The organism is Allosphingosinicella sp., from assembly GCF_036403745.1.
In the GTDB taxonomy this organism is placed as follows: Bacteria; Pseudomonadota; Alphaproteobacteria; order Sphingomonadales; family Sphingomonadaceae; genus Allosphingosinicella.
Genome location: NZ_DASWQI010000074.1, coordinates 1 through 42,431 on the forward strand (window position 1 = coordinate 1; position 42,431 = coordinate 42,431).

General features: G+C 68.3%; 46 protein-coding genes. 19 read left to right on the top strand and 27 right to left on the bottom strand.

From position 1 onward, the window contains the following. The coding region (locus VGC56_RS14240; RefSeq protein WP_464125925.1) for a hypothetical protein at positions 1–218 on the top strand (218 nt) is incomplete at its 5' end. A gap of 38 nt (positions 219–256) precedes the next feature. Here the strand turns inward: VGC56_RS14240 and VGC56_RS14245 are convergent. The 7 genes from VGC56_RS14245 to VGC56_RS14275 form a co-directional block, all read right to left on the bottom strand. Further along, positions 257–1,798 carry a CpaF family protein gene (locus VGC56_RS14245; RefSeq protein ID WP_464125927.1) on the bottom strand — a complete coding sequence of 514 codons (1,542 nt, stop codon included), beginning with the start codon at positions 1,796–1,798 and terminating at the stop codon, positions 257–259. 91 nt (positions 1,799–1,889) lie between these two features. After that, on the bottom strand, positions 1,890–2,429 hold the full coding sequence (locus tag VGC56_RS14250) for a hypothetical protein (RefSeq protein ID WP_464125929.1): 540 nt from the start codon (positions 2,427–2,429) through the stop codon (positions 1,890–1,892). A gap of 2 nt (positions 2,430–2,431) precedes the next feature. Continuing rightward, the gene (locus VGC56_RS14255; RefSeq protein ID WP_464125930.1) at positions 2,432–2,701 is read right to left on the bottom strand and encodes an ATP synthase F1 subunit epsilon; all 270 of its coding nucleotides are present in this window, start codon (positions 2,699–2,701) and stop codon (positions 2,432–2,434) included. 123 nt (positions 2,702–2,824) lie between these two features. Continuing rightward, on the bottom strand, positions 2,825–4,294 hold the full coding sequence (atpD, locus tag VGC56_RS14260; protein WP_464125932.1) for a F0F1 ATP synthase subunit beta: 1,470 nt from the start codon (positions 4,292–4,294) through the stop codon (positions 2,825–2,827). 30 nt (positions 4,295–4,324) lie between these two features. Beyond that, positions 4,325–5,212, bottom strand: a complete 888-nt coding sequence (locus VGC56_RS14265; protein ID WP_464125933.1) for a F0F1 ATP synthase subunit gamma — start codon at positions 5,210–5,212, stop codon at positions 4,325–4,327. Positions 5,213–5,347: 135 nt separating this feature from the next. Continuing rightward, on the bottom strand, positions 5,348–6,892 hold the full coding sequence (gene atpA, locus VGC56_RS14270; RefSeq protein WP_464125935.1) for a F0F1 ATP synthase subunit alpha: 1,545 nt from the start codon (positions 6,890–6,892) through the stop codon (positions 5,348–5,350). Between the two features lie 33 nt (positions 6,893–6,925). Then, positions 6,926–7,480, bottom strand: coding sequence for a F0F1 ATP synthase subunit delta (locus VGC56_RS14275; RefSeq protein ID WP_464125936.1), 555 nt, complete (start codon positions 7,478–7,480; stop codon positions 6,926–6,928). Positions 7,481–7,638: 158 nt separating this feature from the next. Between VGC56_RS14275 and VGC56_RS14280 the strand changes: the two genes are divergently transcribed. Together VGC56_RS14280 and ada are read left to right on the top strand one after the other, a co-directional pair. Continuing rightward, entirely contained in the window at positions 7,639–8,298 is a 660-nt protein-coding gene (locus tag VGC56_RS14280) for a hypothetical protein (protein WP_464125938.1), read from the top strand. A 64-nt stretch (positions 8,299–8,362) separates the two neighbouring features. Beyond that, complete coding sequence (gene ada, locus VGC56_RS14285) at positions 8,363–9,418, top strand: bifunctional DNA-binding transcriptional regulator/O6-methylguanine-DNA methyltransferase Ada (RefSeq protein ID WP_464125940.1); 1,056 nt, start codon at positions 8,363–8,365, stop codon at positions 9,416–9,418. Positions 9,419–9,439: 21 nt separating this feature from the next. Here ada and VGC56_RS14290 read toward each other — a convergent pair whose 3' ends face one another. The 3 genes from VGC56_RS14290 to VGC56_RS14300 all read right to left on the bottom strand — a co-directional run bounded on the left by VGC56_RS14290 (position 9,440) and on the right by VGC56_RS14300 (position 14,822). Then, positions 9,440–10,960 (bottom strand): hypothetical protein, encoded by a 1,521-nt coding sequence (locus VGC56_RS14290; protein ID WP_464125941.1) that lies wholly within the window; start codon positions 10,958–10,960, stop codon positions 9,440–9,442. 68 nt (positions 10,961–11,028) lie between these two features. Continuing rightward, the gene (locus VGC56_RS14295; RefSeq protein WP_464125943.1) at positions 11,029–13,194 is read right to left on the bottom strand and encodes a primosomal protein N'; all 2,166 of its coding nucleotides are present in this window, start codon (positions 13,192–13,194) and stop codon (positions 11,029–11,031) included. A 95-nt stretch (positions 13,195–13,289) separates the two neighbouring features. Then, a complete protein-coding gene (locus tag VGC56_RS14300; protein ID WP_464125945.1) occupies positions 13,290–14,822 on the bottom strand; it encodes a jacalin family lectin in 1,533 nt (510 codons plus the stop codon). A 106-nt stretch (positions 14,823–14,928) separates the two neighbouring features. On the opposite strand from VGC56_RS14300, the gene VGC56_RS14305 reads away from it, so the two are divergent. From VGC56_RS14305 to VGC56_RS14320, 4 genes are all read left to right on the top strand, one after another. After that, entirely contained in the window at positions 14,929–15,378 is a 450-nt protein-coding gene (locus VGC56_RS14305; protein WP_464125946.1) for a hypothetical protein, read from the top strand. 66 nt (positions 15,379–15,444) lie between these two features. Beyond that, positions 15,445–16,098, top strand: coding sequence for a fructose-6-phosphate aldolase (fsa, locus tag VGC56_RS14310; RefSeq protein WP_464125948.1), 654 nt, complete (start codon positions 15,445–15,447; stop codon positions 16,096–16,098). A 39-nt stretch (positions 16,099–16,137) separates the two neighbouring features. Next, a complete protein-coding gene (locus VGC56_RS14315) occupies positions 16,138–16,698 on the top strand; it encodes a DUF484 family protein (RefSeq protein WP_464125949.1) in 561 nt (186 codons plus the stop codon). Then, positions 16,683–17,603 carry a tyrosine recombinase XerC gene (locus VGC56_RS14320; protein WP_464125950.1) on the top strand — a complete coding sequence of 307 codons (921 nt, stop codon included), beginning with the start codon at positions 16,683–16,685 and terminating at the stop codon, positions 17,601–17,603. Before VGC56_RS14315 ends, VGC56_RS14320 begins: the two co-directional genes overlap by 16 nt. On the opposite strand, the gene VGC56_RS14325 is transcribed toward VGC56_RS14320, so the two are convergent. Genes VGC56_RS14325 through rsmI form a run of 5 tightly spaced genes read right to left on the bottom strand, consistent with a single transcriptional unit; the run spans position 17,600 to position 20,800 of the window. Further along, positions 17,600–18,214, bottom strand: coding sequence for a DedA family protein (locus VGC56_RS14325; RefSeq protein ID WP_464125952.1), 615 nt, complete (start codon positions 18,212–18,214; stop codon positions 17,600–17,602). The two genes, VGC56_RS14320 and VGC56_RS14325, sit on opposite strands and share 4 nt — an antisense overlap. Beyond that, the gene (gene gshB, locus VGC56_RS14330) at positions 18,211–19,161 is read right to left on the bottom strand and encodes a glutathione synthase (protein WP_464125954.1); all 951 of its coding nucleotides are present in this window, start codon (positions 19,159–19,161) and stop codon (positions 18,211–18,213) included. Before gshB ends, VGC56_RS14325 begins: the two co-directional genes overlap by 4 nt. A gap of 57 nt (positions 19,162–19,218) precedes the next feature. After that, the gene (locus VGC56_RS14335) at positions 19,219–19,620 is read right to left on the bottom strand and encodes a hypothetical protein (protein WP_464125955.1); all 402 of its coding nucleotides are present in this window, start codon (positions 19,618–19,620) and stop codon (positions 19,219–19,221) included. Positions 19,621–19,622: 2 nt separating this feature from the next. Beyond that, positions 19,623–19,973 carry a YraN family protein gene (locus VGC56_RS14340; RefSeq protein ID WP_464125957.1) on the bottom strand — a complete coding sequence of 117 codons (351 nt, stop codon included), beginning with the start codon at positions 19,971–19,973 and terminating at the stop codon, positions 19,623–19,625. Beyond that, positions 19,970–20,800, bottom strand: a complete 831-nt coding sequence (gene rsmI / locus VGC56_RS14345) for a 16S rRNA (cytidine(1402)-2'-O)-methyltransferase (protein ID WP_464125959.1) — start codon at positions 20,798–20,800, stop codon at positions 19,970–19,972. Before rsmI ends, VGC56_RS14340 begins: the two co-directional genes overlap by 4 nt. Before the next feature lie 67 nt (positions 20,801–20,867). Between rsmI and VGC56_RS14350 the strand changes: the two genes are divergently transcribed. Then, entirely contained in the window at positions 20,868–22,043 is a 1,176-nt protein-coding gene (locus VGC56_RS14350; RefSeq protein ID WP_464125961.1) for a penicillin-binding protein activator, read from the top strand. Here the strand turns inward: VGC56_RS14350 and hemW are convergent. The 3 genes from hemW to rph all read right to left on the bottom strand — a co-directional run bounded on the left by hemW (position 22,040) and on the right by rph (position 24,575). After that, a complete protein-coding gene (hemW, locus tag VGC56_RS14355; protein ID WP_464125963.1) occupies positions 22,040–23,137 on the bottom strand; it encodes a radical SAM family heme chaperone HemW in 1,098 nt (365 codons plus the stop codon). The two genes, VGC56_RS14350 and hemW, sit on opposite strands and share 4 nt — an antisense overlap. A gap of 104 nt (positions 23,138–23,241) precedes the next feature. Beyond that, positions 23,242–23,850, bottom strand: coding sequence for an RdgB/HAM1 family non-canonical purine NTP pyrophosphatase (gene rdgB / locus VGC56_RS14360; RefSeq protein WP_464125965.1), 609 nt, complete (start codon positions 23,848–23,850; stop codon positions 23,242–23,244). Beyond that, positions 23,847–24,575, bottom strand: coding sequence for a ribonuclease PH (gene rph / locus VGC56_RS14365; RefSeq protein WP_464125966.1), 729 nt, complete (start codon positions 24,573–24,575; stop codon positions 23,847–23,849). Before rph ends, rdgB begins: the two co-directional genes overlap by 4 nt. Before the next feature lie 88 nt (positions 24,576–24,663). Between rph and VGC56_RS14370 the strand changes: the two genes are divergently transcribed. From VGC56_RS14370 to grpE, 3 genes are read left to right on the top strand one after another with little or no spacing between them, the layout of a single operon-like run. Next, positions 24,664–24,861 (top strand): hypothetical protein, encoded by a 198-nt coding sequence (locus tag VGC56_RS14370; protein WP_464125968.1) that lies wholly within the window; start codon positions 24,664–24,666, stop codon positions 24,859–24,861. A 31-nt stretch (positions 24,862–24,892) separates the two neighbouring features. After that, positions 24,893–25,936 (top strand): heat-inducible transcriptional repressor HrcA, encoded by a 1,044-nt coding sequence (gene hrcA / locus VGC56_RS14375; protein ID WP_464125969.1) that lies wholly within the window; start codon positions 24,893–24,895, stop codon positions 25,934–25,936. After that, entirely contained in the window at positions 25,933–26,472 is a 540-nt protein-coding gene (grpE, locus tag VGC56_RS14380) for a nucleotide exchange factor GrpE (RefSeq protein ID WP_464125971.1), read from the top strand. The genes hrcA and grpE overlap by 4 nt, the downstream gene beginning before the upstream one ends. A 135-nt stretch (positions 26,473–26,607) precedes the next feature. Here grpE and VGC56_RS14385 read toward each other — a convergent pair whose 3' ends face one another. After that, entirely contained in the window at positions 26,608–27,081 is a 474-nt protein-coding gene (locus VGC56_RS14385) for a hypothetical protein (protein WP_464125972.1), read from the bottom strand. Between the two features lie 151 nt (positions 27,082–27,232). Here VGC56_RS14385 and VGC56_RS14390 point away from each other — a divergent pair, with 151 nt between their 5' ends. Together VGC56_RS14390 and VGC56_RS14395 are read left to right on the top strand one after the other, a co-directional pair. Further along, positions 27,233–27,790, top strand: a complete 558-nt coding sequence (locus VGC56_RS14390; protein WP_464125973.1) for a hypothetical protein — start codon at positions 27,233–27,235, stop codon at positions 27,788–27,790. 4 nt (positions 27,791–27,794) lie between these two features. Then, a complete protein-coding gene (locus tag VGC56_RS14395; RefSeq protein ID WP_464125975.1) occupies positions 27,795–28,091 on the top strand; it encodes a transcriptional regulator in 297 nt (98 codons plus the stop codon). Positions 28,092–28,097: 6 nt separating this feature from the next. Here the strand turns inward: VGC56_RS14395 and VGC56_RS14400 are convergent, their stop codons facing one another. The 3 genes from VGC56_RS14400 to VGC56_RS14410 form a co-directional block, all read right to left on the bottom strand. Next, on the bottom strand, positions 28,098–28,541 hold the full coding sequence (locus VGC56_RS14400) for a PH domain-containing protein (protein ID WP_464125976.1): 444 nt from the start codon (positions 28,539–28,541) through the stop codon (positions 28,098–28,100). A gap of 32 nt (positions 28,542–28,573) precedes the next feature. Continuing rightward, positions 28,574–31,435 carry a M16 family metallopeptidase gene (locus VGC56_RS14405; RefSeq protein WP_464125977.1) on the bottom strand — a complete coding sequence of 954 codons (2,862 nt, stop codon included), beginning with the start codon at positions 31,433–31,435 and terminating at the stop codon, positions 28,574–28,576. A 91-nt stretch (positions 31,436–31,526) separates the two neighbouring features. After that, entirely contained in the window at positions 31,527–32,366 is an 840-nt protein-coding gene (locus tag VGC56_RS14410) for a hypothetical protein (protein WP_464125978.1), read from the bottom strand. Positions 32,367–32,395: 29 nt separating this feature from the next. Between VGC56_RS14410 and VGC56_RS14415 the strand changes: the two genes are divergently transcribed. Continuing rightward, positions 32,396–32,983, top strand: coding sequence for a hypothetical protein (locus VGC56_RS14415; RefSeq protein ID WP_464125980.1), 588 nt, complete (start codon positions 32,396–32,398; stop codon positions 32,981–32,983). A 12-nt stretch (positions 32,984–32,995) separates the two neighbouring features. Here the strand turns inward: VGC56_RS14415 and VGC56_RS14420 are convergent, their stop codons facing one another. Next, positions 32,996–33,469, bottom strand: coding sequence for a vgr related protein (locus tag VGC56_RS14420; RefSeq protein ID WP_464125981.1), 474 nt, complete (start codon positions 33,467–33,469; stop codon positions 32,996–32,998). Further along, positions 33,456–33,935, bottom strand: a complete 480-nt coding sequence (locus VGC56_RS14425) for a copper chaperone PCu(A)C (RefSeq protein ID WP_464125982.1) — start codon at positions 33,933–33,935, stop codon at positions 33,456–33,458. The genes VGC56_RS14420 and VGC56_RS14425 overlap by 14 nt, the downstream gene beginning before the upstream one ends. Before the next feature lie 138 nt (positions 33,936–34,073). On the opposite strand from VGC56_RS14425, the gene dnaK reads away from it, so the two are divergent. Together dnaK and dnaJ are read left to right on the top strand one after the other, a co-directional pair. Further along, positions 34,074–35,999, top strand: coding sequence for a molecular chaperone DnaK (gene dnaK / locus VGC56_RS14430; protein WP_464125984.1), 1,926 nt, complete (start codon positions 34,074–34,076; stop codon positions 35,997–35,999). Positions 36,000–36,117: 118 nt separating this feature from the next. After that, complete coding sequence (dnaJ, locus tag VGC56_RS14435; RefSeq protein ID WP_464125986.1) at positions 36,118–37,257, top strand: molecular chaperone DnaJ; 1,140 nt, start codon at positions 36,118–36,120, stop codon at positions 37,255–37,257. A 27-nt stretch (positions 37,258–37,284) separates the two neighbouring features. Here dnaJ and VGC56_RS14440 read toward each other — a convergent pair whose 3' ends face one another. The 3 genes from VGC56_RS14440 to VGC56_RS14450 all read right to left on the bottom strand — a co-directional run bounded on the left by VGC56_RS14440 (position 37,285) and on the right by VGC56_RS14450 (position 40,498). Continuing rightward, on the bottom strand, positions 37,285–37,692 hold the full coding sequence (locus VGC56_RS14440; protein WP_464125987.1) for a YsnF/AvaK domain-containing protein: 408 nt from the start codon (positions 37,690–37,692) through the stop codon (positions 37,285–37,287). Between the two features lie 83 nt (positions 37,693–37,775). Continuing rightward, positions 37,776–39,728 carry an alpha/beta hydrolase family protein gene (locus VGC56_RS14445; RefSeq protein ID WP_464125989.1) on the bottom strand — a complete coding sequence of 651 codons (1,953 nt, stop codon included), beginning with the start codon at positions 39,726–39,728 and terminating at the stop codon, positions 37,776–37,778. Positions 39,729–39,790: 62 nt separating this feature from the next. After that, the gene (locus tag VGC56_RS14450) at positions 39,791–40,498 is read right to left on the bottom strand and encodes a glutathione S-transferase N-terminal domain-containing protein (RefSeq protein ID WP_464125991.1); all 708 of its coding nucleotides are present in this window, start codon (positions 40,496–40,498) and stop codon (positions 39,791–39,793) included. 184 nt (positions 40,499–40,682) lie between these two features. Between VGC56_RS14450 and VGC56_RS14455 the strand changes: the two genes are divergently transcribed. The 3 genes from VGC56_RS14455 to VGC56_RS14465 all read left to right on the top strand — a co-directional run. Continuing rightward, the gene (locus VGC56_RS14455) at positions 40,683–40,994 is read left to right on the top strand and encodes a hypothetical protein (protein ID WP_464125992.1); all 312 of its coding nucleotides are present in this window, start codon (positions 40,683–40,685) and stop codon (positions 40,992–40,994) included. Further along, positions 40,984–41,757: a hypothetical protein gene (locus tag VGC56_RS14460; RefSeq protein ID WP_464125994.1), complete on the top strand. Its 774-nt coding sequence runs from the start codon at positions 40,984–40,986 to the stop codon at positions 41,755–41,757. The genes VGC56_RS14455 and VGC56_RS14460 overlap by 11 nt, the downstream gene beginning before the upstream one ends. Positions 41,758–42,042: 285 nt before the next feature. Further along, positions 42,043–42,431 (top strand): ClpX C4-type zinc finger protein (locus VGC56_RS14465; protein ID WP_464125996.1); only part of this gene is annotated, 389 nt, incomplete at its 3' end.

Here is a 42,431-nt window from a genome sequence, read left to right on the forward strand (position 1 = left end):
TCGGCGCGACGGACGCAGTGGCAGTCATGGTCGAGCAGCTCGGCGTCGTGGCCGAGCGCGCGCGGGGGTTCCACGAGACAGCGGGCCTGCCAGTAAGAGCCATAGTTGATGCACTTATGGAAAGTGAGAACGCCGATTTTCTTCCGCCGCGTCGCCATGACCGAGACAATCGTCTCAGCGGCAAACCGGTTCCTGAAATCGTCGGCAGATGTGAGTGACGGCGGAAGCGTTGCTTCCTATCGTTGAGGTCTAGCGCTTACAGGCAGGCTTCGAGGTACGGCTGGTCGAAGCCGAACTGCTTGGCCTTTTCGAGCGTGTAGGGGCGCAGGCCCATCGAGCGGTATTCACCGATGATCTTTCCGTCGGCGCTCTCGTCCAGATATTCGAACTTGAACAGCTCCTGGGTGACGATCACGTCGCCTTCCATGCCGATCACCTCGGTGATGTTGGTGGTGCGGCGGGAGCCGTCGCGAAGGCGCTTCACCTGGACGATGAGGTCGACCGAATCGGCAATCTGGCGGCTGATCGCTTCCTTCGGCACCTTGATGTCCGACATCATCACCATGTTCTCCATACGGGCGAGGCATTCGCGCGGGGAGTTGGAGTGGAGCGTCGCCATCGAGCCGTCGTGGCCGGTGTTCATCGCAGCGAGGAGGTCGAAACATTCGCTGCCGCGGATCTCGCCGAGGATGATGCGGTCCGGCCGCATACGCAAAGCGTTGATGACGAGGTCGCGGATGGTGATCGCGCCTTGGCCTTCGAGGTTGGGCGGGCGGGTTTCCAAGGGCAGCCAGTGCGGCTGCTGCAGCCGCAACTCGGCCGCGTCCTCGATGGTGATGACGCGCTCGCCCGGGTCGATCAGCTTCGACAAGGCGTTCAGCATCGTCGTCTTGCCCGAGCCGGTACCGCCCGAAATGATGATGTTGAAGCGGCTGGCGCCGGCGATCTTCAGGCAGGTCGCCATCTTCTCCGACATCGAACCGAAGTTCTTCATCATGTCGACGGTGATCGGCTTTTCGGAGAATTTACGAATCGAGATGGCCGTTCCGCGCAGGCTGAGCGGCGGCACGATGACGTTGACGCGGCTGCCGTCCTGGAGGCGGGCGTCGGCGAGCGGCGTCGTCTGGTCGATGCGGCGGCCGACCTTGTTGACGATGCGCTGGGCGATCTGGAACAGATGCTCCTCGTCGCGGAACTGGATGTTCGCGACCTGCAGCTTGCCCTTCTTTTCGATGAAGGTCTGGTGCGGGCCGTTGACCATGATGTCGCTGATCTCGGGGTCGGAGAGCAGCTCCTCCAGCGGCCCGAGACCCAGCAATTCGTCGACCAGCACCTTCTCGAGCGCGAACTGCTCGCGGCGATTGAGGTTGATCTTGAGCTCGGCGAGCACCTCGCCGATGATCGGCCGGAATTCCTCGGCAAGCTCGTCCTTCGAAAGCGTCGCCGCCGCCTCGGGGTCGACGCGCTCGAGGAGGCGGGGGAGGACCTGCTCCTTGATGCGGTGGATCGAGGCTTCGAAGCCTTCATTCTTGCTGACCGGCGCTTCCGACGAGGCGGCCTGGCGCTCGGCCAGTCGGCTCATCGCATCGGAGCGCTCGGCCCCGGGGGAGGGGAATTCGTCGTCCGGTCCGGGCACGCCCGGAAAGGCGAGATCGTCCAAGGGCGGGAACTGATCGCCGCCGTCTGCAGGCGCCGCGCCGCCCATGGGCCCCGGCCCCTTCATCGGCCGCGCCGTGCCGAAAGCGGGCCTTCCGCCCGTCGCCGCACCCGCGCCGCCCCGCCGTCCGAAAGCACTCATGTCGTGGGAACCCTCGCCTTCCGATGCACTTGCGGCACTGGTGAATAAGCGGGAAACTTTGACAAATGCCTAAGCCGCGATCGCGGCGGCGTCAGCGGGCCCTGGCCGCCTGCACCTCGACCACGTGCGATTGGGAAGCGTCGTCCGGTGCGGCCATATGAAGTTTCACCGTCAACGCCGCGGCGCCTGGCTTCGAGCGGTAGACGAAGGCATTGGGAAAACCGGCTGTCGGATTGCCGATGTTGGGCGCTCGCACATAGCGGGAGCCGGCGGCATCGAGCGCCGTGCGGATATCGGCCATCGTCTTGGGCGCTTGAGGGCCCTTGAACGTCACATTGCACTGGTGCGTTGCGGGCCACCATGTGAGCAGCAGCAGGTTTCCCGCCGTCTCCCCACCGAACACTACGGCCCGTTGACCTTTGGCTGCGGAGGTCAGCTGGGCTTCCACCGACGGGAGGCGGCGCATTGCGAAGCGCTCCGCCGGCAGCGTCGCTTCGGTGATCTGGCCCCGGACGAGGCCGGTACACAGATCCAGCGCGGCAACGCGGACAGCCTGGCCAACCGCCGGCTCCGCAGGCCGTGCGACGCTCGGTGCGCCCGCTGCCGTGGCGAGCAGCGCCAGAAGCAGCACGCCTACGACTCCGCCCCCGCTTTTTCGGCGAGGACGGTGAGGCCGCGGTCGTTGACCTCGGCGAAGCCGCCTTCGACGGGGATGCGCTCGGGCTCGACGTTCATGCCGCCGCGATAGATGGCGATGTCGCCGTTCCTCAGCGTCGACATGAAGGGCGCGTGCCCGGCGAGGACGCCGAAATCGCCCTCGCTGCCCGGCACCACGACCATGGTGACGTCCTCGGAGCGGACCAGCCGCTCGGGCGTGACGAGTTCGAAATGAAGATCGGCCATTGTTCTTACCTCAATTCCCTCTCCCCTTCAGGGGAGAGGGTTAGGGAGAGGGGGAGTCTGAGCTGACCCGGAGTCTGCCCCTCTCCCCAGCCCTCTCCCCTGAAGGGGAGGGGGGAAGTTCTATCAGCTCTCGCTCGCCAGCTTGTGCGCCTTTTCGACCGCCTCTTCGATGCCGCCGACCATGTAGAAGGCCGCCTCGGGAAGATGGTCGTACTCGCCGTCGACCACGGCCTTGAACGAGCGGACCGTGTCTTCGATCTGCACGAACTTGCCGGGGATGCCGGTGAACACTTCGGCGACGTGGAAGGGCTGCGACAGGAAGCGCTGGATCTTGCGGGCGCGGCTGACGGTGAGCTTATCCTCTTCCGAAAGCTCGTCCATGCCGAGGATGGCAATGATGTCCTGCAGCGACTTGTAGCGCTGGAGGATCTCCTGGACGGCGCGGGCGGTCTCGTAATGCTCCTGGCCGACGGTGCGCGGCTCGAGCACGCGCGAGGTCGAGTCGAGCGGATCGACCGCCGGGTAGATGCCGAGCTCCGAAATGGCGCGCGACAGCACGGTGGTGGCGTCGAGGTGGGCGAACGACGTCGCCGGGGCCGGATCGGTGAGATCGTCCGCGGGGACGTAGATCGCCTGCACCGAAGTGATCGAGCCCTTGTTGGTGGACGTGATCCGTTCCTGAAGCGCGCCCATGTCGGTCGACAAAGTCGGCTGGTAGCCCACTGCAGAGGGGATGCGGCCGAGCAACGCCGACACTTCCGAGCCCGCCTGGGTGAAGCGGAAGATGTTGTCGACGAAGAAGAGGACGTCCTGGCCCTCGACGTCGCGGAAATATTCGGCCTGGGTGAGGCCCGACAAAGCGACGCGGGCACGCGCCCCCGGCGGCTCGTTCATCTGACCGAAGACGAGCGCGACCTTGGAGCCTTCCGGCGTCGGATTGCCGTCAGCGTCCGTCGCGATGACGCCCGCTTCCAGGAACTCGTGATAGAGGTCGTTGCCCTCGCGGGTGCGCTCGCCGACTCCGGCGAACACCGAGGTGCCGCCATGGCCCTTGGCGATGTTGTTGATCAGCTCCTGGATGAGCACCGTCTTGCCGACGCCCGCACCGCCGAACAGCCCGATCTTGCCGCCCTTCGCGTAAGGGGCGAGGAGGTCGATGACCTTGATGCCGGTGACGAGGACCGAGGTCTCGGTCGACTGGTCGACGAACAAAGGCGCGTCGCGGTGGATGGGGGCGGTGTCGGTGTGGCCGATCGGGCCGCGCTCGTCGATCGGCTCGCCGATGACGTTCATGATGCGGCCGAGCGTCATCGGCCCGACGGGCACGCGGATCTGCGAGCCGGTGTCGCGCACTTCCTGGCCCCGGGTGAGGCCGTCCGTGGCGTCCATCGCGATCGTGCGCACCGTCGACTCGCCGAGATGCTGCGCAACCTCGAGGACGAGGCGGGTGCCGTTATTGTCGGTCTCAAGCGCGGAGAGGATCTCCGGCAGGTCCGAGTCGAACGTCACATCGACGACGGCGCCGATCACCTGGCTGATGCGGCCGATATTGTTGGTCGTGCCCTGCGGGCGGTCGATTGCGGCGGTGGCCATGTCTGTCCTCTTTGCCTTAGCTGTGTGTGCTTAGAGCGCTTCGGCGCCCGAAATGATTTCGACGAGCTCGGTGGTGATCGCCGCCTGGCGCGTGCGGTTGTACAGGATGGTGAGGCGGTTGATCATGTCGCCGGCGTTGCGGGTCGCGTTGTCCATCGCCGTCATCTGCGCGCCGAAGAAGCCGGCCTGGTTCTCGAGCAAGGCCCGGAAGATCTGCACGGCGACGTTGCGCGGCAGCAGCGCGGCGAGAATTTCCTCCTCGTCCGGCTCATATTCGACGGCGGCGTTCGCTCCGCCCGACGTTGCAGCGGCAGCGGCCTCGGTGCGCGGCACCGGGATGATCTGGCGGCCGACCGGCTCCTGCACCAGCGCCGACTGGAATTCGGCGTAGAACAGGTGAACGACGTCGATGCCGTCGGTGAGGTAGCGGTTGACGAGGTCCTCGGCGATCGCCTGGGCATCCGCGAAGCTCACCTGGCGAATGGCGCCGGTGTCGTATTGGTGGATGATCTGCTTGGGGTAGAGGCGCTGGATGACTGGGCGCCCCTTGCGGCCGACCAGGTAGAAATAGACCGTCTTGCCCTGGCCGATCATATCCTCCGCGGCGCGGCGGGCGGCGCGGACGATGTTGGTGTTGAAGCCGCCGGCGAGGCCGCGGTCGGACGTGCACAGGACGATGAGGTGCGTGTCGTCCTTCCCGGTGCCGGCGAGGAGCTTGGGGCTCTCCGGCCCGATCGCGACCTTGCCCGCCAGGCTCTCCATCACCTCGGCGATGCGCTGCGCATAGGGACGCCCCGCCTCCGCCGACTGCTGCGCACGGCGCAGCTTCGCGGCGGCGACGGTTTTCATCGCCCTGGTGATCTTCTGCGTCGACTTGACCGACGCGATCCGGTTCTTGAGCGCCTTGAGAGAGGCCATTCCTGTTTCCTTCTCCCTCTCCCCTTCAGGGGCGAGGGTCGGGGAGAGGGGGTGTGCCCTCAACCCTGTCCAGTCGTGCGGGAGCGGGGTCTTCCCCTCTCCCAACCCTCTCCCCTGAAGGAGAGAGGGCTTAGGTTACGCAAACGCTTTGGCGAAATCGCCGATGATCGACTTGAGCTGACCGGTCGTCTCGTCGTCCAGCGCCTTGGTGTCGCGGATCTTGGCGAGCACTTCGGGATGGTCGCTTCGCACGTGGCTGAGCAAAGACGCCTCGAACCGGGTCACCGCCGCGGTCGGCACGGTGTCGAGATAGCCGTTCACGCCCGCGAAGATCGAGACGACCTGCTCCTCGACCGGCATCGGGTTGAACTGCGGCTGCTTCAGCAGCTCGGTCAGCCGCGCGCCGCGGTTGAGCAGGCGCTGGGTCGACGCGTCGAGGTCCGAGCCGAACTGGGCGAAAGCAGCCATCTCGCGATACTGGGCGAGCTCCAGCTTGATCGAGCCGGCGACCTTCTTCATCGCCTTGGTCTGAGCGGCCGAGCCGACGCGGCTGACCGACAGGCCGACGTTGATGGCCGGACGGATGCCCTGATAGAAAAGCTCGGTCTCGAGGAAGATCTGCCCGTCGGTGATCGAGATGACGTTGGTCGGGATGTAGGCCGACACGTCGCCGGCCTGCGTCTCGATGATCGGCAGCGCGGTCAGCGAGCCCGAGCCGTTCGCCTCGTTCAATTTCGCGGCGCGCTCGAGCAGGCGCGAGTGGAGGTAGAAGACGTCGCCCGGATAGGCTTCGCGGCCCGGCGGGCGGCGCAGCAGCAGAGACATCTGGCGATAGGCGACGGCCTGCTTGGACAGATCGTCATAGACGATGACGGCGTGCATGCCGTTGTCGCGGAAATATTCGCCCATCGTGCAGCCGGTGTAGGGCGCGAGGAACTGGAGCGGCGCCGGCTCGGAGGCCGTGGCGGCGACGACGATGGAATATTCCATCGCGCCGTTCTCCTCGAGCGCCCGGACGATCTGCGCGACGGTCGAGCGCTTCTGGCCGATGGCGACGTAGATGCAATAGAGCTTCTGGCTCTCGTCGTCGCCCTGGTTGGCCTTGCGCTGGTTGATGAAGGTGTCGAGCGCCACGGCCGACTTGCCGGTCTGGCGGTCGCCGATGATCAGCTCGCGCTGGCCGCGGCCGACGGGGACGAGGGCGTCGAGCGCCTTGAGGCCCGTCTGCACCGGCTCGTGCACCGACTTGCGCGGGATGATGCCGGGCGCCTTGACTTCGACGCGGCGGCGCTCGGCGGCTTCAATGGGGCCCTTGCCATCGATGGGGTTGCCGAGGCCGTCGACGACGCGGCCGAGCAGGCCCTTGCCGACGGGGACGTCGACGATGGTGCCGGTGCGGCGGACGGTGTCGCCCTCGCGGATGGCGCTGTCGTTGCCGAAGATGACGATGCCGACATTGTCGGCCTCGAGGTTGAGCGCCATGCCCTTGACCGTGATGCCCTCGGCGCTGGCGGCGAACTCGACCATCTCGCCGGCCTGGACGTTGTCGAGACCGTAGACGCGGGCGATGCCGTCGCCGACCGACAGCACGGTGCCGACCTCGGAGACTTCGGCCTCGGTGCCGAAGCTGGCGATCTGGTCGCGGATGACCTTGGAAATTTCAGCGGCGCGGATGTCCATTGTGAGCCTTTCGAGAGACGGCGCTTGACGCCGTTATCCTTTCATCGCCGAAGCGAGAGTGTTGAGCTTGGTGCGGATCGAACCGTCGATCATCTCGGAGCCGATCTTGACGACCAGCCCGCCGAGTATGGCGGGATCGACAGTGAGGTCGACGGCGACGTCTGAGCCGACGCGGCCCTTCAGCCGGGTCTTGAGCGCCGCGACCTGCCCGTCGTCGAGCGGATGCGCGGAGGTGACCTCGGCCGTGACCTCGCCGCGGTGGCGGGCGGCGAGGAGGTTGAAGAAGCGGATGACCGAAGGAAGCTGGGTCAGCCGCCGGTTCTGGGCGAGCACGCCGAGGAAATTGGCGGTGATCGCATCGAGGTTCATCGACGCCGCCACCGCCTTCACCGTCTTCAGCGCGTCGGCCCGGCCGATCAGCGGCGAGGTGGTGAGCGCGCGAAGGTCCTCCGACTCGCCGAGCGCCTGCTTGAGGGCGGCGAGGCTGGTGCCGACCGCCTCCAGCTGCCGCTCGTCGCGGGCCAGCTCGAACAATGCGGTGGCGTAGCGCCCTGCCAAGCTTGCCTGAATGCCGCCGGAATTCTCCACGCGCGCCTCAACTCCAGAAAATGGTTTTGCCCCATGCGGAAAAGGGCCGGCGGTGCGGCCCTTTATGGGTTGCCGGGCCCCTAGCAGGGGGTTGCGCGCGATGCAACCGGGACTAGGCTTGTCCCATGCACGGGAGGGAAGCAGCGATGTGGAGACGTTTGAAGGCCGTGGCGTCGATGGCGACGGCCTGTCTCGCCGCCACTGCGGCGGCCGCGCAGACGAAGCCGGAGGTTGGAAGTTTCCGGATCAGCGGAGTGGGCTTCGAGATGCCTGCACCGCCCGGTTATTGCCTCCCGAAGGGCAAGGATGTCGACGTCGCCCAGCTCCTGGCTGCGGGCGACACGCAGAATGTGACGCACCTCACGCTCGTCCGCTGTTCGGCTGACTCGCCGAACGACTACATCCTCGTGAAGACTCCGACCGGAGCCCTGCTCGCCGACGTTGGCCGCGAAGACGCCCTGAAGGCCCTGGCAGCGGCGTTTGACGAGCCAGCGTTGAAGGATAAATTTTCGTCCGGCAAGATCCTGGCCGAGGCAGGCGAGGCCATCAGTGGCACGCTCCACCGCAAGGTGGATATTACCGGCGAGGTCAAGCCCGCCGGTCGAGACGAAGCCTGCGCATACATGGGGGGAACCACCGATGTGAAGGCGCCGGAGACGAGCTATCGCGTCTCGGTCGGCGGCTGCATCACCGCCGTCGGGCGCCGTATCGTCAGCCTGTTCGTCTACGGTCCGGACAAGGGGGCGTCCGGCGTGACGGCGCTGCTCGGGCGCGCTCGGCAGCTGATGGAGACGATCCGGGTCGTTCCGGCCGGCTGACGTCCCGGCTTTGACCGCAAGCGGCGGGATGAAGGGCCCGCGAATCGGGAGTAGGGAAGGGATCATGGCGACCCGGACCCTTTCCAAACCCGACATAGATCCCGACACCGCCTGGACCGCCGTCCTCGCCCGTGATCGGCGGGCCGACGGGCGTTTCGTCACCGGCGTCCTGACGACCGGCATCTATTGCCGCCCGTCCTGCGCGGCGCGGCATCCCAAGCGCGAGAATGTTCGCTTCTTCGCTACGGGACCCGAAGCGGCGGCGGAGGGCCTCAGGGCGTGCCTCCGCTGCAAGCCCGACGAGGTCACCCGCGAAGCCGCCGCGCTGGAGCGGGCGCTGCGCCTTCTCGACGGAGCCGAAGCCCCGCCGAGCCTCGAAACCCTCGCCGCCACCGCCGGCTATTCGCCCTTCCACTTCCACCGCCTGTTCAAGCGAGCCACCGGCATCACCCCAGCCGCTTACGCCCGCGCCAGGCGCGCCAGGAGCATGACCATGAGCCTCGCCACCGAACCGACCGTCACCGATGCCATCTACGAAGCGGGCTATTCCGGCCCCGCCCGTTTCTACGAGGACGCGAAGGAGCGGCTCGGCATGACGCCGTCGGCCTGGCGCGGGGGCGGGCGCGGCGAGACGATCCGCTGGGCGACGGCGAAAACGTCCCTCGGCACGATGCTGGTCGCCGCCACCGCCCGCGGCATCTGCCGCCTCTCGTTCGAGGAAGGCGAGGCGGCGCTGCGCCGCCACTTCCCGAACGCCTTGATCGAGCCGGACGGCGAGGCGATGGCCGATCTCGTCCGCCGCACCGTCGCCGCCGTCGAGGCGCCCGATCGGCCGCACGACCTCCCGCTCGACGTCCGCGGCACCGCCTTCCAGGAGGCGGTGTGGCGCGAGCTGACCCGCATCCCACCGGGCGAAACCCGCACCTACACGCAGATCGCGGCTGCCGTCGGCCGCCCCGCCGCGGTCCGCGCCGCCGGCTCCGCCAACGGCGCCAACCGTGTCGCCGTGCTCATCCCGTGCCACCGCGTCGTGCGCGGCGACGGCACGCTCGGCGGCTACGCTTATGGTCTGGAGCGCAAGCGCAGCCTGCTCGACCGCGAATCCCGCCGCGAGCCCTGACTCGGCGCCGGCCTCCGGCCCTCAGGCCGCAGGGCTGCCGTTCGCCATTGCCGCCTCCGCCTGGAGCTTGGCGAGCACCGCCCGCGCCGCGTCGCGCTGAGGGGTGGGGTGGGTGTCGTTCGCGATCGGCATGATCAGCGCGATCGCCTGCCCCCAGCGATGGTCATCGGCGAGGCCCTCGACCAGCAGCATCCGCACATGGCTGTCCTGCGGCATCGTCGCCACCGCCTGCGACAGGATGTTGAGGGCGTCCTTCGGCGCCTTCAGCCCGGCGAGGTGATAGCTTTGATAATAAGCGACGAGCGGGAGCGGATCGTCATGGTCGCCCTGATTGGCCTTGAGTGCCAGCCGCCGGGCCTCGGCCGCAAGCTGGGTGCGCTGGGCGCCCGCGGCGCGGCCCGCCGCCTGCGCCACGCACAAAGACTTCACCACCAGCCCGCGCACATGGCCGGGCTGGAGCGCGAGCAGCCGGTCGGCCGCCGCCTCGGCGCCCCGATAGTCGCCGTCGCCATAATCCGCCTGGGCGAGGAAATAGAGGGCGAAGGGATCGGTCGCGTAGCGCTCCGCCTTCTCGCGGATATGGGCGAGGGTTTCGTTGCGCGCCTTGATCTCGCGGGCGCGGTCCGTGTCCTTGCGGATGCCGGAGGGATCGTCGTCGCGAAAGGCGATGATCTCTGGGATCAGGGCCGCCTCGCCGGCGCTTACGGGATCGACCTTGCGGATCACCGGCTTCGCGATCGGCACCGCCACCGGGCGGTAGGAGAAGCTTCCCAGATCGAGATATTTGTGCGCCTCGCGGTTGAGTTCGCCCAGATCGCCGAACGCCCTGGCGGCGTCCTCCTGCGAGGCGCCGGTGCTGAGCAGAGCAAGATATTTGCGAAGCTGCGGTGCCCGCGTTGGCGAGAAGGTCAGGAAATGGGTCATCGCCCAGCCCTGGCCGTAAAGGTCGAAATTGTGGATCTTGTCCGGCGATTTGAGGAGGATGTCCTCCATCGAGACCCACGAGGCGCTGATGTCGTCGCCGCGGTGCCGAGCCGGCATGCCGTAGGCGATCTTGCCGTCGGGCAGGAACTTGCTCGATCCGATCAGCTCGGCATAGCCCTCGGTGTACCAGCCCGGATACACGGCGGGGAAATATTGCAGCATGAAATGGTGCGCATATTCGTGATGGAGGACCAGCTCCGGGGTGAAGTCGCCCGCAGCGTTGGTATGCCGTGGGGTGACGGCGAACGGCCCGAACACGTTGGTCGTGTAGAAGCCCTCGACGCCGCTGTTCGGGTCGTTGATCGCCCGCTCGACCTCGGCGTTGCTCGCCACCTGATAGATGCGGACCTTGACCGGCTCGACGTCGGACTTGAGCCCGCTCGCCATCCGCATCAGTCCATCGACGCCTTCGAGCCGTTCGGCGAGCCGCGTCACCTCTTTTTCGCCGCTTTCGGAATAGATCACGAAATGCGCGGTATCGTATTTCTTCCACTCCGCCCGCGCCGCCGCCGGCGCCAGCACCAAAGCTGCCGCAACCAAAGCCCCGAATTGTCTCACGTCACATCCCCATCCCCAAGGAAACAACAGCTTAGCGGCAGATGCCGGCCCGCGCCACCGGGTTTGCGCTAGAGAAACGAATAGGGGTCCACGTCGACGCTGACGCGGACGCCGCGCGGCCAGCTCAGCTTGCCGAGCCATTCGCGGATGACGTCCTGAACGTCGAGGCTGCGGGCGGCGTGGACGAGGAGGCGCTGGCGGTGCCGGCCGCGCAGCATGGCGAGCGGCGCGGGAGCGGGGCCGAACACCGCCATGTTCTCGACAATCGGCGCGCTCCGCCCGATCAGCCGCGCGGTCTCGGTGGCCTCGGCGAGGTCCTCGGAGGAGACGACGATCCCCGCAAGCCGCCCGAACGGCGGCATTGCCGCCTCGCGTCGCGCGTCCGTCTCGGCTTCGTAGAAGCTCTCCGCATCGCCGCTGACGAGTGCGGAGATGACGCGGGCATTGGGATCGTGGGTCTGGACCAGCACCCGGCCAGGCTTCTCGCCCCGGCCCGCACGCCCTGCCACCTGGGCGATCTGCTGGAAGCTCCGCTCGGCGGCGCGGAGGTCTCCGCCCTGCAGGCCCAGGTCCGCGTCGACCACCCCGACGAGGGTGAGGTTGGGGAAGTGATAGCCCTTGGTCACCAGCTGCGTGCCGACGACGATGTCGATCTCGCCCGCCTCCATCCGGCCCACGAACTCCGCCGCCTTAGCCGGCGACCACATCGTGTCCGACGTGACGATCGCCGTCCGCGCCTCCGGGAACAGCGCCTTCACTTCGTCGGCGATGCGCTCGACACCGGGGCCGACGGCGACGAGGCTGTCCTCCTCCTCGCACTCCGGGCAGAGCCGCGGCGGCGGCATGACATGGCCGCAATGGTGGCAGGCGAGGCGGTGGACGAGGCGGTGCTCGACCATCCAGGCAGTGCAATTGGGGCATTGGAAGCGGTGCCCGCAATGGCGGCACAGGGTCAGCGGCGCATAGCCGCGGCGGTTGAGGAACAGCAAAGCCTGCTCGCGCCGCTCCAGCGTCTCCTCCAAGGCCTTGACCAGCGGCGGCGCCAGCCACTGGCCGCGGGGCGGCGGGTCGGCGAGGAGGTCGAGCGCGGCGATCTCGGGAAGTTCGGCGACGCCGTAGCGGTCTGGCAAACGGATATGCTCGTACACCCCGATCTCGGCCATCTGCCGGCTCTCGATCGCCGGCGTTGCCGAGGCGAGGACGATGGGAAACCCTTCGAGCTTCGCGCGCATCACCGCGACGTCGCGGGCGTGGTACTGGACGCCCTCCTCCTGCTTGAAGCTGGTCTCGTGCGCCTCGTCGACGACGATCAGGCCAAGGTCCGGATAGGGCAGGAACAGCGAGGAGCGCGCGCCGACCACGACCTTGGCCTGACCGGTGGCGATGGCGCGCCAGGCGCGGCGGCGCTGCGATTGCCGGAGGCCTGAATGCCAGGCGACTGGCTCATGGCCGAAGCGGGCGGCGAAGCGTTTGAGGAACGGCTCCGTTAGCGCGATCTCGGGCAGAAGCACGAGAGTCTGCCGCCCCAGCCGCAACGCCTCCGCCACCGCTTCGAAATAGACTTCGGTCTTGCCGGAGCCGGTGACGCCGTCGAGGAGGAACGGGGCGAAGGCCGCCGCCCGCACCGCCTCGACCAGCCGGTGCGCCGCCGCGCCCTGGGCCAGTTCGAGCTCCGGCGGCGCATGCTCCGGGTCGGGGAGGGCGAACGGGTCGTCGAGCGTCACCTCGACCGCCTCGATCGCGCCGCCCTTCACCAATCCGCGGATCACCCCGTCCGAGACGCCCGCCGCCAGCGCCAGCTCGCGCACCAGCCCCTGCCGCTCGCCGATCCGCTCCAGCGCCTGTTCGCGCTGCGGGGTAAGCCGGTCGGGCACCAGGCCGGTGGCACGATATTCGGTGACGGTGCGGCTGCCGTCGAGCGCGCTCGCCGACGCCAGCGCCATCCGCAGCACCGATGCGATCGGCGCCAGATAATAATCGCTCGTCCATTCGATCAGCCGCCGGAGCGGCGCCTTGAGCGGCGGCAGCTCATAGGCCTGGAGCAGGGGTCGCAGCCGGTTGTCGCCGACGCTCTCGGCCTCCAGCCTCTCCTCCTCCCACACGACACCGGTCATCTGCCGCGGCCCGAGGGGGGCAAGCACGATCGACCCCGGTTCGACGCGCATGCCATGCGGCACCCGATAGTCGAGCGGTCCCAGAGCGGGGTTGAGGAGAAGGACGCGGGCGCGGGTCACGCCCCTAAGATCGAAGCGACTCCGCGCAAAGGCAACAGCCCGCGGGCTCCCTTGCAGGAAAACGTGGATCGAAGCCGCCGCCGTGGGGCAGCCTCCTACCGCAACGGCTGCCGATACTCGGCCGGGCGGAGCGCCGCGTGGACGATCTTGATCTGGTCGAGCAGCAGGCCCGCCCGGCCGGTAAAGCCGAGCACGACGAAGCCCGGATCCGGCTTCCATTCGTTCCTCGTCCCGCCGGTCCCGCCGGTCCCGCCGGCGAAGGTGAAGCGCTTGTCGTCGAGATGCATCTCGAAGCGGTCGACATAGCCGCCGGAATTGACGACGAAGCGGACGGGAAAGCGGCCGTCGCCGATGTCGAATCGCTCACGGCCCGTTCCGCTGCCACCGTGGCTTTCGACCCAATTCGATTTGTCCGAGGCGTAGCCGATCTCGATCTTGCCGATCAGGCCGCCGCTGCCGCCGTCGCCGACGAAGAGGCGGATCGAGGCGAGCCGCACCTGGTTGCGCAGCGCCTCGTCGACCGACAGGAAATCGAACGGTCCCGCCCCTTCGCCGCCGAACGAAGGGGTCTGACCGGCGACGTAGGTGAGCACCGGCTCGCCCTTGTCCAGCGACGGCAGCTTCAAGTCCGGGAGGTCGACCGCAGGGTCGCGCTTGTAGGCGCTGACCTGCTTGTTGATCTTGCCCACATCCTCCTTCACCTGCTTCTCGAATTCGAGAAGCCCGGTGTCGCCGATATATTTGTAGCGGGCGTAGATGCGCTTCAGCCAGTCGATCTGGTTCTGAAGGCCGGTGAGGCGCTCGTAGGCCTTCAAGACTCCGTCGTCGCCGAGGAAGTGCTCGCGATTCTCGACGATCTTCGCGAGCCGGCGCCGTCCCATCCGCGGCACGCCCTCATAGCCGGAGACCTTGAAGCCCGTGGTGACCGGGGAATCGATGGTCACCGACGGAAAGGCCAGCGCGAAGGCGATCAGCCCGTCCTCGTTCGGCAGCTTCGGGTTGGCGATGCCCGTAATCTCCTGGTCGAACGTCCAGTTGGTCGAAGTCCGGTTCAGGAAATCGGTGAGCTTGGTCTGCACTTCGAGCTTGGCGGTAACGCCCGAATAGACGCCCTTCGCCTTCAGCGACGCGGTCAGCTCCTTCTGCTCGGTCTGCGTCTCGGTGTGGAAGGTGTAGACGGCGTAATATTCGCCGCCCTGCGTCGCGGCGCTCACATAGCTGTCCCCATAAGCGGCGGCGAAATCGGCGGCCTGGTCGTCGTCCGCGGGCAGCGCGATATCGGGAAGCAGCTTGACGTTCTTCGCCGTCCAGGTGCCGGTCTCGTGGCTCGCATAGACGACGATGGTGACGCTGCGCGCCGTCGCGTTGAGCTTCTTCATGAAGCTCATCTTGGCGGTGACGTTTACCGCCTTCAGATAGCTGACCGACAGCGACCCGTCGATTTCGAGCGCCTGGGCAAGCTCGCTGACGCTCTCGCACACCCGGATCTTGACGACGGATCGGCCACCGCCAAGCTCGGCATCGCCGGTGACAGCGCTTTGAGACAACATGCCGTTGGCGATGCTGTCATAGCCGTTGAACAATTTCTTCGCGGTGTCGCCGCCGCCGGCGCCGGTCTGCCCCATCATCGTCCTCCCCTCAAAGACGCTTCAGGCATATCAGAAACGGCTGTTACGGTACAGCAACGGGCGGGGCGGGAGAGCGATTCTCGGCCTTTCATGCTAAGGCGAGTTCATGGATCCCGAGGCGCAGCTCGACGGCTTCCTGGCCAAGTTCCTTCCGGAGGTGGCGGCGCTCGCCCGTTCGCTCCTCGCGGCGATGACGGCGCGCATCCCCGGCGCGCATATTCTCGTCTACGACAATTACAACGCCCTCGCGATCGGCTTCTCGCCGAGCGAGAAAGCCGGCCAGGCGGTGCTGTCGCTGGCGGTATTCCCACGCTGGGTGACCCTGTGCTTCCTCCACGGTGCCGGCCTTCCTGACCCGCACGGTCTGCTGAAGGGAGAGGGGAGCCGCGTTCGGCACGTGCGGCTCGAGATTCGCGAGAAACTGGACGATCCGCGCATCCAGGCGCTCATCGACGCGGCGCTCGATCGGGCCGCGCCGCCGTTCGACCCTGCCGTACCGGCCCGCCTCCTCGTCAAGTCGATCTCCGCCAAGCAACGGCCGCGCCGCCCCGCCTGACGCGCCGGTTCGGCACCGCGCCGCAACCCGCTATACCGCGTCCGAATCGCACATCAGGGGAACCCCATGAAATTCTTCGCCGACACCGCCGACATTGCCGACATTCGCGAGCTTTCCGAAGCGGGCCTGCTCGACGGCGTCACCACCAACCCGTCGCTGGTCCGCAAGGCCGGCCGCGACTTCCTCGAAGTGGTGCGCGAGATCGCCGCGGTGGTGCCGGGCCCGGTCTCGGCCGAGGTGGTCGCAACCGACCATGACGGCATGATGCGCGAGGCGGAGATCCTCCGCCGCATCGCCGACAACGTAACGGTGAAGGTCCCGCTCACGATCGACGGCCTCAAGACCTGCCGGCAGCTGACCGGCGACGGCACGATGGTCAACGTCACCCTCTGCTTCACCGCCAACCAGGCCCTGCTCGCCGCCAAGGCAGGCGCGACCTTCATCTCTCCCTTCGTCGGCCGGCACGACGATATCGGCTTCGACGGCATGCAGATCATCTCGGAAATCCGCCAGATCTACGACAATTACGATTTCACCACGCAGATCCTGGTCGCGAGCGTCCGCCACCCCATCCACGTCCTCCAATCCGCCCTGATCGGCGCCGACGTGATGACCGCGCCGCCGTCCGTGATCCGCCAGCTCGTCAAGCACCCGCTGACCGACCGCGGCCTCGAAGCTTTCCTCGCGGACTGGCAGCAGACCGGGCAGACTATCGGGTAATGATAGCTTCTTAACCATCTTCAAGGTAGCTTCGCTCGCATGGGAACGGTGATCAGCTTCGAGGACAAGGCGGTGGCCAGCCTGCGCGCGCGCGTCGCCGCGGCCGAGGAAGCGAACCAGGACCTCATCGCCTTCGCCCGCGGCCATTCCGGCGCCGTCGCCTCGATCCATGAGGCCGTGCTGGCGGCGATCGAGGCCGAGGGGTTTGACCATCTCATCCACATTGTAACCCAGGAATGGCCGCAGATCCTCGGCTTGGATGCGGTGGCGATCGGCCTGTTCGTCGGCGAGAGGGGCCTGCGCGCCGACGCTTCGGGTCTGCAGTTCGTCGATCCGCGTATCATCGAGCGCTCGCTTGCCGGCCTCGAAGGCGTCGTCCTGCGCGGCGTCGCCCGCGGCCATCCGCTGTTCGGCCCGGCCTGCTCGCTGATCCGCGCGGAGGCCCTCATCCGCCTCGACACCGCGCCGCCCTTGCCGAGCGGCCTCCTCGCATTGGGCCAGCGCGCCGAGCAGGGCTTCGAGACCCGTCACGGGTCGGAGCTGCTCGTCTTCCTCGGCCGCGTCCTCACCCGCTCGATGGGCCGGTGGCTGATCCCCTGACCGCCGCGCCGGCGCGCGAGACCGCCTTTCGCTGGCAGCAGCATCTCGAGCGCGAGCGCCGCCGCTCCCCCCACACCGTCCGCGCCTACGCCGCCACCGCCTATCGCCTCGTCGACTTCCTGGGCGAGCATCTCGGCGGCCCGCCCGACGCCATCGCGCTCGGCGCCTTGAAGCCGGCGGACCTGCGCGCCTATCTCACGCGCCGCCGCGCGGAGGGGCTCGGCAACAGCTCCGCCGCCCGCGAGCTCTCGGCCGTGCGCGGCTTCATTGCCTTCGCGGCCGCCGAAGCGGGGGAGGGGGCGGTGCCGCGCCTGCGTGGACCCAAGCGCCCGCGCAGCGTGCCCCGCCCGATCTCGCCGCAGGAGGCTGTCGCGCTCGCGGAGGAGGTGGGCGAGGACGCGACCGCCGAGTGGATCGCCGCAAGGGACTTCGCGATCCTGCTCCTCCTCTATGGATCGGGCCTCCGCGTTGCCGAAGCGCTCGGCCTTGCCGGCGCCGCCTTGCCGCTGGGGGAAGCGATCACCGTCACCGGCAAGCGCAACAAGACCCGCGTCGTGCCGCTGCTCCCGCAGGTGCGCGATGCGATCGAGCGCTATTTGAGCCTTTCTCCCCATGGCGCGTCGCGCACCGAGCCGCTGTTCCGCGGCGCGCGCGGCGGACCACTCAATGGCGAGATGGTCCGCCGAGTCGTCCGCCGCGCCCGCGTCCGCCTCGGCCTTTCCGACCGGACGACCCCGCACGCCCTGCGCCACAGCTTCGCCACCCACCTGCTCGGCCGCGGCGCGGACCTGCGCTCCCTCCAGGAGCTGCTCGGCCACGCAAGCTTGAGCTCGACACAGATCTACACGGCCGTAGACGCGGCCCATCTGATGGACGTCTACCGCAACGCCCACCCGCGCGCTTAGTCTACGCTTTTGCGGTTCCTTACCAGCTGCAGCACCAGTCGCGTCAGCCACAGCAAGGCCGCGGCGGCGACGATCCCGGTGCTCACCGGACCGGCATAATGCTCGATCGCCGTATAATGGTCCTTGAGCAGCCAGCCGAGCCAGGCGAGCAGCCCGCAGGAGATGAGGATGCCGATCGTCGAGAGCAGGAGGAACCGGCCGAACGGCATCCGCACCAGCCCCGCGGGGATGGAGATCGCCGTGCGCACCGCGGGGACGACGCGGCCGACGAGGACGAGGATGCTGCCGTACCTTTCGAACCAGCGCTGCAGCACCGCCACCTCATGCGCCGAGACGGTGGTGATGCGGCCGTAGCGGGTGACGAGCCGCTCGAACCGCTCGAAGCCCAGCGCCCGCGCCGCCCAATACCAGCTGATCGCGCCGGTCAGCGAGCCGGCGGCTCCCGACAGGATCACGCCCGGCAGCCATAACTTACCCTGCGAGGCAATCAGCCCGGACAGCGGCATGACCAGCTCCGACGGGAAGATCGGCAGCAAAGTCTCGATCCACATCAGGAGGAAGACGGCGATGTAGCCGTGGTCGCGGATGAAATCGGGCAGGAAATGCGTCACTTCTGAACCTTCGCTTCGATTGCGTCCCAGATCATCCCGGGCGTGTCGGTGCCGTTGAACCTGTCGATGGCGACGATGCCGGTCGGCGAGGTGACGTTGATCTCGGTCAGCCACTTGCCGCCGATCACGTCGATGCCGACGAACAGCAGCCCGCGCGCCTTCAGCTCGGGCGCCAGCGCTGCGCAGATTTCCCGCTCCGTATCGGTGAGATCCGTCTTCACCGCCGACCCTCCCGCGGCGAGGTTCGAGCGGATTTCGCCTTCGCCCGGGAGGCGGTTGATCGCGCCGGCGATCTCGCCGTCGATGAGGACGATGCGCTTGTCGCCCTCGGCGATCTCCGGGACGAAAGCCTGGACGACGTGCGGTTCGCGGTAGGCGGTGTTGAACATCTCGATCAGCGCGGCGAGGTTGGCCCCGTCGGCCCCCACCTTGAACACCGCCTTGCCCGCATTGCCGTGCAGTGGCTTCACCACCATCGCGCCATGCTCGGCGAGGAATTTGCGGGCGACGCCGAGCGAGCGGGTCAGCGTCGTCGGCGGCATGTAGCGGGCGAAATCGAGCACCCAGACCTTTTCCGGCGCATTGCGCACGGAGGCCGGATCGTTGACCACGAGTGTCTCGCCCTGGATGCGCTCGAGCAGGTGGGTCGCCGTGATGTAGCCGAGGTCGAACGGCGGGTCCTGGCGCATCAGCACGACGTCGACGTCGCGGCCGAGGTCGAGGAGCACCGGCTCCTCAACGCGAAAATGGTCGCCCTCGACCGGCTGCACCATCACCGGCCGCGCCATGGTCCACAGCCGGCCGTCGTGCCAGCTCAGGTCCTCGGCGGCATAATGGAACAGCCGGTGGCCGCGCTTCTGCGCGCCGAGCATGATCGCGAAGGTCGAATCGCCCGCAATGTTGATAGTCTCGAGCGGGTCCATCTGGACCGCGACGCGCAACGCCATGGCATTTCCTCCTGCGCGGGGGGCTCTAGGCAAGCGGCCCGCCTTTGTCACCGGACGCTAATCGCGCAGGACCTCGGAGGTATCGACGCGGGTCGAGATGGCGCGGCGGGCGAGCTCGCCGCCGTCGTCGCCGTGGACGACCACCGGCTGGGCATCGCTCTGCGTCCCGGCCTTGCAGGCGGCGTGGAAGGCGAGGGTGTGAAGCAGCTGGTCATGCTGTTCGGGGGGCATCTGGTTCCACAAGGCGGTGGCCATGGTGGCCTCGCCGGTGTCGTTGAGGTCGATGCCCCTCGACGCGCGAATCTGCTCGACGCCTTTCTCGATCTCCTTGCAGACCTGGGCGGGGAGCGGCCCCTGCCGAGCCTGCCGCGCCCAATCGGGCTCGTGGGGTTTGCAGGCGACGGCCGCCATGGCGAGGAGGGAGAGCGTGAGCAGCGGGGGCGGGAGCAGGCGGGGCATGATCATCCTTGCCAGACGTTGACGAGGTGGCGGGGAAAGCGGTGCGGCACGATCAGCATCGCGTCGATGCGGATATCGTCGCCGGCTCGGGAATAACGCGGCGCGAGCGCCTCGGCCGCGGCCGCGACCCTACGCAGCCGCCATTCGTCGAGGACCATGCCGGCGTCCGCCTCGGTGCGGCGCGCCTTCACCTCCACGAAAGCGACCGTCCGGCCGCGCCGCGCGACGAGGTCGACTTCGCCGACGGGGGTGCGGATGCGGCGGCCGAGGATCGTCCAGCCCTTGAGCCGCAGCCACCAGGCCGCCAGCGTCTCGGCGCGCCGTCCGCCGCGTTCGGCCGCCTGCCGCTTCATTTGAGCGCCAACGCTTTTTCATAGACCTGCCGCCGCGGCACGCCGAGCCGTTCCGCCACTTCCGCGGCAGCGCGGGAGGGCGTGAGGCGGGTCATCGCCTCGCGCAGCGCCGCCTCGATATCGGCTTCGGCCGGCGCTTCCGGCGCACCGGGCGGCGCGACGACGATGACGATTTCGCCCTTGGGCGGCGCGTCGGCATAGCGGTCGGCCAACTCAGCGAGGGTGCCGGTGACCGTCTCCTCGAACTTCTTGGTGATCTCGCGGGCGACGGCGGCCTCGCGCGGCCCGAGCCCTTCCGCCAGTGCCTTCAATGCGGCGCCGAGCCGGGGGCCGCTCTCATAAAGGACAAGGGTCGCCCGGATCGCCGCCACCTCGGCGATTGCCGAGGCGCGGGCGCCCCCCTTGGACGGCAGGAAGCCGAGGAACAGGAAGCGGTCGGTCGGCAGGCCGGCGAGGGTGAGCGCCGCCATCGCCGCCGAGGCGCCCGGGATCGTCGTCACCGGAACGCCCGCCGCCCGCGCGTCGCGGACCAGCTTGTAGCCCGGATCGGAGATGAGCGGCGTGCCCGCGTCCGAGACCAAGGCCACCGCCTCGGTCCGCATCCGGGCGATGAGGTCGGGCCGCACCCGATCGGCATTGTGGTCGTGATAGGGCAGCATCGGGCGCTTGGCGCCGATATGGGCGAGGAGCTTCGCCGTCACCCTTGTATCCTCGACGGCGATGACGTCGCATCCCGCCAGGGTCGCGGCGGCGCGCTGGCTCAAATCGGAGAGATTGCCGATCGGCGTCGCGACGATATACAGGCCGGGCGGGAGACGAGGGTTCATGCGGTTCAAGGTCATGGCAGAGCAGCCCTCGCATCGGCAAGCGCCGCGCTCCGCCCTTTGCGCCGCAATGGCGCTCATGGTCAGCCTCGGCCTCGCCGCCTGCTCCCTGGTTCCGGCGCCGCAGGTGCAGTCGCCGCCTGTCGCTGCAGCGGCGCCTCCGCCGGTCGAACAGCCGCGCGCCGCACCTGTGCCGCCGCCCGAGGCACCCGTGCCCGCCCCGTCGACCCTTCCGCAGGACGAGGGACGCAACCGCGTCGCCGTTCTGGTCCCGCTGACCGGGCCGAATGCCGGCGTCGGCCAGTCCCTCGCCAATGCTGCCACGCTCGCCTTGCTCGACACTGGCGGGGAGCGCATCCGCCTCACCGTCTACGACACCGCCAAGGGCCCCGCCGCCGCAGCGGCGCAGGCGATCGCCGACGGCAACCGCCTGTTTCTCGGGCCCCTGCTCGCCGAAGACGTACGCGCCGTGGCGCCGGTCGCGCGGCGGGCCGACGTGCCCGTCATCGCCTTTTCCAACGACATCGGCGTCGCTGGTCCCGGCGTGTACCTGATCGGCTTTGCGCCGTCGCAATCGGTGGCGCGGGTGGTCGGCTATGCGCGGGGGCAGGGGCTCTCCCGTTTCGCGGCACTTACGCCCAACGGCATCTACGGCCGCCGCGTTGGGCAGGCGATCATCGACGCGACGCAGCGCGGCGGCGCTCGGCTGGTCGGCATCCAGGAATATGACCGCGACGCCGGCGGCCTCCGCGCCGCGGTGACGCGGGTGAGCGCGCAAGGCGCCTATGACGCGATCCTCATCGCCGATCCGGCCCGCAGCGCCGCCGCCGCAGTGCCGGCGATTCGATCGGCGGTGCCCCGGGCGCACATCCTCGGCACTGAGTTGTGGGCGAACGAGGCGGCGATCGGGACGGTGCCGGGGCTTCGTGGCGCCTGGTTCGCCGCCGTGCCGGACACGCTCTTCAACCAGATGCGCACCCGCTACCGGGCCCGCTACGGCGCGGCGCCCTACCGCCTCGCCAGCCTCGCCTACGATGCCGTGCTGCTGGCCGTGCGGACGTCGCGGGACTGGCGGCCGGGCCGGCCCTATCCGCAGCGGGCGCTGCACGATCCGGCGGGCTTCACCGGCATCGACGGGCCGTACCGGTTCGGCGGCAACGGGGTCGCCGAGCGGGCGCTGGAAGTGCGCGAGGTGACGGTGGGCGGAACCACGATCGTGTCCCCAGCTCGCGGGGACGAGAACTAAGCCGCAATCTCGGCCAAAATACCGTCGAGCAGCAGGGGCCGTAGCGCATAGAGGCGGCCGCTTTCCCGCCGGACGAGGCCCTGACGCTCCAGCCGTTCGACCCGCGGCAGATCGAGCGCGGGAGCGATCGTCTCCAGCGGTACGCCCTCCTTCAGCCGCAGCCCCATGAGCAGCGCCTCGCTGGCCCGCTCCTCGGCGGACAGCGGGGTCTCCTCGGAAAGGCCGCTGCCGTTGCGGGCGAGGGCGGAGAGGAAATTCTCGGGCTTCTTGTGGCGCAGGGTGGCGAGGCCACCGCGGCGGCCGTGGGCGCCGGGGCCGACGCCGAGATAGGGCCGGTAGCGCCAGTAAGCGAGATTGTGCCGGCTCTCCTCGCCGGGCCGGGCGTGGTTGGAGATTTCGTACGCGGGCACCCCGGCCGCCTCCGTCAGCGCCTGCGTCGTTTCGTAAAGGGTGGCGGCGTGATCGGGGTCGGCCTCGTCGAAATCGCCCTTGGCGGCGAGCGCCGCGAACCGCGTGCCGGGCTCGACGGTCAGCTGGTAGAGCGAGAGGTGGCTTGTGCCGAAGCCGAGGGCGCGGGAGAGTTCGTCCGCCCACGCCGCCTCGCTCTGGCCGGGGAGGGCGTAGATGAGGTCGAAGCTGACCCGCGCGAAATGGCGCTGGGCGGTGGCGAGGGCGGCGAGGCCTTCGGAGACGCCGTGGGCACGGCCGAGGAAGCGCAGCGCCGCATCGTTGAGCGACTGCAGGCCGAGCGAGACGCGGTTGACGCCGGCGGCCGCGAGATCGGCGAAGCGCGCCGCTTCGACGGAGGAGGGGTTGGCCTCCAGCGTGATCTCGATGCCCTCGGCGAATCCCCAATGCCGGTCAGCGGCGACGATGAGCGCGGCGACGGTCGCGGGCTCCATCAGCGACGGGGTGCCGCCGCCGAAGAAGATCGAGCTGACCGGGCCGCGCGGCCAGGCCTTGGCCTCGAAGGCGAGGTCGGCGAGCAGGGCGTCCCGCCACGCCGCCTGGTCGATCGACGCGCGGACGTGGCTGTTGAAGTCGCAATAGGGGCATTTCGAGACGCAGAACGGCCAGTGGATGTAGAGGGCCAATCCCCCCTCCCCTTCAGGGGAGGGGCCGGGGGAGGGGCATGTGGAGACTTGGGGGCCTTGGACAGGCCCCACCCCAACCCCTCCCCTGAAGGGGAGGGGCTTATTCACAACAGCGCGTCCACAAGCTTGCGGAACGCCTCGGCGCGATGGCTGATGCGGTGCTTTTCGGCCTGGTCCATTTCGCCGAACGTCTCGTCCCGGCCAAGCGGCAGGAAGATCGGGTCGTAGCCGAAGCCGCTCGCGCCGCGCGGCGGCCAGACGAGGGTGCCTTCGACGCGGCCCTCGAACCACTCGCTCTCGCCGTCCGGCCAGACGATTGCGAGGGCGCAGGCGAAGTGGGCGTCGCGGCTGATTTCGGGGCCGAGCGCCTGGAGCTCGTCCTCGACCCGCTGCATGGCGCGGTGGAAGTCGCGGCTGCCGTCGGCACCTTCCGCCCAGCGGGCCGAGAAGATGCCGGGGCGGTCGCCGAGGGCTTCCACGCAAAGTCCGCTGTCGTCGGCGAGGGCGGGGAGGCCGGACAGGTCCGCCGCCTGGCGCGCCTTCAGATCGGCATTCTCGATGAAGTTGACGCCGATCTCGTCCGGCTCGGGAAGGTCGAGTTCGGCCGCGGAGACCGGCTCGATGCCGTAGGGCGCGAGGAGGGCGCGGATCTCGCGCACCTTGCCCTCATTGTGGCTGGCGACGACGAGCTTGCCGGGGCCGAGCTTCCTCACCGGCCCGTCGCCCCAGGTGCTGCGGCTTCCTGTGCCGCGAAGATCTCGCCGCAGCCGATGCGGGCGAGGCGCAGCAGGCGCAGCAGGCCCTCCTCGTCGAATGTCTCGCCCTCGGCGGTGAGCTGGGCCTCGACGATCTGGCCGTCGTCGGTGAGAACGAAATTGCCGTCGGCGCCCGCGGTCGAATCCTCGTCATAGTCGAGGTCGAGCACCGCGGCGCCGTTGTGCATGCCGCAGCTCACCGCCGCGACGCGGCCGCGGATTGGATCGGCGGCGAGGAGCTTCTGCTCGAGCAATTTGTCCACCGCGATGCGCAGCGCCACCCAGGCGCCGGAGATGGCGGCGGTGCGCGTGCCGCCGTCTGCCTGGATGACGTCGCAGTCGAGGGTGATCTGGCGCTCGCCCAGCACCTGGAGGTCTACGACGGCGCGCAGGGACCGGCCGATGAGGCGCTGGATTTCCTGGGTGCGGCCGGACTGTTTGCCCGACGCCGCCTCGCGGCGCCCCCTCGTGTGGGTGGCGCGCGGGAGCATGCCGTACTCGGCGGTGACCCAGCCCTTGCCCTTGCCGCGCAGCCAGGGCGGGAGATTGGTCTCGACGGACGCGGTGCACAGCACGCGCGTGTCGCCGAACGAGACGAGGCAGCTCCCTTCGGCATGACGGGTGAAGCCCGGCTCCAGCGAAATCTCGCGCATCTGATCGGGGGTGCGTCCGGACGGGCGCATAAATCTGTTCTCCTTGCGGGTTCGGGCGGGGCCATAGCTTCGGCGCGGCGGCAGGTCTAGGAGAGCCGGAGCCCGGAGGAGCGACGGCATGAGAACCGCACTGACTGTGCTTGGCGCCGCTGCCCTGCTGATGGGCCTGTTGTGGATCGGCCAGGGTCTCGGCATCGTCCGCTGGCCGGCGAGCAGCTTCATGATCGACATGTCGGCCTGGTCGTGGCGCGGCGCATTGCTGGCGGCGGTGGGCGTCGCGCTCATCCTCTATGCCCGGCGGAGGCGGCAGGGGTGACGGGACGCGCCGGCCTTTCTATCTAACTATCATGGCCACGACCCCCGTCCACGAGATGACCGAGCGTGCCCGGGAGGTGTTCCGGATGGTGGTCGAGAATTACCTCGGCAGTGGCGCCCCCGTCGGATCGCGGACGATCTCGCGGCTGCCGGGGCTCAATCTGTCTCCTGCTTCGATCCGCAACGTCATGCAGGATCTGGAGGAACTCGGCCTGCTCGGCCACCCGCACACCTCCGCAGGACGCGTCCCCACGGAGATCGGCCTCCGCCTCTTCGTCGACGGGATGATGCAGGCGGCCGAGCCGAGCCCCGAGGAGCGCGCCGCAATCGAGGCGCGGATCGAGCGCGGCGGCCCGATCGAGGAGGCCCTGTCCGCCGCCACGGCTGCCCTGTCGGGCCTCTCCGCCTGCGCGGGGATCGTGCTGGTGCCCAAGCGCGAGCCGGTGCTGCGTCAGATGGGCTTTGTCCAGCTGACGCCGACGCAGGCGCTCGCCGTGATGGTGGGCGCCGAAGGCAGCGTCGAGAACCGCGTCGTTGACCTGCCGGCGGGGATCACCGCCTCTACCCTCCAGGACGTCGGCAATTACGTCAGCGCGCGCCTCTCGGGCCTCACCCTGCCGGAGGCGCAGCGGCGGCTCGCCGAGGAGATCAACGCCGGCAAAGCGGCGCTCGACCAGGCCGCGCGCGAGCTGATCGACCGCGGCCTCGCAATCTGGTCGGAGGACGGGGCCCAGCGGCCGGTGCTGATCGTGCGCGGCCAGGCCAATCTGCTCGACGCCGGCGCGGTCGAGGATCTGGAGCGGGTCCGCCAGCTGCTCGAGGAGCTGGAGGGCAAGGAGGAGATCGTCCGGCTGCTCGACAGCGCGCGCGCCGGACAGGGCATGAAGATCTTCATCGGATCGGAGAACAAGCTGTTCGCTTTGTCCGGCTCTTCGGTTATCGCCGCGCCCTATCGCGGTCGCGAAGGCAAGGTGGTCGGCGTCGTCGGCGTCATTGGCCCGACGCGGTTGAACTACGCCAGGGTCGTACCCATGGTTGATTTCACAGCCCAGGCACTATCGAGATTGATGGCATGAACGACGAACAGGACCTCCAGGAACAGGCAGAAGCGGCGGGCTTCGACGGCGCCGAGGACGGCGCGCCCGAGCAGGATTTCAGCGACCTCGTGAAGGAGCTGGAGGAGGTGCGCCAGCACGTCCTCTATGCCCAGGCCGAGACCCACAACGTCCGCCGCCGGCTCGAGCAGGAGAAGCTCACCGCCGCCACCTATGCGGCGACCGGCTTCGCCCGCGACATGCTGAGCGTGAAGGACAATCTCGACCGCGCCCTCGCGGCGGTCCCTGAGGAACTGCGCCAGGACGACAAGCTCAAGGCGCTGCTCACCGGCATCGAGGCGACCTCGCGCGAACTCGACAGCGTGTTCGCCCGCAACGGCGTCACCCGCGTCGAGGCGCTCGGCAAGGCGCTCGACCCCAACCGCCACCAGGCGATGGTGGAAATCCCCTCCGACGAGGCCGAGCCCGGCACGATCGTCCAGGAGATGCAGGCCGGCTACATGCTCAAGGACCGCCTGTTGCGGCCGGCGTTGGTTGGGGTGGCGAAGAAGGGCTGAGCGCTTTCCCAGTCCTCCCTGTCGGCCAAGCCGATGGGGAGGGGAACCGCGTGAAACGCGGTGGAGGGGCCCTACGGACTCTGCAGGGCCCCTCCACCAGGTTTCACCTGGTCCCCCTCCCCATGAGGCTGCGCCTCACGGGGAGGACCGGGCTTCGGCTTCCGGCGTCTGCTGCTTGAAGGCCTCGATCAGCTCCCAAAGGCCCCTGCGGAGCGTTTCGAACTCGCCACTTCGAAGCACAATTCTCACCTTCCCCGGGTCGTCGAGGAGCGGCGTCGGCGTCTCGAAAAGATAGATGGTCTCGTCCGCGCCGCAAAGGGCGGTGAGCCGGCCGTGCGCGAGCAGGCTGCGAAGCTGGACGTAAGGCTGGAGGCGATCGAGAAGCTTGTCGACCTCATTGGGCACGCGCACGATCTCAGGATGGTGCTTGAGCGCCGCGCGTAAGTCCTCGAGGCGCTGGCCGACTGGCTTTCCGACCTTCACGCCCGGCACCGCGTTCTTCAGGCGCTCCACCATCCAGAACTCGAACTCCGCGAATGTGTTGAGGAAGCGGCCTGTAAAGCGCTCGGCAGCACCGAGGCTGGCCTTGCGGGCTGGCGCTGGCTGCACGGGCGCCGAGGGAAATGTGGAGTGAGCATTCACCACTTCGCCCTAGTGCGACGGTTTTGAAAAAGGGTGAAGGTGGGCCTCCCCCTGCGGCTTCCTAGTTGACATGCGCAGAGTCCTCTGCAAAACAGAGTGTATCAACAGGAGCAAAGCCATGAGTGTCTCTCCCGACCAGGCTGCCGCGGCGCTTCACGACATCGATTGCACCGAGCGACGGACGCAGGTGGCGACCGGCTATGCAATCGCCAGTCCCTATCTCATCCTCTGGGGGCTCATCTGGATTGTGGGATACGGGGCCTCAGCCGTGGTTCCGCCCGAAAAATGGGGGCTGATCTGGCTGCCGCTCGCGGTCATCGGCGGCGTCGGGTCGGGGTGGGTCGGCAGCCGGGCGAAGGGGACCGCGCATCAAGGCGCTTTCTCGCAGTCGCTGCTGCTCGCGGCTGCAACCTTCCTGTTCATCGCCAGCGTCTATTACGTCTTCCGGCCGACGAGCCCTTTGCCCTATCTCGTCTTCCCGTCGCTCATCGCCGGCCTCGTCTACACCCTCGCCGGCGCGCTGACGCGGATGACGCGGTTCGTGTGGATCGGCGCGGGCATCTTTCTTGTCACCATGACCGGCTTTATCGCGGCGCCGGATTATATGGCGATCTGGGTGGCGATCGCCGGGGGCGGCGGGCTGCTGCTCGGCGGGCTGTGGTTGCGGAAGGTGTGAGACGGTGGCGAAGGCCGACGAGATCATTCACCAGTCGCTGCGTCTCCGTATCATGGCGGCGCTCCATGCCGCGCGCGCCGACGAGGGCATGGAGTTCAACCGCCTGAAGGCCCTGGTCGGCGCCACCGACGGCAATCTCGGCAGCCATCTCGGCACCCTGGAGGGCGCCGGTTACATCGCCCTCACTAAGGATTTCGTCGGCAAGAAGCCGCGGACGCGGGCGGCGATCACCCGCGCCGGCGAGCGCGCCTTCCGTGACCACCGCGATTATCTGCGCGACGTCATTGAAGCCGGAGGCTGAGTGGCGTCAGGTCGCTTCCGGCACCATGTCGATCTCGCGCACGCCGCGCTTCTGGCGGGCCTTGTCGACGAGGCCGCGGATGGTCTCCCGCCGCGCTTCCGCGCCGAGGACGTCGCGGAGCAGGAGCGGCGCGGCCCGCGTCGTCTCGTCGCTAGAGGTGAGGGCGATGGTGCCGATCCCCGCCCAGCCGGCGATCATTGAGTAGGTAAGGCGGATGTCCTTCACCCGGTAGAGCTCGATCTCGTCCAGGGACTTGGAGAAGATGCCGCTGCGGATGATCAGCCGGTCCTCGGTCAACGTGTAGCTGGTCGCCAGGTTCTCGATCCACTTCACCAGGATGACGAGGAAGCCGACGCCGATCAGGCAGAGCAGCAACGTGCCCCATCCGGCGAGCGAGCCCCGCAGCCAGCCGGACGTGGAGGAGCGAAACGTGTCGAGCGGCTGGTCCAATTCGCGTCTCCCCTGCGTGAACATTCGTCCGATCAATGCGCGGTCGGCTGGCCCCCGGCCGCGGTGCCGCCGCCGGCGGCGGTCCGCAGGCTTTCCGGCAACGCCTTGGAAAGGATCGGCTCGCGCACCAGCCATGTCGCCGCCGCCTTCTTGACGTCCGCCAGCGTGAGGGCGCGCATGTCGGCTTCGTAGCCGGTGAGCTCGCGCATCGCGTCCGGGTGGCGCGCCGCCGCGGAGATCGTCCCCGCCCAGGCGCCGTTCTCCGCCTGGAGCTGCTTGCGCTCGGCGATCAGCGGCTCGCGGGCGCGATCCACTTCCTCCTGCGTGATCCTGCCTGCCACCAGTTCCGCGGCGATGGCGCGGGCGGCGGCGACGACCCGCTCCAGATCCTTCGGCGCGGTTTCGAGCTGGGCGGCCATATAGCCCTGGTCGGCATCGTCTGGCATCGGGTTGGCGACGGTGGGAGAATAGACCATGCCCATCTCGCCGCGGACCTTTTGCAGGAGCCGCGTCTCGAATACCTCGGACAGCAAGCGGAGCGAATATTCCTCCGCCCGGCGCGCCGGAGTCGCGGTGTAGAGCGGCCACAGCACCAGCGCCGCCGCTTTCTCCGCGGGACCCTGATGGTAGCCGATCGTCTCGCGCGGCAGCGTCTCCGGGAAGCGGCGAAACGGCCCGTCGCCGACCGGGGCGAGGCCAGGCCGCCGCGGCAGCGCGCCGAAGGTCTCGGACGCAATCCGCACCGCATCCTTTTCGACGATGTCGCCGACGATCGTCACCTCGAGCGGCGCGTTCACCAGCGACGGCTTGAGGATATCGGCGAAGCGGGCGCTCTTGAACGTCGCCATCTCCTCGCGCGACGGGAAGGACGGCTGGCCGGGGAACACCGCCTTGTCGAGCGCTTCGGAGGCGACCATCGTCGGTTCCGCGTGGAGCATACGGTAGACGAAATCGACCGCCGTCGGCAGCTTCGCGTCCATCTGCGGCCGGAAGCCCGGGTCGGTCAGGTAGGCGGCGAGTACCCGCATCTCGGTATCGACCTGCGCGGTGAGCGTGGTGCTGTTCAGCACATAGGCGGTCGGTGTCACGTCGAGCTTGAAGTTCCAGGTGATGCCCGCGAGCGCGGCGGCGATCTGGTCGTGGTCGAGCTTGCCAAGGCCCCCTTCGACGAAGGCGTTGGCGGCGAGTTCGGCCGGCGCCCGTGTCGAATTGTCGAGGCCGCGCTCGCCATTGCCGAAGCGGACGCGGATCTCGACTTCGCCCGACTTGAAGCTGGTCGGCTTGACGCTGAGCAAGGTGCCGTTGCGGAACTGGTAGCGCGTATAGCCGCCGTCGGCGACGCGCTCCGTCTTGCCGACCTTCCCCTTCTTGCCGAAGTCCCAATAGGACCATTTGGATTCGCCGACGTCCGCATAAGCGGCGAGCGCTGTGGCGCCCTCGTTCGCCTTCCACTGCGCGATCAGTTCCTCGCGGGCGAGCGGCGCCGACGACATTGCGGCGAGCACCGGGCCGGTGCCGGCCCATTCGCGCGTGAAGGCCGCCTTGATGTCGGCGGGCGAGACTTCGGCGGTGAGCAAGGTGAACAGCCGCGCCGCTTCGGACGGGTGGAGGAACGGCTCGCGGTCGAGCTCCGCTGCGGCGATGCGCTCGGCGAGGCTCGCGGTCGGGCGGGTCCCGGCACCATAGAGGCTGCCGCCGAGCTGCGAATCGAGCCGCGCCACCGCCGCCTTCACTTCCTGGTCGGTCGGGCCGTCCTTGGCGAAACGGCGGACTTCCGCCTGCGTCGTCGCCAGCGCTTCCTTCCACTTGCCTTGCAGCGGCATGGCGACGATGCACGTGTCGGACGCGTCGGGCAGGGCGCGGCTCACGGCCGAGACGCCATTCAGCAGGCCGCCTTCGGGCGCATCCGCGGCGCGCTTCAGGCGGGCATCGAGGATCGACGTCCAGATCTGCGAATAGAGGTCGCGCCGCTCGTGATCGAGCGAGAAGCTGCGGTCCTCCGCCGGCTGTGCCTTGCAGGCGGCGATGGTGTTGGGAAGGCTCGCCTCCGCGACGACGGTGGCGGCGAGTGGGCGGTCGCCGATCGACTTGGGCGCCTGCGGCCGGGCGGGGGAGGGGCCATCGGCCTTCCAGCTGCCGAAGGCTTTCTCGGCCGCCTTCAGCAACTCGGCATCGTCGGCGTCGCCGACGATCACCAGCACGCCATTCTCCGGCCGGTACCAGCGGTGGTGGAAGGCGGCGAGCTTGGCCGGCGTTGCGGCGCGGAGCGATTCTTCGGTGCCGCCTGGCTCTCGCATCTGCGAGCGGGCGCCGGGAAGCTCGAAGCGGCCGATCTCGGTGCCGGCCCGGCTTAGCGCGTTGGCGCGGGTGCGGATCTCCGACATCACCACGCCCCGTTCCTGGTTGATCGCCTCGGGCGTAAAGAGGATGCCGTCGGCGGCGCCGCGCATCCAGTCGAGCACCGTCTGGACGGACGCGATGTCGCTGCGCGGCAGGTCGACCTGGTAGACGGTGGAGGTCAAAGTCGTCGCGGCATTCTGGTCGCGCCCGAAGCCGACGCCGAGCGCGCCGAACGGATTGTCGAGCACGCCCTTGGGCGCCTGCTTGGTCGAGCGGAACGCCATATGCTCGATGAAGTGGGCGTAGCCGAGCTCGTCGTCATTCTCGAGGTAGGAGCCGACGTCCATGGCGAGGCGGATCGACACCGCGCCCGCCGGCGTCGCATTGTGCATGATCGCGTAACGCAGGCCGTTGGGGAACGTGCCGTGCTTGACGGCCGGATCCGGCGTGACGGTGGTTCCAGCCGGGATCGGCTTGTCGGCCCAGGCCGGCGACGACGCCAGTCCAAGCGCCAGTGCCGCGAGCGCGACCCCGCGCAACGCCGATCCGATCATCTACCCCTCCCGAAAAATTCCGTAACCCCGTCAATATCCTAGCTGAAAACCGGACTTTGTCGACCCCGCCCCGGCGTCGCTCGTCGCAGGATCAGGTGCAGACGCCGCGAAACGCGATCTCGAGCACGGTGCCCTTCTCCATCGGCATCGGCCCCTCGGGCCTGGCATATTCCTTCTGCTCGATGAGCCGCCCGTTGGGCGCATATTTGCGGCCGGCCAGCGCGGTGATGGTGTGCCCGGCGCAATCGATGCGCAGCCGGTATCCGAGGTCGCCGACATTGGCGCGGTCGCCGTTCAACAGCCGGAACCATGCCTCCCGGTAGCTCGGCGTGTTGACGATGCTGGCGGCGTCGATGGCGATGCCCTGGCCGGTCGGCGCGACGCCGAGATTGACCCACAGAGGCGGGCGGTCACCATTTGCCGGCACGGCGGCTGCCGGCGGCGGCGCTACGACAGGACCGGCGCCCGGTGCGGTCTGGACGGGCGGCGGGGGAGGGGGCGACGCTGCGGGACGCGGGGCGTAGAGGCTGAGGCCGCAGCCCTGGAGCGCCTTGCGCGTCTCGGTGCCGATCTCTGGATCCTTGGCGAGGCCGGCAACATAGGCGAAATCGTAGGGACGGAACGTCGCCGGATTGTTGCCGCCGGGCTGCAGCCGGTCGGCCAGGTCGCTCAGCTGGCGCAGCGCCTTGACGCCGAGCGCCTTGGTGAGATGCTCCTCGACGCACTGCGCCTCGGTCCCGCTCATCCCGTAGCGGGCGAGCTGCGGCGCGATCAGATGTCCCTTCGGCCGCCAGTAATCGGAGGCGTAGCCGGAGCAGCCGGCGAGGCTCGACAGACAGATTAGGCTCAGCGCACGCCGCACGTTTCTCTTCTCCACCACGATCATCGCCGCGACCCTAGCGAAGCGGGAAGGCGCGGTGAAGCTTTTCACGCGGCCATTCCCCCGGCAAAGTCGCGCGCATGAAAAAGAGCTGGCCGATTCTCCTTCTCCTCGCCGGGTGCGGTTCCAAGAGCGGCGTCGACGCGAACAACGCCGCCGACGCGATCCCGCCCGATCTCATGCCCAACATGGCGGCGGTCGAGGCGAACAGCGCCGCCCACGTCCAGGATCTGATCGACCGGGCCCTGCCGGTCATCCTGCCCGACGCGAAGAACGCGCAATACCGCAACGTCCGCGCCGGCGCCGGCGGCTCCGCCTGCGGCGAGGTCTCGGCCAAAACGACCCGCGGTTTCGTACCCTTCGTTGTTACTCCCGCCGGGGTCGGCATCCTCGGCACCAGCCCCAAGATCGCCTACGAAGATCCGTCCGACTTCCTCGCCGACGCCTGGATACGCTGGTGCGCGACGCCCGAGGAACTGCAGAAGGTCTCCGCGGCCATCCAGAAGGCGAAGCCGGACGCGCTCGGCAATGTCGCGGTGCCGATCCCCGATGTCCCGGTAGGCATGCCTGGAACGCCCGCGCCCGACGCGCCGCCCGCAAAGCCGGGCCCGCCGCCCCCGCCGCCGCAGATCGGCAGCTTCTTCAACTCGGTCCAGCACAAGCAATAGGCGCTGGCGGGTTCAGGCGCGGAACGGCACCACCGCCTCCAGATCCTCAAGGGCCGGCGCGCCCCCCCGCGCGGCACCGCGCCGCAGCAGGAAAAGGTGCCGGACGATCTCCGCCTGCTGCTCCAGCCCGTAGCGCTGGAAGGGGCGGTCGGGGACGAGGCGGTAGCGGTAGCGGCAGAAGGGGTGGCGCAGCAGGATGAGGTGCCAGCGGCCCCAGCGCTGGACCTGCCAGACGTGGGTCAGCTCGTGGACGAACAGCGCCTGCGTGCCGAGCGGCTCCTTCGCATAGTCGGAGGACAGCCATGGGCTCTCGGGATGGAACCAGATGCTGCCGTCCGGCGCCATCGCCACCCCGCGCGGCTGAAGCGGCCACCATTTGCGAGGAACGATCTGCACGCGGTCATAGTCGATCGCGTCGCCGAAGATGGAAGCGGCCAGCGCCCCTTCGCCGACCGTGAGCGGCCGCCCTGCCTCAATGCTCCGCATGCGCATCGCCGGCGGCGCTGCGGACTTCGGCGGTGACGGTCACCGGCGGAGCGGCGTCGAAGGCGAAGGTCAAGGGGAGGGTGGTGCCCGGCTTTACCGACGCCGGCAGTCCGAAGACCATCGCGTGCTTGCCGCCGGGCTTGAACTCGATCGTGCCGTCATAGGCGAAATCGACGTCGTCCAGCTTCTTCATCGACGACATCGCGCCGCCGGTCATGCTCTCGTGCAGCTCGATCCTCTTGACCAGAGGGCTGGAGATGCTGACGAGGCTCGTCCCCTCGGCGCCGCCGGTCAGCCGGAAGTAGGCCGCGCCCGGCTCCCCGGCGACGGCGGGCAGACGCACCCACGGCCGCTCGACCGAAATCGTCCGGTCCTTTTTTGCCGGACCCGCGCCGCAGCCCGTCAGCAGCAGCGCGCCGGCGGCCGCCGCTACGGCGAAGCTGTGGATTTTGTGCATCTTCTTCATGCCTTCGGCGCCCTTAGCGTCGGCGCCACTTCTTGTCGCGTCTGAATCGCCCCCTATATCGCTCCCGAAACACTCCTCACGTGCCGGAACGGGCGGAGGGGTGAGGTCATGAAGCATTCGGGGCACAAGAGGATCCATATGGCTAAGGTAATCGGTATCGACCTCGGCACGACCAACAGCTGCGTCGCCGTCATGGAAGGCGGCAAGCCCAAGGTCATCGAGAATGCGGAAGGCGCCCGCACCACCCCTTCGACCGTGGCTTTCGCAAAAGACGGCGAGCGCCTGATCGGCCAGCCGGCGAAGCGCCAGGCGGTCACCAATCCGGACAACACGATCTTCGCGGTGAAGCGCCTCATCGGCCGCCGCTTCGACGATCCGGTGACCAAGAAGGACACCGAGCTCGTCCCCTACACGATCGCGCGCGGCGCCAATGGCGACGCCTGGGTCAATGCCGGCGGCAGCGATTATTCGCCCTCGCAGATTTCGGCCTTCATCCTTCAGAAGATGAAGGAAACCGCCGAGGCCTATCTCGGCGAGACGGTCAGCCAGGCGGTGATCACCGTTCCGGCTTACTTCAACGACGCCCAGCGCCAGGCGACCAAGGACGCCGGGCAGATCGCCGGCCTCGAGGTCCTGCGCATCATCAACGAGCCGACCGCCGCGGCGCTGGCCTACGGGCTGGACAAGCAGGACGGCAAGACGATCGCGGTCTACGATCTTGGCGGCGGCACGTTCGACGTGTCGGTGCTCGAGATCGGCGACGGCGTCTTTGAGGTGAAATCCACCAACGGCGACACCTTCCTCGGCGGCGAGGATTTCGACGCCAAGATCGTCGATTGGCTCGCGGACGAGTTCAAGAAGCAGGAAGGGATCGACCTTCGTGGCGACCGCCTGGCGCTGCAGCGCCTGAAGGAGGCGGCCGAGCGCGCCAAGATCGAGCTGTCGTCGGCGCAGACCACCGAGGTCAACCTGCCCTTCATCACAGCCGACCAGACCGGACCCAAGCACCTCGTCAAATCGCTCAGCCGCGCCGAGCTCGAGCGGCTCGTCGAGGATCTCATCAAGCGGACGCTCGAGCCGTGCCGCAAGGCGCTGACCGATGCCGGTGTCGCTTCGAAGGACATCGCCGAAGTCGTCCTCGTCGGCGGCATGACCCGCATGCCGCGGGTCCGCCAGATCGTGCAGGATTTCTTCGGCAAGGAGCCCCACACCGGCGTCAATCCGGACGAGGTCGTGGCGATGGGCGCCGCCATCCAGGCCGGCGTGCTGCAGGGCGACGTCAAGGACGTTCTGCTGCTCGACGTGACCCCGCTGTCGCTCGGTATCGAGACGCTGGGGGGCGTGTTCACGCGGATGATCGACCGCAACACGACTATTCCGACGAAGAAGTCGCAGACCTATTCGACCGCCGAGGACAATCAGAATGCGGTGACCATCCGCGTCTTCCAGGGCGAGCGCGAGATGGCGGCGGACAACAAGATGCTCGGCCAGTTCGACCTGGTCGGCATTCCCCCGGCGCCGCGCGGCGTGCCGCAGATCGAGGTTACCTTCGACATCGACGCCAACGGTATCGTCAACGTCTCGGCCAAGGATCGCGGCACCGGCAAGGAGCAGCAGATCCGCATCCAGGCCTCGGGCGGCCTTTCCGACGCCGACATCGAGAAGATGGTTCGCGAGGCGGAAAGCTTCGCCGACGAGGACAAGAAGCGGCGCGACGCGGCGGAGGCGAAGAACAACGCCGAAGGCCTCATCCACTCGACCGAGCGCCAGCTTGAAGAGCATGGCGACAAGGTCGACGCGGCGCTGAAGACCGAGATCCAGGCGGCGGTCGACGAGGCCAAGGCCGCGGTCGAGGGCGGCGATCCGGAGGCGATGAAGGCCAAGGCCTCCGCGCTTGCCCAGGTCGCGATGAAGCTCGGCCAGGCGATCTACGAAAAGGATCAGGCCGCGGGCGCGGCGGGAGGCGCCGGTGAAGCCGGAGCCGCTCCGGGCGCCGAGACGGCCGGGGCCGAGGACGTGGTCGACGCCGAATTCTCCGAGGTCGACGACGAACATAAGGGCTGAGGAATGTGCAGTGCCGTCATGCCAGCGAAGGCTGGCATCCCAGCGGGTGAAAGGCTCCGGCGTTCGTCACCCACTGGGACCCCAGCCTTCGCTGGGGTGACGGCCTGTGGGGGCCGTCATGACTGAAACCGATTATTACGAGCTGCTCCAGGTCGAGCGGACGGCGGACGACCGGACCATCAAGTCCGCCTATCGCCGCCTCGCCATGGAATGCCATCCGGACCGCAACGGCGGCTGCACCGACGCGGAGGCGCGGTTCAAGGCGATCAGCGAAGCCTATGATTGTCTGAAGGACCCGAACAAGCGCGCCGCCTACGACCGGTTCGGCCACGCCGCCTTCAAGAATGGCGGCGGCGGCGGCGGCTTCGGCGGCGGCGCGGGCGCCGAAGGCTTCGGTTCGTTCAGCGATATCTTTGAGAACATCTTCGGCGAATTCATGAACAATGGCGGCGGCCAGGGCGACCGCCGCTCGAACATGCTGCGGGGCGCCGACCTGCGCTACGATCTCGAGATCAGCTTCGAGGACGCCTATGCCGGCAAGGAAGTCGAGCTGCGCATCGACACCACCGTGCCGTGCGAGCCCTGCTCCGGCAGCGGCGCCAAGGCGGGGACGCAGGCGCGGACCTGCGCCATGTGCCAGGGCCGCGGCCAGGTCCGCGCCCAGCAGGGCTTCTTCGTCGTCGAGCGCACCTGTCCGACCTGCCGCGGCGTCGGCCAGACGATCGCCGATCCGTGCGAGCGTTGCCGCGGCGACGGCCGCCTCGACACCCAGCGCACCCTCGAAGTCCGCATCCCCGCCGGCGTCGACGAAGGCACCCGCATCCGCCTTTCAGGCGAAGGCGAGGCGGGGGTTCGCGGCGGCCCGCGCGGCGACCTCTACATCTTCGTCCACCTCGCCCGCCATTCGGTGTTCCAGCGGGAGGGCACGACCCTCTTCGCCCGCTGCCCCGTCAGCATCACAACGGCTGCGCTGGGCGGCAGCATCGAGGTTCCCGGCCTCGACCGTTCCCGCCACGAGGTCCGCATTCCCGCCGGCATCCAGTCGGGCAAGCAGCTGCGCGTCCGCGGCGCGGGCATGCCGGTTCTGAACGGCCGCGGCCATGGCGACATGGTCATCCAGGTCGACGTCGAGACGCCGACCAAGCTCAGCGCAAAGCAGCGAGAACTCCTCGAGGAACTGCGCCGCACCGAGACCGGCGACGAATGCCCGGCTTCGAAGAGCTTCCTGGGGAAGCTTAAGGGTCTCTGGGACGCCTGACCGGCTCCCGCGTCTAGTCGCGCAGGGTCATTTGGGCTGCCAGCGCGCCCTCGCGACGGCGCCGCTCGGGCTCTCGCGTTCCACCTCCGCCCGTTCCGAACGCACCGTCACGGGCACCTCATGCGTGGCGCTTTCGGTACGGCGCACGAGGTGGATTTCCTCGACCAGCACGAGGCGCTTCTCGACGACCAGCTGCTCCTCGACCACGGGAATGATCGTCGTGTCGCCGTCGACGCGCACCTCGGGAAGCGTGTCGAGTGGCACGCCGCGCGGCACGCGCTGCACTTCGACCTCGTCGCGGCTAAGCTCTGCGGCGACGCCCTCTTCGCGTTCGTCGATCGCGATCCGCACCCGCAGCCGCCCCGTTTCGACCTCTGCCTTCGAGATAGCGACACGCTCCTCGACGAGCGGAATAACCTGTTCGTCGTCCGCCATGCCGCCTCGCGCTCCTCAATGTCCGGGACAGGTCCCAAACCTGCCGAGCTCGGCCGGGGTTCCCCCCGCCACCCGCCCCGGCCTCAGGCCGGGTTGTGCTGCTTGAGGAAGGCTTCCGTCTCCTGGAGGAACTGGAGCCGGTCTTCGTAGCGCGACAGATGGTGGTCGCCCTCCGGCTGCTCGACATAGCGCACGCTCTTGCCAGCCTTCTGCAGCCTGTCGGCCATCTGCCGCGACTGCTTCACCGGCACGCGCCGGTCGGCCTTGCCGTGGACGAGCAGCACCGGGATCGAGAATTGCTCGGCGAAATTGAGTGGTGAGACCCCCCGCAGGTCCGGTGCCTGGCCCTTCAGCCAGTCGGTGCCGCGGCCGCTGTTGAGAAAGCGGGCGTCGAATTTCAGCAAACCGGGAATGTCCGCCACCCCCGCGAACGACACCGCGCAGCGATAGAGCGCCCCATCACGCTGCGCCGCGCGCAAGGCCGCATAGCCGCCATAGGAGCCCCCGACGATCGCCGCCCGCTTCGGATCGGCGATGCCGAGCCGCGCGACCTCGGACAAGGCGTCGTTGACGTCGTCCTGCATGGCGAGACCCCATTGCCCCGCGCCCTTCTTCGCAAAGGCGGTGCCGAAGCCGGACGAGCCCCGGAAGTTCGGCTGCACCACCACATAGCCGCGCTCGGCCAGCGCCTGCGCCCAATGATCCCAGCTTTCGTCGTCCCGCGCGAACGGGCCGCCATGCGGCATCACGACGACGGGCAGCGCCTTCGCCTCGCGCCCGGCGGGGAGGGTGAGGATCGCGCTCAGCTCGAGCCCGTCGCGGGCTTTGTAGCGGATCGTACGGACCGGGTTCACCGCCGCCATGCCGATCCGCTCGTTGACGATCGCGACGCGCTGCAGCCGGCCATCCGACGCACTCATGAAATAGTAAGCGCCCGGCCGGTCGCCCGCGCCGACGTGGAACAGGAAACGCTCGCGCTTGGCGTCCATCGACACGAGCCGCGCCGCACGTCCGGGGAGCGCCTTGTCGACGGCGTCCTGAACCTTGGCGAGCTCTGGATCGAGCCAGCGCACGCGCGACGCCGTGTCGGTATAGCGGATGCCGAGCAGCCTGGTCTGCGCCGCATCGGCAGCGATACCGTCTATGTCGTAGCCGTCGGCCCCCGCCACCTTCTCGCCGAGGCTCATCGTGCCGAGGTCGAGCTTGTAGACGGCGTCGAAACCGTCGCGGTCGTCGACCACCAGCGCCTGGCCTTTCTCGGGCAGGAACAGGCTCGGCACCATCAGCCGCTGGTTCTTGCGGGAATTGGCATGGTCGAGCATGTGAAAGCTCGCCCCGTCGCGCTCCCGGTAGAGGAGCTGCGTGTTGCGCCCCTCATTATACGTGCCGATGCCGACCCGGATGGTGCCGGTGCCGTCCGCATACCAGCTCTCGACCCCCTGCTGCGGCTTGACGACACTGCGGCTCTTGCCGGTCGAGACGTCCACTTCGATGACTTCCGGCCAGAAGGCGACGTCGTCGGCATAGATCGATTTCTGGAGCGCGAGGCGGATGCGCGGCGTGCCGTCGCTCGCCACCCACAGCACGTCGTCGGCGACCTGCGCCGCTTCGTCCTTGGCGATCTGCACCGCCTTTGCGCCGGTCACTGAGACCCCGATCGTCCTACGGACGTAGAAATCCACGTCGAGCAGCCGGTCGACGGCGCCGATGCCGACGATCAGCCATTCGTTATTGACCCAGCGCCACCAATTGAGGTCGGTTTCGCCGGTGCCGATCAGGGTCGGCTTGGCGCCGCCGAACAGGTGCATGATCGCGAGCAGCTGGCGGCCTTGGGTGGCGATCCTGGCCGCGACCATCGATCCGTCGGGCGAGAGCTGCGGACCGTCCATGAACGGCAGCGCCGCGAAATCCTCGAGCGGCCGCGGCCCCTTGGCCGGATCCGCCGCCGCCGTCGCGCCAGCCATTCCCCGGGCGCGCGCCACGCCCGACACCAGCGCCGCCGCGGCGGCGCCCGTCACAAAACCTCTGCGATCCATGGCTCTCCCCTTCGCCCCGCGCCAAGGCTGCCCCAGGCCGGAGCCCGGCGCAAGCCCTTGGTTCAGGGGCGTTTCGGGATGGTGAGGCCGCGCTGCACTGCGGGCCGCGCAAGCCCGCGCTCGAGCCAGGCACCGACGGCCGGAAAGTCGTCGAAGCCGACCAACTCACGCGCTTCGTAGAAGGTGATGAGGTTCCGCACCCAGCCGAGCATCGAGATGTCGGCGATCGTATAGTCGCCGCCCATGATCCAGCCGCGGCCTCCCCCGAGCCGCGCCTCCAGCACGCCCAGCAGCCGCTTCGCCTCGCCCACGTAGCGCTCGAGCGGCCTCTTATCCGCGATCTCGCGCCCCGCGAACTTGTTGAAATAACCAAGCTGCCCGAACATCGGCCCGAGCCCGCCCATCTGGAACATCAGCCATGCCACGGTTTCCCAACGCGCCGCCGGATCGGCGGGCAGGAACCGCCCCGTCTTCTCGGCAAGGTAGAGCAGGATGGCCCCGGACTCGAATAAGGGCAGCGGCCTTCCCCCCGGCCCGTCCGGATCGAGAATCGCCGGGATCTTCCCGTTCGGATTGAGCGCCGTGAAGGCCTCCGAATGGCTCCGCTTCTGCATGATGTCGACGAAGTGCGGCTCGTAGGGGAGCCCCGTCTCCTCGAGCATGATCGACACCTTCACCCCGTTCGGCGTTGGCACCGAATAGAGCTGCAGCCGGTCGGGGTGCTCGGCCGGATATTCGCGGGCGATGGGAAAGGCGGAGAGATCGGACATCGTGAGAGACTCCTCCTGGTGCGTGGGCAGATAGGAATGGCTTTATCGCGGGGCACGTACTTTTTTCGCGGAGAGAGCATCGGAAGGTCGGATTGGAGGGCACGTCGCTGGCGCTCCCACGTAAGAAGTTCGATTGTGCCGGTGGCGCAATGAGGGTAGTCGTTCCGCACGGGGGGCTGTAGCGATGGAAGATCGCGATCGCGAAATGTTGAAGCAGACGCTCGATGCGCTCGAGCGGCTCATGCGCATGTTCCAGGCGGAACGAATCCTATACTTGTGCTGCGTTGTCGCGGCTTTCGGCCTGTTGATGTACGCCGGCTGGCTCATGTTCAGCATCCACACCGTGACTCCCGCCGAGATCGGCCTGATGTTCGGCGCCACCGGCGTCACCGCAGTGTCGAGCGGCCGCGTCGCGTTCTTCCTCAACAAGGCGTTCAACCTGATCGAGGACATCGTGCGCAAGCTCTCGGGACTGGAGCCACGCCATGATAGCTGAAGCCGACGCCGTCGATCTCGTCCAGCGGCTGAACCGAAGCGCCGCGCGGTCGCGCCCGATCGTCGCGGTCGGCCTGCTTTTCATCATCGGCGGGTTCATCGTCCTCGCCGTCTATCTGGACAGCGAACGGCGCGCGGCGCTTCACTTCGCGCAGGAGCAGGTGCAGCGCGCGCATGACCTCGACCAGACGCTGGACGCCGCCGCGCTGATCGTCGCCGAACCGCATGGCGGCGCCGGCCAGCCGAGCCAGTGGCAGCGTCTGTCTAAACTTCTGAACGTCGCCGAGAGCCAGGTGAACGGGCTAGACGCGACGGCGCGTGCGGAAACGCCTTCGGTGACACCGGGACGGACAGTGGCCCCGTCGGGCGACACGCACGCAGCCGCCGATCCGACGCCTGCTGCCGACACTGCCCCGCCGAAGGTCATCCGGCTCTACTTCCACGTCACCGATCCGGCGCAGAAGCCTGCCGCGGCCGCCGTCGCCGCATCGCTCTCGGGGCAGACGCTCGGTGCCTCGACGATCGTCGTCCCCGGCATCGAGCTCGTCCCCGGCGCCGCCGGCGTCGACACGGTCCGCTGCACCAAGGCCGCGGCCTGCGCTTACCTGCCGAAGGTGACGCAGTGGCTCAACCAGCGGCTTGCCTCGCCGAAGCTGCGCCCGCTGGACCTGAGCGCCCGCTACGGGAACAGCCAAGGGATCAAGCCGGGAACCTATGAAGTGTGGTTCGGGACCGGTCCGATCGCCGTCGCCGCCGGGCAATAATCGAAGGTTGACCCGCGGCACCGCCATGGCAGCGCCGGCTATCCCGCGGACAGGGAAGGGCGGCGCGCCGGCGGCTCTTGCCGTTCGCGCGCGCCGGGACCACATGGAGGGAACAGCGGACCCACGGAACCAAATCGCCCTTCCGGCACTCCCTTGCGCGGAGCCGGGCGGCGCGTAACCACCCGCCAACGAACGTTAATCAATAAGCCATTGTGGTCGTGCGATAGAGCGGGCTAGGATGGTCTCTCAGGCAAAGGGCGCCGCGAGGCGCTCGTCAGGACGATAATGACGAAGCTTAGCGGCAGCGATTCCAAGAGCACCCTCTACTGTTCCTTCTGCGGCAAGTCGCAGCACGAGGTCAGGAAGCTCATCGCCGGCCCCACCGTGTTCATCTGCGACGAGTGCGTCGAGCTGTGCAACGACATCATCCGCGAGGAGACCAAATCCTCGCTGGTGAAGACGCGCGACGGCGTTCCGACCCCGCTCGAAATCTGCAAGCACCTCGACGATTACGTGATCGGCCAGAGCCACGCCAAGCGCGTGCTCTCGGTGGCGGTGCACAACCATTACAAGCGCCTCGCCCACGGCTCCAAGACCGGCGAGGTCGAGCTTTCCAAGTCCAACATCCTGCTGATCGGCCCGACCGGCTGCGGCAAGACCCTGCTCGCCCAGAC

Excerpts from the sequence above, each read along its gene's own strand:
- VGC56_RS14445 (WP_464125989.1), bottom strand. The coding sequence starts at position 39,728 with ATGGATCGCAGAGGTTTTGTGACGGGCGCCGCCGCGGCGGCGCTGGTG.
- VGC56_RS14255 (WP_464125930.1), bottom strand. The coding sequence starts at position 2,701 with ATGGCCGATCTTCATTTCGAACTCGTCACGCCCGAGCGGCTGGTCCGC.
- fsa (WP_464125948.1), top strand. The coding sequence starts at position 15,445 with ATGAAATTCTTCGCCGACACCGCCGACATTGCCGACATTCGCGAGCTT.
- VGC56_RS14460 (WP_464125994.1), top strand. The coding sequence starts at position 40,984 with ATGATAGCTGAAGCCGACGCCGTCGATCTCGTCCAGCGGCTGAACCGA.
- VGC56_RS14300 (WP_464125945.1), bottom strand. The coding sequence starts at position 14,822 with ATGATGGGGCAGACCGGCGCCGGCGGCGGCGACACCGCGAAGAAATTG.
- atpA (WP_464125935.1), bottom strand. The coding sequence starts at position 6,892 with ATGGACATCCGCGCCGCTGAAATTTCCAAGGTCATCCGCGACCAGATC.
- dnaK (WP_464125984.1), top strand. The coding sequence starts at position 34,074 with ATGGCTAAGGTAATCGGTATCGACCTCGGCACGACCAACAGCTGCGTC.
- VGC56_RS14390 (WP_464125973.1), top strand. The coding sequence starts at position 27,233 with ATGAGTGTCTCTCCCGACCAGGCTGCCGCGGCGCTTCACGACATCGAT.
- VGC56_RS14315 (WP_464125949.1), top strand. The coding sequence starts at position 16,138 with ATGGGAACGGTGATCAGCTTCGAGGACAAGGCGGTGGCCAGCCTGCGC.
- grpE (WP_464125971.1), top strand. The coding sequence starts at position 25,933 with ATGAACGACGAACAGGACCTCCAGGAACAGGCAGAAGCGGCGGGCTTC.
- VGC56_RS14305 (WP_464125946.1), top strand. The coding sequence starts at position 14,929 with ATGGATCCCGAGGCGCAGCTCGACGGCTTCCTGGCCAAGTTCCTTCCG.
- VGC56_RS14335 (WP_464125955.1), bottom strand. The coding sequence starts at position 19,620 with ATGCCCCGCCTGCTCCCGCCCCCGCTGCTCACGCTCTCCCTCCTCGCC.
- ada (WP_464125940.1), top strand. The coding sequence starts at position 8,363 with ATGGCGACCCGGACCCTTTCCAAACCCGACATAGATCCCGACACCGCC.
- gshB (WP_464125954.1), bottom strand. The coding sequence starts at position 19,161 with ATGGCGTTGCGCGTCGCGGTCCAGATGGACCCGCTCGAGACTATCAAC.
- VGC56_RS14440 (WP_464125987.1), bottom strand. The coding sequence starts at position 37,692 with ATGGCGGACGACGAACAGGTTATTCCGCTCGTCGAGGAGCGTGTCGCT.
- VGC56_RS14350 (WP_464125961.1), top strand. The coding sequence starts at position 20,868 with ATGGCGCTCATGGTCAGCCTCGGCCTCGCCGCCTGCTCCCTGGTTCCG.
- VGC56_RS14340 (WP_464125957.1), bottom strand. The coding sequence starts at position 19,973 with ATGAAGCGGCAGGCGGCCGAACGCGGCGGACGGCGCGCCGAGACGCTG.
- VGC56_RS14415 (WP_464125980.1), top strand. The coding sequence starts at position 32,396 with ATGAAAAAGAGCTGGCCGATTCTCCTTCTCCTCGCCGGGTGCGGTTCC.
- VGC56_RS14265 (WP_464125933.1), bottom strand. The coding sequence starts at position 5,212 with ATGGCCTCTCTCAAGGCGCTCAAGAACCGGATCGCGTCGGTCAAGTCG.
- VGC56_RS14245 (WP_464125927.1), bottom strand. The coding sequence starts at position 1,798 with ATGAGTGCTTTCGGACGGCGGGGCGGCGCGGGTGCGGCGACGGGCGGA.
- VGC56_RS14370 (WP_464125968.1), top strand. The coding sequence starts at position 24,664 with ATGAGAACCGCACTGACTGTGCTTGGCGCCGCTGCCCTGCTGATGGGC.
- hrcA (WP_464125969.1), top strand. The coding sequence starts at position 24,893 with ATGGCCACGACCCCCGTCCACGAGATGACCGAGCGTGCCCGGGAGGTG.
- dnaJ (WP_464125986.1), top strand. The coding sequence starts at position 36,118 with ATGACTGAAACCGATTATTACGAGCTGCTCCAGGTCGAGCGGACGGCG.
- VGC56_RS14425 (WP_464125982.1), bottom strand. The coding sequence starts at position 33,935 with ATGAAGAAGATGCACAAAATCCACAGCTTCGCCGTAGCGGCGGCCGCC.
- rph (WP_464125966.1), bottom strand. The coding sequence starts at position 24,575 with ATGCGCCCGTCCGGACGCACCCCCGATCAGATGCGCGAGATTTCGCTG.
- atpD (WP_464125932.1), bottom strand. The coding sequence starts at position 4,294 with ATGGCCACCGCCGCAATCGACCGCCCGCAGGGCACGACCAACAATATC.
- VGC56_RS14455 (WP_464125992.1), top strand. The coding sequence starts at position 40,683 with ATGGAAGATCGCGATCGCGAAATGTTGAAGCAGACGCTCGATGCGCTC.
- VGC56_RS14450 (WP_464125991.1), bottom strand. The coding sequence starts at position 40,498 with ATGTCCGATCTCTCCGCCTTTCCCATCGCCCGCGAATATCCGGCCGAG.
- rsmI (WP_464125959.1), bottom strand. The coding sequence starts at position 20,800 with ATGAACCCTCGTCTCCCGCCCGGCCTGTATATCGTCGCGACGCCGATC.
- VGC56_RS14420 (WP_464125981.1), bottom strand. The coding sequence starts at position 33,469 with ATGCGGAGCATTGAGGCAGGGCGGCCGCTCACGGTCGGCGAAGGGGCG.
- VGC56_RS14405 (WP_464125977.1), bottom strand. The coding sequence starts at position 31,435 with ATGATCGGATCGGCGTTGCGCGGGGTCGCGCTCGCGGCACTGGCGCTT.